Origin of the sequence: Rugamonas aquatica, from assembly GCF_009380215.1 — a bacterium.
Taxonomy (GTDB): Bacteria; Pseudomonadota; Gammaproteobacteria; order Burkholderiales; family Burkholderiaceae_D; genus Rugamonas; species Rugamonas aquatica_B.
Genome location: NZ_WHUG01000006.1, coordinates 57,353 through 111,899, shown reverse-complemented (window position 1 = coordinate 111,899; position 54,547 = coordinate 57,353). Strand labels below are relative to the sequence as shown.

Annotated in this window: 57 protein-coding genes and 1 tRNA gene (2 of these 58 cut by a window edge); 33 read left to right on the top strand and 25 right to left on the bottom strand. The window is 64.9% G+C overall.

The window, feature by feature from the left end; genetic code table 11:
* A protein-coding gene (locus GEV02_RS16750) for a D-hexose-6-phosphate mutarotase (protein WP_152839063.1) crosses the window boundary here: on the top strand, positions 1–335 show its end. The gene continues 508 nt to the left of window position 1, outside the view; only the last 335 of its 843 coding nucleotides appear in the window; the start codon falls outside the window, past its left edge; its stop codon occupies positions 333–335.
* Here GEV02_RS16750 and GEV02_RS16745 read toward each other — a convergent pair.
* Together GEV02_RS16745 and GEV02_RS16740 are read right to left on the bottom strand one after the other, a co-directional pair.
* Complete coding sequence (locus GEV02_RS16745; protein ID WP_152839062.1) at positions 332–1,363, bottom strand: carbonic anhydrase; 1,032 nt, start codon at positions 1,361–1,363, stop codon at positions 332–334. The two genes, GEV02_RS16750 and GEV02_RS16745, sit on opposite strands and share 4 nt — an antisense overlap.
* A gap of 104 nt (positions 1,364–1,467) precedes the next feature.
* Complete coding sequence (locus GEV02_RS16740) at positions 1,468–2,112, bottom strand: VTT domain-containing protein (protein WP_152839061.1); 645 nt, start codon at positions 2,110–2,112, stop codon at positions 1,468–1,470.
* Between the two features lie 136 nt (positions 2,113–2,248).
* Here GEV02_RS16740 and GEV02_RS16735 point away from each other — a divergent pair, with 136 nt between their 5' ends.
* The 9 genes from GEV02_RS16735 to GEV02_RS16695 all read left to right on the top strand — a co-directional run bounded on the left by GEV02_RS16735 (position 2,249) and on the right by GEV02_RS16695 (position 10,859).
* Positions 2,249–3,175 (top strand): peptidylprolyl isomerase, encoded by a 927-nt coding sequence (locus GEV02_RS16735; protein ID WP_152839060.1) that lies wholly within the window; start codon positions 2,249–2,251, stop codon positions 3,173–3,175.
* Between the two features lie 115 nt (positions 3,176–3,290).
* Complete coding sequence (gene mutL, locus GEV02_RS16730) at positions 3,291–5,249, top strand: DNA mismatch repair endonuclease MutL (RefSeq protein WP_152839059.1); 1,959 nt, start codon at positions 3,291–3,293, stop codon at positions 5,247–5,249.
* A gap of 1 nt (position 5,250) precedes the next feature.
* The gene (gene miaA, locus GEV02_RS16725; protein ID WP_152839058.1) at positions 5,251–6,210 is read left to right on the top strand and encodes a tRNA (adenosine(37)-N6)-dimethylallyltransferase MiaA; all 960 of its coding nucleotides are present in this window, start codon (positions 5,251–5,253) and stop codon (positions 6,208–6,210) included.
* Positions 6,211–6,311: 101 nt separating this feature from the next.
* Positions 6,312–6,388 (top strand) — tRNA-Met (locus GEV02_RS16720).
* A gap of 189 nt (positions 6,389–6,577) precedes the next feature.
* On the top strand, positions 6,578–6,919 hold the full coding sequence (locus GEV02_RS16715; RefSeq protein WP_152839057.1) for a PadR family transcriptional regulator: 342 nt from the start codon (positions 6,578–6,580) through the stop codon (positions 6,917–6,919).
* Positions 6,916–7,446: a DUF2812 domain-containing protein gene (locus GEV02_RS16710; protein WP_152839056.1), complete on the top strand. Its 531-nt coding sequence runs from the start codon at positions 6,916–6,918 to the stop codon at positions 7,444–7,446. Before GEV02_RS16715 ends, GEV02_RS16710 begins: the two co-directional genes overlap by 4 nt.
* A gap of 50 nt (positions 7,447–7,496) precedes the next feature.
* The gene (locus GEV02_RS16705; RefSeq protein ID WP_152839055.1) at positions 7,497–8,930 is read left to right on the top strand and encodes an alpha/beta fold hydrolase; all 1,434 of its coding nucleotides are present in this window, start codon (positions 7,497–7,499) and stop codon (positions 8,928–8,930) included.
* Positions 8,931–8,943: 13 nt separating this feature from the next.
* Positions 8,944–9,678 (top strand): ABC transporter ATP-binding protein, encoded by a 735-nt coding sequence (locus GEV02_RS16700; RefSeq protein ID WP_152839054.1) that lies wholly within the window; start codon positions 8,944–8,946, stop codon positions 9,676–9,678.
* The gene (locus GEV02_RS16695) at positions 9,675–10,859 is read left to right on the top strand and encodes an ABC transporter permease (protein WP_152839053.1); all 1,185 of its coding nucleotides are present in this window, start codon (positions 9,675–9,677) and stop codon (positions 10,857–10,859) included. Before GEV02_RS16700 ends, GEV02_RS16695 begins: the two co-directional genes overlap by 4 nt.
* 14 nt (positions 10,860–10,873) lie before the next feature.
* Here the strand turns inward: GEV02_RS16695 and GEV02_RS33555 are convergent, their stop codons facing one another.
* Complete coding sequence (locus GEV02_RS33555) at positions 10,874–11,872, bottom strand: AraC family transcriptional regulator (RefSeq protein WP_152839052.1); 999 nt, start codon at positions 11,870–11,872, stop codon at positions 10,874–10,876.
* 124 nt (positions 11,873–11,996) lie between these two features.
* On the opposite strand from GEV02_RS33555, the gene GEV02_RS16685 reads away from it, so the two are divergent.
* Together GEV02_RS16685 and GEV02_RS16680 are read left to right on the top strand one after the other, a co-directional pair.
* Positions 11,997–13,067 carry an alkane 1-monooxygenase gene (locus GEV02_RS16685; protein ID WP_152839051.1) on the top strand — a complete coding sequence of 357 codons (1,071 nt, stop codon included), beginning with the start codon at positions 11,997–11,999 and terminating at the stop codon, positions 13,065–13,067.
* A 74-nt stretch (positions 13,068–13,141) separates the two neighbouring features.
* Positions 13,142–14,614 carry a GGDEF domain-containing protein gene (locus GEV02_RS16680; RefSeq protein WP_152839050.1) on the top strand — a complete coding sequence of 491 codons (1,473 nt, stop codon included), beginning with the start codon at positions 13,142–13,144 and terminating at the stop codon, positions 14,612–14,614.
* On the opposite strand, the gene GEV02_RS16675 is transcribed toward GEV02_RS16680, so the two are convergent.
* Positions 14,611–15,420 (bottom strand): AraC family transcriptional regulator, encoded by an 810-nt coding sequence (locus GEV02_RS16675; protein WP_152839049.1) that lies wholly within the window; start codon positions 15,418–15,420, stop codon positions 14,611–14,613. The two genes, GEV02_RS16680 and GEV02_RS16675, sit on opposite strands and share 4 nt — an antisense overlap.
* A gap of 72 nt (positions 15,421–15,492) precedes the next feature.
* Between GEV02_RS16675 and GEV02_RS16670 the strand changes: the two genes are divergently transcribed.
* Genes GEV02_RS16670 through GEV02_RS16650 form a run of 5 tightly spaced genes read left to right on the top strand, consistent with a single transcriptional unit; the run spans position 15,493 to position 19,988 of the window.
* Positions 15,493–16,425, top strand: a complete 933-nt coding sequence (locus tag GEV02_RS16670) for a 4-hydroxyproline epimerase (protein ID WP_152839048.1) — start codon at positions 15,493–15,495, stop codon at positions 16,423–16,425.
* Positions 16,410–17,528 (top strand): NAD(P)/FAD-dependent oxidoreductase, encoded by a 1,119-nt coding sequence (locus tag GEV02_RS16665; protein ID WP_152839047.1) that lies wholly within the window; start codon positions 16,410–16,412, stop codon positions 17,526–17,528. The genes GEV02_RS16670 and GEV02_RS16665 overlap by 16 nt, the downstream gene beginning before the upstream one ends.
* The gene (locus GEV02_RS16660; protein WP_152839046.1) at positions 17,521–17,775 is read left to right on the top strand and encodes a (2Fe-2S)-binding protein; all 255 of its coding nucleotides are present in this window, start codon (positions 17,521–17,523) and stop codon (positions 17,773–17,775) included. Before GEV02_RS16665 ends, GEV02_RS16660 begins: the two co-directional genes overlap by 8 nt.
* A complete protein-coding gene (locus GEV02_RS16655) occupies positions 17,772–19,034 on the top strand; it encodes an NAD(P)/FAD-dependent oxidoreductase (RefSeq protein ID WP_152839045.1) in 1,263 nt (420 codons plus the stop codon). Before GEV02_RS16660 ends, GEV02_RS16655 begins: the two co-directional genes overlap by 4 nt.
* A 42-nt stretch (positions 19,035–19,076) precedes the next feature.
* Positions 19,077–19,988 carry a dihydrodipicolinate synthase family protein gene (locus GEV02_RS16650; protein ID WP_008451949.1) on the top strand — a complete coding sequence of 304 codons (912 nt, stop codon included), beginning with the start codon at positions 19,077–19,079 and terminating at the stop codon, positions 19,986–19,988.
* Here the strand turns inward: GEV02_RS16650 and GEV02_RS16645 are convergent.
* The 5 genes from GEV02_RS16645 to GEV02_RS16625 form a co-directional block, all read right to left on the bottom strand.
* Positions 19,985–20,980, bottom strand: coding sequence for a LacI family DNA-binding transcriptional regulator (locus GEV02_RS16645; protein ID WP_152839044.1), 996 nt, complete (start codon positions 20,978–20,980; stop codon positions 19,985–19,987). The two genes, GEV02_RS16650 and GEV02_RS16645, sit on opposite strands and share 4 nt — an antisense overlap.
* Positions 20,981–21,075: 95 nt before the next feature.
* Entirely contained in the window at positions 21,076–22,473 is a 1,398-nt protein-coding gene (locus GEV02_RS16640) for an MFS transporter (RefSeq protein ID WP_152839043.1), read from the bottom strand.
* 191 nt (positions 22,474–22,664) lie between these two features.
* The gene (locus GEV02_RS16635; RefSeq protein WP_152839042.1) at positions 22,665–23,954 is read right to left on the bottom strand and encodes an MFS transporter; all 1,290 of its coding nucleotides are present in this window, start codon (positions 23,952–23,954) and stop codon (positions 22,665–22,667) included.
* An 80-nt stretch (positions 23,955–24,034) separates the two neighbouring features.
* Positions 24,035–24,355, bottom strand: coding sequence for a thioredoxin family protein (locus tag GEV02_RS16630; RefSeq protein ID WP_152839041.1), 321 nt, complete (start codon positions 24,353–24,355; stop codon positions 24,035–24,037).
* Position 24,356: 1 nt separating this feature from the next.
* Positions 24,357–25,217 (bottom strand): ChaN family lipoprotein, encoded by an 861-nt coding sequence (locus GEV02_RS16625; protein WP_152839040.1) that lies wholly within the window; start codon positions 25,215–25,217, stop codon positions 24,357–24,359.
* Between the two features lie 256 nt (positions 25,218–25,473).
* Between GEV02_RS16625 and GEV02_RS16620 the strand changes: the two genes are divergently transcribed.
* Positions 25,474–25,827, top strand: coding sequence for a PEP-CTERM sorting domain-containing protein (locus tag GEV02_RS16620; protein WP_328595834.1), 354 nt, complete (start codon positions 25,474–25,476; stop codon positions 25,825–25,827).
* Between the two features lie 75 nt (positions 25,828–25,902).
* On the opposite strand, the gene GEV02_RS32925 is transcribed toward GEV02_RS16620, so the two are convergent.
* Genes GEV02_RS32925 through GEV02_RS16610 form a run of 3 tightly spaced genes read right to left on the bottom strand, consistent with a single transcriptional unit; the run spans position 25,903 to position 28,103 of the window.
* Positions 25,903–26,073, bottom strand: a complete 171-nt coding sequence (locus GEV02_RS32925) for a hypothetical protein (RefSeq protein ID WP_174999141.1) — start codon at positions 26,071–26,073, stop codon at positions 25,903–25,905.
* Between the two features lie 28 nt (positions 26,074–26,101).
* Positions 26,102–26,506, bottom strand: a complete 405-nt coding sequence (locus GEV02_RS16615) for a DUF3224 domain-containing protein (protein WP_152806692.1) — start codon at positions 26,504–26,506, stop codon at positions 26,102–26,104.
* A gap of 10 nt (positions 26,507–26,516) precedes the next feature.
* Positions 26,517–28,103 carry a sensor histidine kinase gene (locus GEV02_RS16610; protein WP_152839038.1) on the bottom strand — a complete coding sequence of 529 codons (1,587 nt, stop codon included), beginning with the start codon at positions 28,101–28,103 and terminating at the stop codon, positions 26,517–26,519.
* A 155-nt stretch (positions 28,104–28,258) separates the two neighbouring features.
* On the opposite strand from GEV02_RS16610, the gene GEV02_RS16605 reads away from it, so the two are divergent.
* On the top strand, positions 28,259–28,606 hold the full coding sequence (locus GEV02_RS16605) for a hypothetical protein (RefSeq protein ID WP_152839037.1): 348 nt from the start codon (positions 28,259–28,261) through the stop codon (positions 28,604–28,606).
* Positions 28,599–29,444: an HDOD domain-containing protein gene (locus GEV02_RS16600; RefSeq protein ID WP_070270771.1), complete on the top strand. Its 846-nt coding sequence runs from the start codon at positions 28,599–28,601 to the stop codon at positions 29,442–29,444. Before GEV02_RS16605 ends, GEV02_RS16600 begins: the two co-directional genes overlap by 8 nt.
* 72 nt (positions 29,445–29,516) lie before the next feature.
* On the opposite strand, the gene GEV02_RS16595 is transcribed toward GEV02_RS16600, so the two are convergent.
* Positions 29,517–29,849, bottom strand: a complete 333-nt coding sequence (locus GEV02_RS16595) for a hypothetical protein (RefSeq protein ID WP_008451968.1) — start codon at positions 29,847–29,849, stop codon at positions 29,517–29,519.
* A gap of 334 nt (positions 29,850–30,183) precedes the next feature.
* Positions 30,184–30,522 carry a hypothetical protein gene (locus GEV02_RS16590; RefSeq protein ID WP_152839036.1) on the bottom strand — a complete coding sequence of 113 codons (339 nt, stop codon included), beginning with the start codon at positions 30,520–30,522 and terminating at the stop codon, positions 30,184–30,186.
* A 150-nt stretch (positions 30,523–30,672) separates the two neighbouring features.
* Between GEV02_RS16590 and GEV02_RS16585 the strand changes: the two genes are divergently transcribed.
* The 12 genes from GEV02_RS16585 (at position 30,673) to GEV02_RS16530 (ending at position 42,692) form a co-directional block, all read left to right on the top strand.
* Complete coding sequence (locus tag GEV02_RS16585) at positions 30,673–31,752, top strand: PhoH family protein (RefSeq protein WP_008451974.1); 1,080 nt, start codon at positions 30,673–30,675, stop codon at positions 31,750–31,752.
* Entirely contained in the window at positions 31,736–32,200 is a 465-nt protein-coding gene (ybeY, locus tag GEV02_RS16580) for an rRNA maturation RNase YbeY (protein ID WP_152839035.1), read from the top strand. Before GEV02_RS16585 ends, ybeY begins: the two co-directional genes overlap by 17 nt.
* On the top strand, positions 32,190–32,933 hold the full coding sequence (locus tag GEV02_RS16575) for a hypothetical protein (RefSeq protein ID WP_152839034.1): 744 nt from the start codon (positions 32,190–32,192) through the stop codon (positions 32,931–32,933). Before ybeY ends, GEV02_RS16575 begins: the two co-directional genes overlap by 11 nt.
* Positions 32,934–33,009: 76 nt before the next feature.
* Positions 33,010–33,894, top strand: a complete 885-nt coding sequence (locus GEV02_RS16570) for an HlyC/CorC family transporter (protein ID WP_008451979.1) — start codon at positions 33,010–33,012, stop codon at positions 33,892–33,894.
* A complete protein-coding gene (gene lnt / locus GEV02_RS16565; protein WP_152839033.1) occupies positions 33,894–35,465 on the top strand; it encodes an apolipoprotein N-acyltransferase in 1,572 nt (523 codons plus the stop codon). Before GEV02_RS16570 ends, lnt begins: the two co-directional genes overlap by 1 nt.
* A gap of 91 nt (positions 35,466–35,556) precedes the next feature.
* Positions 35,557–36,471, top strand: a complete 915-nt coding sequence (glyQ, locus tag GEV02_RS16560) for a glycine--tRNA ligase subunit alpha (protein ID WP_152839032.1) — start codon at positions 35,557–35,559, stop codon at positions 36,469–36,471.
* A gap of 15 nt (positions 36,472–36,486) precedes the next feature.
* Positions 36,487–38,595 carry a glycine--tRNA ligase subunit beta gene (gene glyS, locus GEV02_RS16555; RefSeq protein WP_152839031.1) on the top strand — a complete coding sequence of 703 codons (2,109 nt, stop codon included), beginning with the start codon at positions 36,487–36,489 and terminating at the stop codon, positions 38,593–38,595.
* A 15-nt stretch (positions 38,596–38,610) separates the two neighbouring features.
* Positions 38,611–39,177 (top strand): D-glycero-beta-D-manno-heptose 1,7-bisphosphate 7-phosphatase, encoded by a 567-nt coding sequence (gene gmhB / locus GEV02_RS16550; RefSeq protein ID WP_008451987.1) that lies wholly within the window; start codon positions 38,611–38,613, stop codon positions 39,175–39,177.
* Positions 39,178–39,244: 67 nt separating this feature from the next.
* On the top strand, positions 39,245–39,937 hold the full coding sequence (locus GEV02_RS16545; protein ID WP_373994840.1) for a lysophospholipid acyltransferase family protein: 693 nt from the start codon (positions 39,245–39,247) through the stop codon (positions 39,935–39,937).
* Positions 39,938–39,954: 17 nt separating this feature from the next.
* Entirely contained in the window at positions 39,955–40,902 is a 948-nt protein-coding gene (locus GEV02_RS16540; protein ID WP_328595840.1) for a M48 family metallopeptidase, read from the top strand.
* A 48-nt stretch (positions 40,903–40,950) separates the two neighbouring features.
* A complete protein-coding gene (locus tag GEV02_RS16535) occupies positions 40,951–41,499 on the top strand; it encodes a cytochrome b (protein WP_152839030.1) in 549 nt (182 codons plus the stop codon).
* A 116-nt stretch (positions 41,500–41,615) separates the two neighbouring features.
* On the top strand, positions 41,616–42,692 hold the full coding sequence (locus GEV02_RS16530; protein ID WP_152839029.1) for a patatin-like phospholipase family protein: 1,077 nt from the start codon (positions 41,616–41,618) through the stop codon (positions 42,690–42,692).
* An 88-nt stretch (positions 42,693–42,780) separates the two neighbouring features.
* On the opposite strand, the gene waaA is transcribed toward GEV02_RS16530, so the two are convergent.
* The 9 genes from waaA to rfbB form a co-directional block, all read right to left on the bottom strand.
* On the bottom strand, positions 42,781–44,082 hold the full coding sequence (gene waaA / locus GEV02_RS16525; RefSeq protein ID WP_152839028.1) for a lipid IV(A) 3-deoxy-D-manno-octulosonic acid transferase: 1,302 nt from the start codon (positions 44,080–44,082) through the stop codon (positions 42,781–42,783).
* A 2-nt stretch (positions 44,083–44,084) separates the two neighbouring features.
* Positions 44,085–45,092: a lipopolysaccharide heptosyltransferase I gene (waaC, locus tag GEV02_RS16520; protein WP_152839027.1), complete on the bottom strand. Its 1,008-nt coding sequence runs from the start codon at positions 45,090–45,092 to the stop codon at positions 44,085–44,087.
* A gap of 4 nt (positions 45,093–45,096) precedes the next feature.
* On the bottom strand, positions 45,097–46,479 hold the full coding sequence (locus GEV02_RS16515) for a phosphomannomutase/phosphoglucomutase (protein ID WP_152839026.1): 1,383 nt from the start codon (positions 46,477–46,479) through the stop codon (positions 45,097–45,099).
* Positions 46,480–46,556: 77 nt separating this feature from the next.
* Positions 46,557–46,871 (bottom strand): H-NS histone family protein, encoded by a 315-nt coding sequence (locus tag GEV02_RS16510; RefSeq protein ID WP_152839025.1) that lies wholly within the window; start codon positions 46,869–46,871, stop codon positions 46,557–46,559.
* Between the two features lie 66 nt (positions 46,872–46,937).
* Positions 46,938–48,032 carry an MraY family glycosyltransferase gene (locus GEV02_RS16505; protein ID WP_152839024.1) on the bottom strand — a complete coding sequence of 365 codons (1,095 nt, stop codon included), beginning with the start codon at positions 48,030–48,032 and terminating at the stop codon, positions 46,938–46,940.
* A gap of 239 nt (positions 48,033–48,271) precedes the next feature.
* A complete protein-coding gene (gene rfbD, locus GEV02_RS16500; RefSeq protein WP_152839023.1) occupies positions 48,272–49,129 on the bottom strand; it encodes a dTDP-4-dehydrorhamnose reductase in 858 nt (285 codons plus the stop codon).
* Positions 49,126–49,674, bottom strand: a complete 549-nt coding sequence (gene rfbC / locus GEV02_RS16495; protein WP_152839022.1) for a dTDP-4-dehydrorhamnose 3,5-epimerase — start codon at positions 49,672–49,674, stop codon at positions 49,126–49,128. Before rfbC ends, rfbD begins: the two co-directional genes overlap by 4 nt.
* Positions 49,671–50,567 (bottom strand): glucose-1-phosphate thymidylyltransferase RfbA, encoded by an 897-nt coding sequence (rfbA, locus tag GEV02_RS16490; RefSeq protein ID WP_152839021.1) that lies wholly within the window; start codon positions 50,565–50,567, stop codon positions 49,671–49,673. The genes rfbC and rfbA overlap by 4 nt, the downstream gene beginning before the upstream one ends.
* The gene (gene rfbB, locus GEV02_RS16485) at positions 50,564–51,637 is read right to left on the bottom strand and encodes a dTDP-glucose 4,6-dehydratase (protein WP_152839020.1); all 1,074 of its coding nucleotides are present in this window, start codon (positions 51,635–51,637) and stop codon (positions 50,564–50,566) included. Before rfbB ends, rfbA begins: the two co-directional genes overlap by 4 nt.
* A gap of 140 nt (positions 51,638–51,777) precedes the next feature.
* Between rfbB and GEV02_RS16480 the strand changes: the two genes are divergently transcribed.
* The gene (locus GEV02_RS16480) at positions 51,778–52,641 is read left to right on the top strand and encodes a symmetrical bis(5'-nucleosyl)-tetraphosphatase (RefSeq protein WP_152839019.1); all 864 of its coding nucleotides are present in this window, start codon (positions 51,778–51,780) and stop codon (positions 52,639–52,641) included.
* Here GEV02_RS16480 and GEV02_RS16475 read toward each other — a convergent pair.
* Positions 52,638–53,372 (bottom strand): lysophospholipid acyltransferase family protein, encoded by a 735-nt coding sequence (locus tag GEV02_RS16475; RefSeq protein ID WP_235922805.1) that lies wholly within the window; start codon positions 53,370–53,372, stop codon positions 52,638–52,640. The genes GEV02_RS16480 and GEV02_RS16475 overlap by 4 nt on opposite strands.
* A 21-nt stretch (positions 53,373–53,393) precedes the next feature.
* Positions 53,394–54,547, bottom strand: the 3' portion of a protein-coding gene (locus GEV02_RS16470) for a dihydroorotase (protein ID WP_152839017.1). The gene runs 148 nt beyond the window's last position; only the last 1,154 of its 1,302 coding nucleotides appear in the window; its start codon lies off the right edge, out of view — the gene reads right to left on this strand; its stop codon occupies positions 53,394–53,396.

The window sequence follows — 54,547 nt, the reverse complement described above, 5'->3', positions numbered from 1 at the left end:
TCAGCGGCCTGCAGCACGTGCGCTACACCGATCATCACCAGAACACGCGGGAGCAGGAGCATCCGGCGCTGCACTTCACCGAGAAGCACGACCGCATGTACCAGTCCACGCCGGCGCTGACGCTGAACACGGCCAACGCCACGCTGCGCCTGGAGCAGCAAGGCTACGACAACTGGGTGGTGTGGAATCCGGGCGAGGACGACGCCAAGGCGCTGGTGGACCTGGCGGATGACGAGTATCTGCGCTTCGTCTGCATCGAACCGGCGCGCATCGACCAGCAACAGCTCGATGCCGGCGCCACCTGGACCGGCAGCCACCGCATCACAGCAGACTAGTTGGATTCTTTGACGATCCGGCCGGAACCCGGCTGGATAGGCCGCGCGTTCAATGGATAGAGGCGGCTGAACAGCGCCATCTGCGCCGGTGAGGCTTGCACCGGCTCTTTCATCACCAGCCACAGCACGCCCTCGGTGCACGGCGGCGTGGTCAGGGAACCCATGAAGGTGAAGTAGTCGCGGCGCGCCGGGATCAGGTCCAGCGGATCGAGCACGGTCGATGGCGCCAGCGTTTCCAGCTTCTCCAGCGGCAGGTTGTTCCACACCGTCTGGATCACCGGCTGCGGCTTGCCGCGTTCCAGCAGCAGCGCCAGCACGGCCAGCTTGCCTTCGCCGTCCTTGTGCACCAGGTGCATCACCATCTCATAACCCTTGCCGTTGACGCGCTCCTCCGACGGACGGTGGAAGTGGAACTGGATCAGCTCATACATCCGGTTGTTCACCGTCAGGAAATTGCCGCCACTGAGCATGACCTGCACCGTGTGGCCGTTGTCGGTGACGTTGAACGAGGATGGGTGATAGTCGAAGGTAATCTGCTCCAGCTCCACCTTCATGCCGTCGCGGATGTCGATCGGCGACTGGCGGTTGCCGGTGCTGCACTTGGACCATTCAGGATTGATCTTGCCCCAGTTGGCCGGGCCGTTCTCGCCCTCGTACGACCAGTGGTTGCTGTACACCTTGGGCGCCGGCGGCGTGGCGGCGGCGACCTTCTTGGCCTTGGCGGCGGCGGCCGCGCGGGCCTGCTGGTTGGCGCGCATGATGGCCAGGCGCGCCGCGATCTTGGCCGACAGGTCGGCTTCCGCCTCGGCTTCGCGTTCGCGCTCGGTCATCTTGCGGGTCGGGGAAGAGGAAGAAGCGGATGCCGAGGCGCTGGGGGAAGCAGGGCTGCTCGGACGGATGGACGCGATCGACCCCGTGCCGCCACCCGCCACTGCCGATTTCGTCGATGGCGAAATCAGCGGGTCGTTTGCAGCGCTGGCGGCCGTAATGGCGCAGCAGCAGGCAATCAGGGTGAGGAGAGTACGCATGGATATCCAGAAGGTAAGAATTACATACTGGTATACGGATGCATTTGGGCAAAACTTGAGCGGACTCGGCCTCGCAGACGGAATTTATTTGCGTTTCAGCACGCTTAACGGCCCAGCATGCGGCGCGACAGCTTCCACATGCCGCCCAGCGCCATCGGCACCACGGCGATGCCGACGCCGAACAGGACGATCTCGGTCAGGTGTTCGCGGACGATGGTGATGTTGCCGAAGAAGTAGCCGGCCGTGGTCAGCAGCGCCACCCACAGCACCGCGCCGGTGATGTTGTAGAGCTGGAAGCGGGCATGGGTCATGTCCGACACGCCGGCCACGAACGGGGCGAAGGTACGCACCACCGGCACGAAGCGCGCCAGCACGATGGTCTTGCCGCCGTGTTTTTCGAAGAATTCATGGGTGCGACGCAGCGCTTCCTTGTTGAGCCAGCGGTAATCGTGGGTGAACACGCGCTGCCCGATGGCCTCGCCTATCCAGTAATTGAGCGTGTTGCCGGAGACGGCCGCCGTAATCAGCAACAGCATCAGCAGGAACAGATTCATTTCGCCCAGCGCGCACAGGGCGCCGGCAATGAACAGCAGCGTATCGCCAGGGAAGAAGAACAGTACGACCAGGCCGGTTTCGCAGAAAACGATCGCGAACAGCACGGCATAGACCAAGGTTCCGTATTGCTGAATCAGCACTTCCAGTGTTTTGTCGACATGAAGGATCATGTCAAAAAATTGCATAAAATCCATATTCTTCCCATAAAGTCTGCGCCGGAATCATACACCACCCCGGCCCCGGTGGCAGAAGTTTCCAGACCTCCGATAACCATTTACAATCGCCCGACCGCCCGCAACAAGCGGATGCGACCAACCAAGGAGATAATGGATGTCCCAGACCCACCTGTTCCGCGCTCTTCCCCTCTCCGCCCTGGCGATCAGCCTGGCCACGCTGGCGCAAGCCGCCGACCTGCCGGTGCGCGCCAGCGCCGGCGAAGTCGTCAAGCAGTCCAAGCCCTCTGACTGGCGTCCGCTGGACCCGAACAACACCCTGTACATGGAGCTGCCGACCGGCCGCGTGGTGATCGAGCTGGCGCCGGACTTCGCGCCGCAGAATATCGCCAACATCAAGACCCTGGTCAAGGAACGCTATTTCGACGGCCTGTCCATGCTGCGCTCCCAGGATAACTATGTTGCGCAATGGGGCGATCCGGACGCCGAGGGCGCCTCGCCCAAGCCGCAGGGCTCGGCCAAGGCCAAGGTGGTGGGCGAGTTCACGGTGCCGATGAAGAACGACAAGCACTTCGTGCGCCAGCTAGACATCGACGGCTACGCGCCGCAGATCGGCCATTCCAACGGTTTCCCGGTGGGGCGCGACCCGAAGGCCGGCACCACCTGGCTGACGCACTGCTACGGCATGGTCGGCGTGGGCCGCAACAACGAGACCGACAGCGGCAACGGCGCCGAGCTGTATGCCGTCAACGGCCACGCGCCGCGCCATCTGGACCGCAATATCACGGTGGTGGGCCGGGTGGTGTGGGGCATGCCGCTGCTGGCCACCCTGCCGCGCGGCGGCGAGACCATGGGCTTCTACGGCGCCGGCGAGACCCGCATGCAGATTAAATCGGTGCGGCTGGAGGCGGACGTGCCGGAGGCGGAACGCAGCCACCTGGAAGTGATGCGCAGCGAAGCGCCTATTTATCAGGCCGTGATCGACGCGTCGCGCAACCGTGGCGGCCCGTGGAACAAATTCACGCCAAAGTACGTAGAGCTGTGCAACGCGCAGATTCCCGTGCGCGAGCATCCAAAAGACTAAGCCGCGCCGGTGTCGTTCCCGCGAAAGCGGGAACCCATGCTGAGTTGACTGGCCAGCGTTGTATGGATTCCCGCCTGCGCGGGAATGACTCCGGTCGAGCAGTTATAATCTCGTGATGAACGCGCCCGACACTTCCCCCCGCACTCCCCGCCCTATCCAGGCCCTGCCTGACCAGCTGATTTCGCAGATCGCCGCCGGCGAGGTGGTCGAACGGCCGTCCGCCGTGGTCAAGGAGCTGCTGGAGAACGCACTCGACGCCGGCTCCACGCAGATCACCGTACGGCTGGAGGAAGGCGGCGTCAAACGCATCGCCATCACCGACAACGGCCGTGGCATCCCGCCCGAGCAGATGCCGCTCGCGCTGGCACGCCACGCCACCTCCAAGATCGCCTCGCTGGACGACCTGGAAAACGTCGGCACGCTGGGCTTCCGTGGCGAGGCGCTGGCCTCGATCGCCTCGGTGGCCGCCGTCACGCTGACCTCGCGCACCGCCGATGCTGCCCACGCGTGGGAAATCGTCGGCTCGCACAACGGCGCGGTGGCGCCATCGTCCGGCGCGCAAGGCACCACGGTCGACGTGCAGGATCTGTATTTCAACACGCCGGCCCGCCGCAAGTTCCTCAAATCCGAGCAGACCGAATTCGGCCACTGCGCCGAAGTCGTGCGCCGCATCGCGCTGGCGCGGCCGGACGTGTCCTTCTCGCTGAGCCACAACGGCCGCACCATCGACCACTGGAACGTCAGCGAGATGGCCAAGCGCAGCGCCCACATTCTCGGCGACGGCTTCGCCGAAGCGCGCCTGCCGATCGACGAAAGCGCCGGCCCGCTGCGCCTGCACGGCTATGCCGGCCTGCCGACCGCCTCCAAGGCGCGTGCCGACGGCCAGTTCTTCTACGTGAACGGCCGCTTCGTGCGCGACAAGGTGCTGGTGCATGCCGTCAAGGCGGCCTACCAGGACGTGCTGCACGGCGACCGCTTCCCTTCCTATGTGCTGGCGCTCGATCTCGATCCGGCGCTGGTGGACGTCAACGTGCACCCGTCGAAGATCGAAGTGCGCTTCCGCGACAGCCGCGCCGTGCACCAGTTTGTGTTCCATGCGGTGCAGCGCGCGCTGGCGCAGACCTCGGCCACGTCGCACGGCAGCGTGCCGTCGCCGCTGCCGGCGGCCGAAAGCCTGGGCAGCTCGACCTGGCGCGGCGAGCAGACTTCGTTCGGCCCATTGCTGGCGCCGGACTATGCACCGACGTTCTCGCCATCGCCATTCGGCTCGCGTGACGGCGGCGCAGGTGGTGCTGGCGGCGCAGGCTTCGGCGCGCCGCGCTTCGGCGGCAGCGAGGGCGGCGTCGCGCAGAGCACGGAAAAATACGGCGCCCTGTTCGGCGGCTCCGGCCCCGTCACCGGCTACCGCGCCGAATCGGACATGACGCTGCCGCAGGCCAGCCCGTTCACCGTCTCGGCGGCGGCGATGGCGCAGGAAGAATTCCCGCTCGGCTTCGCGCTGGCGCAGCTGCACGGCATCTACATCCTCGCGCAGAACAACAAGGGCCTGGTGCTGGTCGACATGCACGCCGCACACGAGCGCATCCTGTACGAACAATTGAAGACCGCATTGGACAGCCGCGTCGCCGGCGAAGAAATGCAGGTGCAGCCGCTGCTGATCCCCGTCACCTTCTACGCCGACGCGATCGAAGTCGGCACCGCCTCCGAACACCAGGAGACCTTGCAGGCATTGGGCTTCGACATCGCCACGCTGTCGCCGACCACGCTGGCGGTGCGCTCGGTTCCTGTGCTGCTGAAGAACGCCGACGCCCAGACGCTGGCGCGCGACGTGCTGCGCGACGTGCGCGAATTCGGCGGCTCGCGGGTGCTGATCGAGCGCCAGAACGAGCTGCTGGGCACACTGGCCTGCCACACGGCGGTGCGCGCCAACCGCATCCTGTCGACGCAGGAGATGAACGCCCTGCTGCGCCAGATGGAAATCACCGAACGCGCCGACCAGTGCAACCACGGCCGCCCGACCTGGGTGCAGGTGGAAATCGGCGCGCTCGATAAGCTGTTCCTGCGCGGTCAATAAGATGAACACTCACGCTTCAAAACCGCTGGCGGTCGCCATCATGGGTCCGACGGCATCGGGCAAGACCGCATCCGCGCTGGCGATCGCCCAGCGCATTCCGTCGGAGATCATCTCGGTCGATTCCGCGCTGGTGTATCGCGGCATGGACATCGGCACCGCCAAGCCCACACGCGAAGAACGCGCCGCCGCGCCGCACCACCTGATCGACATCATCGACCCGCTCGATTCGTACTCGGTGGCGCAGTTCCGCAACGATACGCTGCGGCTGGTGAACGAGATCGTCGCGCGCGGTAATCTGCCGCTGCTGGTGGGCGGCACCATGTTGTACTTCAAGGGACTGGCCGACGGCCTGGACGACCTGCCTGGCGCCGATCCCGCACTGCGCGCCGAACTGGAAGACGAAGCGGCCCGCATCGGCTGGCCCGCCATGCACGCCAAGCTGGCATTGCTCGATCCCGAAACCGCCGCCCGCCTGGCGCCGGCGGATGCGCAGCGCATCCAGCGCGCGCTGGAGATCTGCACGCTGAGCGGCAAGCCGATGTCCGAACTGTTGGCGTTAAAAGAGAAGACGGAGCTGCCTTTCGAGCTGCTGTCGTTCGCGCTGGAGCCGTCGGACCGCGCCGTGCTGCACGAGCGCATCGCGCGCCGCTTCGACATCATGCTGGAAGAAACGCCGGACGGAAATCTGATCAGCGAAGTGGAAGTGCTGCGCCGCCGTGGCGACCTGCATCCCGGCCTGCCGTCGATGCGCTGCGTCGGCTACCGGCAGGCGTGGGAATACCTGGACGGCACCATCGACTACAAGACCATGCGCGAAACCGGCATCATCGCCACGCGCCAGCTGGCCAAGCGCCAATTGACGTGGTTGCGTTCCATGCCTGAGCGCGTGGTGCTCGATTGCCTGGGCGGAGACCCGGCCAGCGCCATGCTGGCGCAGATCGAAGACAAACGCCACCATTAAAAATATGCCAATCTTTGAGCGCTGCGATTCAAATATTTAAAAAATTTTTGGAACGAGCGTTGACAGCTTAGGCTCCAACCCCCATAATGCTGGGCGTTGCAGGTGATATAGCTCAGTTGGTTAGAGCACAGCATTCATAATGCTGGGGTCGGTGGTTCAAGTCCACCTATCACCACCAAGAATTTCGAAGGGCGATAACTCGATGAGTTATCGCCCTTTTTGCATTCCGGCGCCTGCATATTCAACGCCCGCCTCCTCGCCCAAAATTTCTCGTTGACTATCCATTGTCCGGTGATACTATATCGGAACTCGATAGATCGGTAGTTGATACATCGATCTCCGCGCAACGAAATTCCTGGGAACGGCCATGGCTGCAATCGATTATTCGAAATACCTCCCCTTGTCCGAGGCGACCTATTACATCCTGGTCGCCCTGAACGAGCCGCTGCATGGTTACGCCATCATGCAGAAGGTGGAGGCCATCAGCGAAGGCAGCGTTGTCATCGGCCCCGGCACCTTGTATGGCGCTTTCTCGACGCTGGAAAAACAGGGCCTGATCGAAAAGGTCAAGGAAGAGGAACGCCGCAAATCGTACGCGCTCACCGCGCGCGGCCGCGATGTGCTGGCCGAACAGCTGCGCCGCCTGCAGATCATGGTGCGCAACGGCCTGGACGCAGGCACGATCAAACAGAAAGGAGCAGCAGCATGAGCGGCCAGTTGGTCAGGAAATTCAGATGGTTCTGGGATGACGCCGACCACAAGATCGAAAACTGGCTGCAGCAGATGGCGCGCGAAGGATTGCACCTGTCCCGCATCCGCTGCCTGCGCACCGTGTTCGAATTCAAACGCGGCGAACCCAAGGACGTCACCTATCGCACCGACTTCCTGCTGACCCGCCCCGATCCGGACTACCTGCTGTTGTTCCAGGACGCGGGCTGGGAACATGTCGACGACCTGCTGGGCTGGCATTACTGGCGCGCGCCCACCGGCACCGGCCGGCCGCCGGAAATCTTCACCGACGTGCCTTCACAGATCAGGAAGTACCAGCGCCTCCTCGGGCTGTTCGCGGTGGCGTGGACGCCGCTGGCCATCATCGTGCCGCTCAAGGGCAAGGATGCGCTGCTCCAATCGCAGCTGTCGCTTGGCCTGCTGGTGGGTACGTCCGCCGTCACGCTCTATGCCGTGGCGCGCCTGCTGCTGCGCATCCGCACGCTCAAGGCACAAGCACCGCCATAAAGCCCGCCTGCGCGCACGGGTAATCATCTTCCAAGCCAATGGAGTAAAAAATGAAACGATGGATTTCATGGGCGGCGTTCGCCCTGTTTTTTGCAGCAGCCCCCGGATTTGCCGCCACCACGGCGCTTCAATCGAGCCGCGACTGCCACCTGCGCGGCAGCGAGGAAGCCTTGCGCTGCCACGTCATCCCGGTGCCGCTGGACCCCGGCCGCAAGGACGGCGAACAACTGCCGCTGCATGTGACGGTGGCCCCGGCCTATCGTCAGATGGCCAGCGCCGATCCGCTCTTCGTGCTGGCCGGCGGGCCTGGCCAGGCCGGATCGGACATCGTCAACGCGCTGCCCGTCATGTTCCAGCGGGTGCGCGCCACCCGCGACATCGTCTTCATCGACCAGCGCGGCACCGGCCTGTCCGGCAGGATGCGCTGCAAGGGCAGCGACATCGACGAAGCCCCCAGCGACGCCGCCATGGCAGCCGCCTTTGCCCAGTGCGTGAAGTCGATCAGGCAGCCGCTCGCCATGTACAACACCGCCAACGCCGCGCACGACATCGAACGCGTGCGCCTGGCGCTGGGCTACGGTCCGGTCAATGTGTTCGGCGGCTCTTACGGCACCCGCCTCGGGCAAAGCTATGCGCGCCTGTATCCGGCCAGCGTGCGCTCGCTGATACTCGACGCGGTCGCCGCGCCGGACCAGGTGATCCCGGCCGGCGCGCACGACGCCCAGCTGGCCTTGGACGGCGTGTTCCAGCGCTGCGCCCGGGACGCGGCCTGCAACAAGGCGTTCCCGGATCTGAAGGCGGAGTTCGACGCCGTGCTGGCCCGCGTCAACAGCGGCGCCGTCACGCTGGACTTCCCGCATCCGCGCACGGCGCTGCCCACCCGCCTGCCGCTGACCAATCTGCGCTTCGTCACCACCATCCACGGCAGTCTCTACTCGCCGCTGGACAGCCAGCGCCTGCCCTACCTGATCCACAGCGCCTACCAGGGCAACTGGGGACCGTTCCTCACGCGCGGCTATGCGGGCAGCGACGTGACGCCTGAAGGCTTGATGGCGCTGCCGCTGTACATGGCGGTGGTGTGCGCGGAAGACATGCCGCGCCTGGCGCCCGCCATGCGCGACGACGACGAGCGCGGCTCCTTCATGCGCGGCCACGCCACGCGCATCGCGTCGCTGTGCCGCATGCTCGACCTGCCGGCGATCGCCCCGGCGGCGGCAACCACCATAGCGGTGCCGGCCCTGCTGCTGTCAGGCGCGCTCGATCCGATCACGCCGCCGCACCGCGCCGCCAGCGCCGCCAAGACCATGCCGAAGGCGCAGCTGCTGACGGTGGCGCAGGCCGGCCACGGCGTGTCGGGACTCGGCTGCACGCCGCGCCTGCTGCGCGAATTCCTCGACCGGCCGGACCAGCGGCTGGCGGCCGACTGCCTCAATGAGATCGCCCCCGTGTCGTTCCAGCTCGGCCACGCCGGCGCCCAACCCTGATAAGGACTGAGACATGATCCACGTAGAAGACATCCACAAGCGCTTCGGCGCCGTGCAGGCGCTGGCCGGCGTCGGCTTCACCGCCCGCGATGGCCAGGCCACCGCGCTGCTGGGGCCTAACGGCGCCGGCAAGACCACGCTGCTGCGCACCCTGGTCGGCTTGCTGCAGCGCGACCGTGGCGCGGTCAGCATCGACGGCATCGACCCGGCGACGGACCCGATGGGCGCGCGGCGCAGCATCGGCCTGCTGACCGACCAATTCGGCCTGTACGACCGCCTCAGCACCCGCGAGTACCTGACCTACTTCGGCCAGATCAACAGCATGGGCAAGGCAGCGATCGCGCGCCGCATCGGGGAAGTGTGCGAACTGCTGGACCTGGGCGACATCCTGGACCGCTCCACCAAGGGCTTCTCGCAGGGCCAGCGCATGAAGGTCGCGATGGCGCGCACCTTGCTGCACCGGCCGCGCAACCTGCTGCTCGATGAACCGACGCGCGGGCTGGACGTGATGAGCACACGCGCCCTGCGCCGCGCGCTGGCCGCGCTGCGCAGCGAAGGCTGCTGCATCATCCTCGCCACCCACGTGATGCAGGAAGTAACGCAACTGTGCGACGACGTCATCGTCATCGCCAAGGGACAGACCGTGGCGCAAGGCTCGCCGCAGGATCTGTGCAGGCAAACGGGAATCGCCAATCTGGAGGACGCCTTTGTCCACCTTGTCGGCACGGAAGAAGGGATCGCAGCATGATGCCGTTATGGTTGGTAGTGATGAAGAAGGAGTTGTCCGAGGCGCTGCGCGACAAGCGCACCCTGAGCATGCTGCTGATGCTGACGCTGGTGTACCCGGCGCTGGTCGGCTTCTTGCTGCATACGATGATCGAGCGCGGCACGCGCACCGAGAAGGCCGGCATCGACCTGGTGGTGGTCGGCGGCGCGCAGGCGCCCAACCTGCTGGCGCAGCTGCGCCAGAAGAACGTCAACGTCAGCGAGAGCGCCGCCATGAGCGACGCCGACATCGGTGCGCTGCTGCGCAAGAAGAAGGTGGTCGGCGTGCTGCGCCTGGCGCCGGAATTCGGCGAGTACTACGCGGAGCTGCGTCCGGCGCCGCTGGAGCTGTGGTTCGATTCCTCGGCCGAGAAGCGCGACCAGCGGCTGGAAGTGGAGACCATCCTGCGCGAGTACAGCAACAGCGTCGCCAGCGCCCGCCTGCAGGCGCACGGCGTGTCGGCGGTGATCCTGTCGCCGCTGCGGCTGCAGCGCTACGACTCGGTCAGCAGCGCCACCGGCGGCAACGCCCGCATCAGCGCCATGCTCGGCATGTTCTTTATCCCGGTGCTGCTGTTTGGCCTGTCCTCGGCGATCGACAGCACGGCCGGCGAGCGCGAGCGCCGTTCGCTGGAAGTGCTGATGGCGCAGCCGATACCGGTGCGTGAACTGGTCGCCGGCAAGTGGCTGGCCGCTTCCGCGCTGGCCGCGATCGGGCTGACGGTGGAGCTGCTGGTTGCGCATGGCGTGCTGTCCAAGCTGCCGCTGGAGGAGATCGGGATGTCGTGGCGCCTCAGCCTGCCCATGCTGGCGATGGTCATCGGCTCGACGCTGCCACTGTGTCTGTTCGTCGGCGCGGTGCAGGTGGCGATGGCGATGAACTCCAAGACCTTCAAGGAAGCGCAGGCCAGCGCCAGCATCGTGGCGATGCTGCCGATACTGCCCTTGGTGATTATCCCGATGATGGACCTGAGCACGCAGAACTGGATGTACGCCGTGCCGGTGCTGTCCAACCAGACCATGTTCCAGGCGCTGGCCACGGGGCAGGCGCTGGGGTGGGTGCCCTACGCGCTCACTTGCGTGCTGCCGCTGCTGCTGGCGGGTGTGGCCATTGCGTTTGCTTCGTTCCGCATGAAGAGCGAGCGCTACGTCCTCGCTGTGTAGTCAAAGCCGTTGGCTCAGCGGCGGGCCGACGGCGGCACCGACTCCCAGCGCTTGAACGCGCGGCGGAAATTGGCGACGTCGCTGTAGCCCAGCGCGTAGCTGACCTCCTGCACGCTCAAGCGGCCGGCGCGCAGGTATTCCAGCGCCAGCATGCGGCGCACCTGTTCCAGTATCTGCTTGTAGGAAGTCCCCTCCTCCAGCAAACGCCGGTGCAGCGTGCGCGGCGTCATGCACAGCAGCCGCGCCGTCAATTGCAGCGACGGGAAGCTGCTGCGCTGCTCCAGCATCAGCCGCTGCACGCGCGCGCCCAGCGACACTTGCGCCGCCAGCTTGTCCAGCTCCCGCTGGCAGATCTGCACCGCATGCGCCAGCGTGGCCGGATCGCCCATCCGCAGCGGTACGTCGATGGCCGCCAGCGGCAGCACCAGGCCCGTCCAGTCCTGGCCCTCGCGCACCTCGCATCGAAACAGCTCGCGCGCCAGCGCGGCGTCGGACGACGCGGCAAAGCTGAAGGCCACGCTGCGGCACTGCGACGGCCCGCGCGGAATACAGTCCAACACATTTTTGAATGCCAGCAGCGCCGCCTCCAGCACCGGCCGCGCGATGTCGCCCAGCGGTATGCGCTCGCGCAGGCGCACGCGGAACTCGTCGTCCCGCTGTTCGAAATCGATGGCGAGCATCGTCGTGCGCAGCATGAAGAAGCGCTCCAGCAGCTCCAGCGCCTGGCGCAGCGTGCCGCAGTTCATGGCGGCGTAACCGAGGATGCCGTGCGTGTGCTCGCGCATGCGGTCGCCCACCAGCAGGCCCATGGCCGGCTCGCCGGTCAGCTCCACCGAATCGAGCACCAGCTGACGGAACACCGGGAACGACACCGCCAGTTCGCCGTCGTCCAGCTGCTCCGCGCGCAGGCCGCTGCGCGCCAGCCAGTCGCCGGCGTCGCCGCCCATGCTGCTGATTTGTTCGGCGATCTGGCGCAGGTAACTGCTTGCCAGCGTGTGGTCGTTAGCCTGCATGGGGAGCCCCGGGTTGAGTGCTATCGATTGTCAATAAATAACCCCTGCATGTCAATCCGGCACCTCCCTTGCGGCCCGCCGCGCTGCCTACAATGGACGCAATAACAACAAGGAGACCGCGCCGATGAACGTTCTGCACTACCTGAAGTTTTGCCTGTTCCATGTGGTGGGCCTGCTGGCCGCCGCCGCGCTGTACGCGGGCGGCGACACGATCGCGCTGTCGCTGCTGGGCGTAGTGCTGTTCTATGTGATCGGCGACCTGCTGGGCGGCGACGACCTGAGTACGCCGACGCTGCACCATCCCGCCATCCTGACCGGCCAACTGTGGCTGGCGCTGCCGCTGCTGGTGCTGACCGTCGGCGCGGCCATGGACAGCTTCATCGCCGGCCGCTACGCCACGCCTATACAGCTGGGCGCCGCCGTGCTGCTGACAGGCCTGATGATCGGCATGATAGGCACCATCACCGCGCATGAACTGGTGCACCGCACCAGGGAACCGGCATCGCTGCTGATCGGCCGCTGGCTGCTGGCCTTCAGCTTCGACACCGGCTTCGCCATCGAGCATGTGTACGGCCACCACCGCTACGTCTCCACCGGCGAAGACCCGGCCACCGCGCCGCGCGGACGCAGCGTCTACTGGCACATCGTCTGCTCCACGGTCCGGGGCAATATCAGCGCATGGAAGCTGGAACGCAAGCGCCTGGAGCGGCGCGGCCACCGCCAGTACAGCCGGCACAACATGGTGATACGCGGCCACCTGATGAGCGTACTGCTGCTGGCCGCCGCATGGTACTGGGGCGGCGCTGCGGCCACACTGTTCTTCGCCGTCTGCGCCTTGTGGGGCAAGGCGCTGCTGGAAGTGGTCAACTACATGGAGCACTATGGGCTGATGCGCAATCCGGCCAAGCCGGTGCAGCCGCGCCATTCGTGGAACACCAACAAGCGCCTGAGCTCCTGGACCATGTTCAACCTGACGCGCCACTCGCACCACCACGCCCGCGCCGGCGTGCCTTACCACGACCTGCATCCCTACCCGGACGCGCCGCAGATGATAGGCGGTTATCTGTCGACCATCCTGGTGGCGCTGGTGCCGCCGCTGTGGCGTCACCTGATGGCGCCGCGCCTGATGGCCTGGGACCAGCACCTCGCCAACGACGAGGAACGCCAGCTGGCCGCCCGGTTCGGCGGGGATTGACAGCGCTGCCGTTGCGGGGCAATCTAGCGTGAACCGACCGCCGCGCCGGTTGCCTCCATCCGCAAAGGCAGCTGATGATCAAACGTGCCACGTTTTGGGAACGGCCTGGCTGGCTGTTCTGCATACTGCTGTTCCTGCTCCATTTCGCCAGCGTCAAACTGACGCTGTTCTGCGCCGTCACGCCGGAAAAGGTGGTGGTGGTCTGGCTGCCGAACGCCGTGCTGCTGGCGGCGCTGGTACGCTTCAACGGCCAGCGCGCGCCGCTCATGGCGGCGCTGACCTTCAGCTCCGACATCCTGGCCAATCTCGGCACATTCCCACTGCATGAAGCGGTCCTGCTCAGCATCATCAACCTGTTCGAGGTGATGCTGTCCTTCCTGCTGATGCGCCGCAGCGGCGCTACCTTCCGCCTGCAACGAACGCAGGACCTGCTGCGCTTCGTGGTGGCCGGACCGATCGCCGGCACGCTGGCGGCCGCGCTGATGGCGGCGGTCGTGATGCAGCAGATCGGCGGCGACACCACGCCCTACCTGACGCTGGCCCGTCTGTGGTGGTTTGGCGACGCCCTCGGGCTGCTGATCTACACACCGATGCTGCTGGCCTTCACCTACCCTCCGCGCCAGCGCCGGCGGCGCACATGGCTCGACGATGCCGGCCTGGCGCTGACGCTGCTGCTGGCCACCGCCGTGCTGTTTGCGCAAGGCCGGACGATCGACAGCTTCCCCGTCACGCCCACCCTGCTGCTGCCCGCGGTGGCGGTCATCGCCTTCCGTTTCGGCATCCGCATGACGACGCTGTTCGTGGCCCTCATTTCGCTGGGCATGGCGATGACGATGACGGCCCACTTCAAGCCTTTCGGCGACGTGCCGGTGTACCTGGAGACGCTGCACGCACAGGAATTCATCCTGACCCTGTGCATCGTCGGCATCGGCTTCGCCGTCATGCTCAACGAACTGCGCATGCGCGAGCGCGAACTGGAAAGCCGGGTGCAGGAGCGCACGCAGGAACTCGAACAATCGAACCAGCTGCTGGCCGCCATGAGCGCCACCGACGGCCTGACCGGCATCGCCAACCGGCGCCGCTTCGACCAAATGCTGAACGCCGAATGGAGCCGCGCATGGCGCGGCCGCCAACCGCTGACGGTGGCGATGCTGGACGTGGACCTGTTCAAGCAATACAACGATCACTATGGCCACCAGGCCGGCGACGAAGTGCTGCGCGAGGTGGCGCAGGCGCTGGCCGCCCAGGTGCGGCGCTGCGGCGATTTCGTCGCGCGCTACGGCGGCGAGGAATTTGCGGTGATCTCGCAATCGACCGATGCTGAACACGCACGAACGACGGCTGGCATGATGTGCGCAGCGGTCGAAGCGCTGCGCATACCGCACGCGCTGTCGCCGCATGGCGTGGTGACGGTCAGCGTCGGCATGGCCGTGACGGTGCCGGATGCGGACAGCGACGCCGCCGGCCTGCTCAAACATGCCGACGCGGCTCTCTATCGCGCCAAGCAACTGGGGCGCAATCGCGCCGAGCTGGCCGATGCCCTCTAACCGCTCTTGCCGGCCAACTGCCGGTACTGGGTCGGCGTGATGCCGGTGGTAGCCTTGAACTGGCGCGTGAAGGCGGAATGGTCGCCGTAGCCGCAGGCCTGGGCGATTTCCGCCACGCTGGAGGAGCCCTTCAACAGGCGCGACGCCGCCTCGACGCGGGTCTGGATAATCATCTGGCGCGGCGTCAGGTGGAAGATGCGCAGGAAGTAGCGCTCGATCTGCGCCACCGACATATTCGCCGTGCGCGCCAGCTGGGCCAGTTGCAGCGTCTGGCCGTACTCCTGGTGGATCAGGTTGACCGCCGCCGCCACCTTGCGGTACGCCGGGTTCTTCTTGTCCGCCATCGCCAGGTCGCGCGACACGCCGGTCAGGCCGACGATGCGGCCGTGGGAGTCGCGCAGCGCGGTCTTGCGCGTCAGGCACCAGCCGGGATCGCGGTTGGGATACAGGTGCAGCTCCAGCTGGTCCTCGATATTGCTGCCGCCGGCCAGCACCGCCATGTCCTGCGCCAGGTAGGTCTGGCCGAACGGACGGGCGAACACCTCGGCCGGCGTGCGCCCGATCAGCGCCGCTTTGTGCCGCTGGCCGCAACGCTGCACCAGCGTCTGATTGACCACGACATAGCGGCATTCCACGTCCTTGACGAAGAACACCACGTCCGGCAGCGCGTCGAACAGCGCTTCGGAAAAGAAGGGATCGGCGATGCCGGCGCCCAGCGCGCGGCGGGCGTCATCGTGAGGGGGTTCTCTATGCATGAAGGCGATTGTGCCAGCGGCCGGCGGCGGCGTCTCCTGTTTTATCGCCATTGTGCAGATTTCGTCATCCAATATGCGGAGGCGATGCAAGACAGCGCGCCGCCGGAAGCCTAAGATTTGAGCATGAAAACAATCTCCATCATCGACTCCCACACCGGCGGCGAACCGACCCGCCTGGTCATCGACGGCGGCCCTGAACTGGGCCACGGTCCGCTCAGCGAGCGGCTCGCCCTGCTGAAACGCCATCACGACCGTTTCCGCTCCGCCGTGGTCTGCGAACCGCGCGGCTCGGACGTGCTGGTAGGCGCGCTGCTGTGCGAGCCGCACGCACCCGATTGTGCGGCAGGCGTCATCTTCTTCAACAACGTTGGCTACCTCGGCATGTGCGGCCACGGCACCATCGGCCTGATCGCCTCGCTGGCCTTCATGGGCCGCATCGGCGCCGGCCGCCACCGCATCGATACGCCGGTCGGCGTGGTCGAGGCGGAGCTGCATGCCGACGGCAGCGTCACGGTGGACAACGTGGCCTCCTACCGCACGCAGACGCAGGTGACGGTCGAGGTGCCGGGCCATGGCCCTGTCACCGGCGACGTGGCCTGGGGCGGCAACTGGTTCTTCCTGGTTTCCGGTCATGGACTGGAACTGGGCGTCGCTAACGTCGAGGCGCTGACCGCCTACAGCGTGGCCGTGGGCGCGGCGCTGGAAAAGGCCGGCGTCACCGGCGAAGGCGGCGCGCTGATCGACCATATCGAATTGTTCGCGCCATCGCGCACCGGCGCCGACAGCCAGAGCTTCGTGCTCTGCCCCGGCAAGGCCTACGACCGCTCGCCCTGCGGCACCGGCACCAGCGCCAAGCTGGCCTGCCTGGCGGCCGACGGCAAGCTGGCCGAGGGCGCGCTGTGGAAGCAGGAAAGCGTGATCGGCAGCGTGTTCGAAGCGTCGTACAGCTATCGCGGCGAGCTGCTGATACCGAGCATACGCGGCCGGGCGTGGGTCAACGCGCAGGCGCAGCTGATACTCGATCCGACCGATCCCTTCATATGGGGCATACGGTGATACAGACCGACGTTATCGTCATCGGCGCCGGCATCGTCGGCGCAGCCTGTGCGGACGCGCTGAGCCAGCGCGGCATGCGGGTAAAGGTGATCGAGCAGGACATGGCCGGCAGCGGCGCCACCGCCGCCGGCATGGGCCACCTGGTGGTCATGGACGACAACCCGGCGGAGCTGGCGTTGTCGGCGTATTCGGTCTCGCTGTGGAATTCGCTGGTCGGCGACCTGCCGCAGCGCCATGAGTACAGCCGCTGCGGCACCATCTGGGTCGCCGCAGACGAAGAAGAAATCGCGGCGGCGCGCGCCAAGGCCGACACCCTGTCCGCCTACGGCATCGCCTGCGAGCTGCTGGCGCCTGCCGCGCTGTACGAGCGCGAACCGCAACTGCGCCCCGGCCTGGCCGGCGGCCTGCTGGTTTCCGGCGATGGCCTGGTGTACCCGCCCAAGAGCGCGCGCATCCTGCTGGACCGGGCGATACGCCGTGGCGCCACCACGCTGCGCGGCAGCGTCGCCGCCATCGAAGACAACGGCGTGCTGCTGGCCGACGGAGCACGCTATCAGGCGCAGCACGTGGTGCTGGCGGCGGGATCGCGCTCGGCCGCGCTGCTGCCGGAACTGCCGGTGCAGCCCAAGAAGGGCCACATCGCCATCACCGACCGCTATCCCGGTTTTGTCCGCCACCAGCTGGTGGAACTTGGTTATATCAAAAGCGCCCACGCCGCCAGCGGCGATTCGGTCGCGTTCAATTTGCAGCCCCGTCCTACCGGACAAGTACTGATCGGCTCCTCCCGCCAGTTCGACACGATCGACCTGGCGGTGGAGCCGGCCATGCTGCAACGCATGCTGCGCCATGCCGCCGCGTTCACGCCAGCACTGGCGCAACTGAACGTGCTGCGCTGCTGGACCGGCCTGCGTGCCGCCACGCCGGACGGCCTGCCGCTGATCGGCCCCCACGCCGCGCGGCGCGGACTGTGGCTGGCGACGGGACATGAAGGATTGGGCATCACTACTTCGCTGGCGACGGCGCAACTGCTGGCCGCCCAGATGAACAGCGACAGCACGCGCATCCCCGCCAGCCCTTACCTGCCGGGACGCTTCCATGCCTGACGTCGTCCTCAACATCAACGGCCACGATATCCGTGTGGCGTCGGGCGTCAGCGTGGCCGCCGCCATCGCGATGGCCGGCAGCGTCGTCACCCGGCGCGCGGTCGGCGGCGCGACGCGCGCGCCCTTGTGCGGCATGGGCGTGTGCCAGGAATGCCGCGTCACCATCGACGGCCGCATGCATCAACTGTCGTGCCAGACGCTGTGTGCGGACGGCATGCGCGTCACCACCTGCGAGGTCCGCCCATGAGCCGCTACGACGTACTGGTGGTAGGCGCCGGGCCGGCCGGACTGGCGGCCGCGCATGCCGCCGCCGCGCACGGAGCGCGGGTCGGCATCGTCGACGACAACCCGCTGGCCGGCGGCCAGATATGGCGCGGCGGCCCGGATCAGCAAAAGGATGAACGCGCACAAAGAATGTGGGCCGACCTGCTGGCCGCACCCAACGTCACACGTCTGCCGCAGACGCGCGTGCTGTACGCGCCGGAGCCGGGCCAGCTGCGCGTGCAGACGCCGACTTCCGCCGCCACGCTGCATTACGAAAAACTGATACTGGCCACCGGCGCGCGAGAGCGGCTGCTGCCCTTCCCCGGCTGGACGCTGCCCGGCGTTACCGGCACCGGCGGCTTGCAGGCGCTGTCCAAGGGTGGCTATCCGGTGCAGGGCAAGCGGGTGGTGGTGGCGGGCAGCGGCCCGCTGCTGCTGGCGGTGGCTGCAACCTTGCGCGACAAGGGCGCGGAGATCGTCGCCATCGTCGAGCAGGCGCCCTTGCAGGCATTGGTGCGCTTTGGATTCGGCCTGCTGGCGACGCCTTCGAAAATCACGCAGGCGCTGCAACTGGCGGCGCAGCTGCGCGGCATCCCCTACCTGCGCAACAGCTACGTGCATTCGGCGCACGGCGACGGCACGCTGCAATCGATACTGGTACAGCGCGGCGGCGCCCGTGAGCTGGAAGCGCTGCAATGCGACTACCTGGCCTGCGGCTACGGCCTGCTGCCCAACGTCGAACTGGCGCAGGCGCTGGGCTGCGCCACCGTGTCGCGCAACGGGCAGACCAGCGTCCAGGTGGACGAGGCGCAGCATACTTCCGTGTCCGGCGTGTACTGCGCTGGTGAAGGCACGGGCGTCGGCGGCGTCGACCTGGCGCTGGCCGAGGGCCGCATCGCCGGCCTGATGGCGAGCGGCCAGCACACGGCCGCGCAGGAGCTGCACGCCGAGCGCGCGCGCTGGGAAAAATTCGCGGTTCGGCTGGAGCGCGCGTTTGCACTGCGGCCGGAGCTGCTAGCACTGGCCGGCGACGACACCATCGTCTGCCGCTGCGAAGACGTCTGCCACGGCGAGCTGCGCACGCACACCAGCTGGCGCAGCGCCAAGCTGCTGACGCGCTGCGGCATGGGGCCGTGCCAGGGCCGCATCTGCGGCGGCGCCACGGAACTGCTGTACGGCTGGCGGCCGGACGCGGTGCGTATGCCGATTTCACCGGCCCGCGTCGCCAGCATCATCGATTAACAAACTCAATAACAACCACCGATTCATCACAAGGAGAACAGCATGGCAGCAGCAAAATGGGAAGGGGTATTCCCCGCAGTAACGACCAAGTTCAAAGAGAACGAGGATCTCGACCACGCAGAAATGGAAAAGCACTTTAACTTCCAGATCGACAGCGGCGTGCACGCGCTGCTGACCTGCGGCTCGCTGGGTGAAGCCAGCACGCTGTCGTTCGACGAGAAGCTGGCCGTCACCAAGACCGCGCTGAACGTCGCCGCCGGCCGCGTGCCGGTGCTGGTCAACGTCAGCGAAACCCGCACCGCCACCGCCTGCCGCTTCGTCGAGAAGGCGCATGAGATGGGCGTGCAGGGCCTGATGGTGATGCCATCGGTGCTGTACGCGGCCGACTCGCGCGAAGCGATGGACAACCTGCGCGTGATCGCCAAGGCGGCGCAGCTGCCTATCATGGTCTACAACAATCCGGTGTCGTACAAGGTCGACCTGACGCCTGAGGACTTCAAGGAACTGGCCGATTGCGAGTGGATCGTCGCGATCAAGGAATCGACCGACAACGTGCGCCGCATCACCGACCTGCGCAACGCCGTCGGCCATCGCTACCAGCTGTTCATGGGCGTGGACGATCTGTCGTTCGAAGGCCTGGCGGTGGGCGCGGACGGCCTGCTGGCCGGCCTGGTGGTGGCCTTCCCGAAAGAGACCGTGGCGCTGTACAAGCTGATGAAGGCCAAGCGCTGGGATGAAGCGCTCAAGCTGTACCAGTGGTTCATGCCGCTGATGCACCTGGACGTGTCGACCAAGCTGGTACAGAACCTGAAGCTGGTGGAAACGCTGGCCGGTGTCGGCAACGAGTACGTGCGCCGTCCGCGCCAGCCGCTGCAAGGCGCCGACCGCGCCCGCGTCACGGCCGTGGTCCAGCAGGCGCTGGCTACCCGTCCGGACGTCAGCCTGCTGTTCTAAGCCTGGCGCTTGATGGTCGAGCCGCGCAGGATCAGTTGCGGCTCGATCTTGGTGGCGCTGGTGGCTGGCTTGCCGTCGATGGCGGCGATCAGCTTTTCCATCGCGGCCACGCCCATGCGTTCGCTCTGCAGGTCCACCGTGGTCAGTGCCGGCGACGTGTACTGGCCGTACTCGATGTTGTCGAAGCCGGCCACCGACATCTGCTCCGGCAGCTTGAAGCCCAGCGTGTGCGCGGCTTTCATGAAGCCCAGCGCGATCAAATCGTTGTAGCAGATCAGCGCATCCGGGTGCTCGGCGCCCAGCATGATGGACGAGCATACGCGCTCGCCTTCGGCCGCCGTTGGCGCGCCCGCTTCATACACCGTCAGTTCCAGGTCGTGCGCGGCCAGGCAGGCGCGGATGCCGGCCAGGCGCTCCTCGTCGCGCCGCGAACGCGGGAAGCGCAGGTAGCCGATGCGCTTGTGCCCCAGCGAGACCAGGTGCCGCGCCAGCATGTAGGCGCCGCGATGGTCTTCGCTGATCACCCACGGAATCTCCAGCCGCGACAGGCGGCCGAAGTAGACCAGCGGTTTGCCCAGCTCCATCACCCAATCCATCTCCGATTCCAGCATGCGCGAGAACATGATGATGCCATCCACGCGGCGGCTCAGCGCTTCGAGCAGCGGACGTTCGCGGTCCGGGTTTTCTTCGGTGTCGACCAGCAGCAGCGTGTAGCCGTGCGCCAGCGCGACACGGTTGGCGCCCTTGACGATGCTGGTGAAGTGGGGATTGCCGACATCCAGCACCGACAGGCCGATGCTCTTGGTGCGGCCGGTAATCATCGATGCGGCCAGCGGATTGGAACGGTAGCCCAGCTTGGCGATGACTTCCTTGATCGTCGCCTCCACCGCCGGCGAGAAGCGCTGCGCGCCGTTGACGAACTTCGAGACGGTGGCGGTCGAGACGCCTGCAGCGGCGGCCACGTCACGGATGGTTGCTACGTTTTTTTTCATGTTCTGACTGTCGGAGTAGCTAGGCTGCCGGTATGCCGGCAGCGCCAAAGGACAATCTTAGCATGTCGGCATCTATCGATTGCCGCAGTGTCGCATCACAGGTCGGTAATTTCCTTGTGGCGCGGGACCAGCGTCTTCATCACGCACCACGCCACCAGGTAGGCCAGCGCGCAGATGCCGAACATGATCATGTAGCCGGTGCGGATATCGTTGAGCGCCTTGTAGTGGTCGAACACCCAGCCACCCAGCTTGGTCAGCAGCACGCCGCCGATGCCGCCGGCCATGCCGCCGATGCCGATCACCGAGGCCACCGACTTTTGCGGGAACATGTCGGACACGGTGGTGAAGATGTTGGCCGACCACGCCTGGTGCGCCGAGGCGCCCACGCCGATCAGCAGCACCGGCACCCAGAAGCTGATCGCGCCCAGCGGCTGCGCCAGCAGCACCACCAGCGGGAAGAAGGCGATCACCAGCATGGCTTTCATGCGGCCGTCGTACGGCGCATGGCCGCGCGCCATGAAGTAGCTGGGGAACCAGCCGCCGCCGATGGAGCCTATCATCGTCATGCTGTACAGGACGGCCAGCGGCACGACGATGGCGTCGCCCTTCATGCCGTACTGCGCCGACAGATAGGTCGGCAGCCAGAACAGGAAGAACCACCACACGCCGTCGGTCATGAATTTGCCGAAGGCGAAGGCCCAGGTCTGGCGGTACTTCAGCAGCTGGAACCACGAGACTTTTTTCGCGTCGGCGGCCGGGGCCGCGCCGCCGGCCTGCGCCGGCTGGTCGCTGCGGATGTAGGCCAGCTCCTGCGCGGACAGGCGCGGTTGCCGGTCGGGCTTTTCATACAGCGTGAGCCACACGCTCATCCAGATGAAACCCAGCATGCCGATCATGATGAAGGCGGCCTGCCAGCCCCAGATGCCGGCGATCAGCGGCACGCAGATCGGCGCCAGGATCGCGCCGACGTTGGCGCCGGAGTTGAAGATGCCGGTGGCGAAGGAGCGTTCCTTTTTCGGGAAGTATTCGGCGGTGGCCTTGATCGCGGCCGGGAAGTTGCCGGCCTCGCCGACCGCCAGCACGGCGCGCGAAATCATGAAGCCGAGGATGGACGGCGCGGCGACGATGCCGAAGGCGCCCAGCAGCACGCCGGCGCCCTCGCCCATGGGCACCGAGAACGCATGCATCAGCGCGCCCAGCGACCAGATCGTGATGGCCAGCACGTAGGCGGCCTTGGTGCCGATCTTGTCGACCACGCGGCCGGCGAACAGCATCGAGATGGCGTAGACGAACTGGAAGGCGGCGGCGATGTTGGCGTAGTCGGTATTGCTCCAGCCGAACTCCTTGGACAGATCCGGCGCCAGCAGGCTCAACACCTGGCGGTCCAGGTAGTTGACGGTGGTGGCAAAAAACAACAGTGCACAGATGGTCCAGCGGTATTTACCGACGGTTAGTCCCACCGCTTGCGCGTTCACAGGCTCGCTCAGGTTCATGGCATCACTTATATTTTGGTTTTTGGTGATGATCTCTCGGTCTCCACGAGATCATTTTAGTCGTATGTCATCGTACAACTATAAAACACCTTAAGCAAGCGGAAAGATGCGGCTGTCCAAGGAGCGGTGGCGCGGGGATGGGCCGGCAGGTGGCCCATCCCCGCAATGTCGTATGATGACATTAAATGCAATTATGCAGTCTTGCCGCGCTTGACCAGCAGCAGCGCCACCAGGCTGATCACCGCCGCGCCGGACAGATAGTAGCCGACGTATTGCAGGCCGTAGTTGGTCGCCAGCCAGGTCGCGGCGTACGGCGCCAGCGAGGCGCCCAGGATGCCGGCCAGGTTGAACGTCAGCGAGGCGCCGGTGTAGCGCACCTCGGCCGGGAACAGCTCGGACAGCATGGTGCCCAGCGGGCCGTAGGTCATGCCCATCAGGCCCAGGCCCAGCGACAGGAACACCGTCACCTGCAGGCTGCTGCCGGAACCGAACATCGGCGCCATCGTCAGGCCGAACAGGGCGATCGCGGCCGACACCCAGATCAGCGTGGCGCGGCGGCCGTAGCGGTCGGCCCACAGCGCGGCGACGGGGATGGTCAGGCCGAAGAAGATCACGGCGAACAGCTGCTGGATCAGGAAGTCCTTGCGGGTGAACTTGAGCGCGCTGGTGCCCCAGCTCAGCGCGAACACCGTCATCAGGTAGAACAGCACGAAGGTGGCCAGCGCGATCAGCGTGCCCAGCACCAGCACGCGGCGGTGGTCGCGCCACACCGTCACCACCGGCACCTTGACGCGCTCGTTCTTGTCCAGCACCTTCTGGAAGTCCGGCGTTTCATGGATCTTCAGGCGGATGTACAGGCCGACGATCACCAGCAGCGAGCTGGCCAGGAAGGGAATGCGCCAGCCGTAGCTGAAGAATTCGGCGTCGCTCAGCGTCTGGCTCAGCAGCAGGAAGATGCCGCCCGACAGGAAGAAGCCGATCGGCGCGCCCAGTTGCGGGAACATGCCGTACCAGGCGCGCTTGCCCGGCGGCGCGTTCTCGGTGGCCAGCAGCACGGCGCCGCCCCACTCGCCGCCCAGACCCAGGCCCTGGCCGAAGCGGCACAGCGCCAGCAGCGCCGGCGCCAGCGTGCCGATCGAAGCGTAGGTCGGCAGCGCGCCGATCACCACGGTCGAGAGACCCATGGTCAGCAGCGCCGCCACCAGCGTGGCCTTGCGGCCGATGCGGTCGCCGAAGTGGCCGAACACGGCCGAGCCCACCGGGCGCGCGAAGAAGGCGATGGCGAACGTGGCCAGCGATTGCAGCGTGGCGGCGGCGGGGTCGCTGGCGGGGAAGAACAGTTTGGGGAACACCAGCACGGCGGCGGTGGCGTAGATGTAAAAGTCGAAGAATTCGATCGTGGTGCCGATCAGGCTGGCAAACAGCACGGTGGCCGGGGAGTTGGCCTTGGGCGATCCGGGGTGAGGCTGAGACTGACTCATACTTGACGCTCCTGCAAGTGGGTGGTGCGATCCATCATACACACCACCCTTGCCTGCTGCCAAGCAGATAAGTTTGCTGCCTAAATGTCGATTTGGACGAAGGCGGCGCTGATTTCATCAGCCTTCAGCGGGCGCACCAGGCGGGCCACTTCCTGGCCGTCGCGCAGGAAGATCAGCGTCGGCCACAGCTTGACGCGGTAGGAGCGTCCCAGCGCGCGGCCGGGGCCGTCCTCGACCTTGTAGTGGCGCACGCCCCCGTGGCCGGCATAGGCTTGCGCCAGCGGCGCCTGCGCCGCCATGCAGTGGCCGCACCAGTTGGCGCCGAACTCCAGCAGCGTGGCGCCGGCCAGGGCGTCGACGGTGGCGCGGTCGGGCGCGGTGGGAAGGTAGACTTTTTCCATGTCAGGACTTGGCCTTGGGCTGGACCGCGCCGCACGGGTCGGGACGCGGCTGCGGCGCCACGGTGTAGCTGGCGTCGTAGCGGCCGCTGTCGCCCTGGCCTTCGACATAGCCTTCGCTGCGCACCGTCAGCGCCGGCGCCACCGCGTTGATCCAGCGCGCCACGCCGATATCCTTGCGCACGTGGCCGTTACCGGCGATCAGCACCACATCGCGCGGCTGCTGGTCGCGCACGATCTTGGCCATCCAGATGTCGCGCGAGACCTGGGCGTTGACCATGCCCTCGACCATCATCTCCGGCAGCATATTGCAATGGCCGGCGACGATTTCCGTCTGCTGGCCGCCGCGCACGTCGGCCGGCAGCGGCTGGTCGAGGCGGTAGTCGCGGATGCTCTGCGGGTCGAAGGTGGCGGTGACGCCGTCGCGCACCGCGCGCGCGGCGTCGGCGCGCGACAGGTTGCCGGCGATCAGCGGCAACTGGTAGGTCAGCGCCAGCTGGATCACCGGATAGTAGAGTTGCCACTCCCAGCGCGGGCCGCCGGCCACGCGGATCACGCATTGCGCATCGAGGCAGCCTTTCTGGGCCTTGCTCAGCACGTCCTGGTTTTCGCGGTCGAACTGTTCCATGACGATGGCCGGGCGCCAGCCCGCCTCCACCCGCTGGCGCAGCAGCTCGTAGCGCAGCTTGTGGCCGGCCGCGTTGTCATGCACTTCGCCCAGCAGCAACACCTGCGGATTGGCGCCGACCGGCGCCGGCACCGCGCTGCCGCCGGCGTTCTTGCCGCCGCTGGCGCAGCCGGCCAGCAAGGCCAGCGCGGCGGCGGCAAACATCCATCCCGGGGTGCGGCTATATGTGGAAATCATCTGGATCCGAGTCCTCTGCTATCGAATTATTAGTTGTAAAGTTGAAATCGTCTGCGCCACTGGCTAGCAAGCAAGAACCGTTGTTGCGCCGCACGATTTGATTGCCTAAAGAAAAATAGAGATGGCAATATGTTATTGAATGTGGTTTAATGCTAGACACTTGAGCACGGTTGGACATTCGCCCGATCTTAGCTTAATGTTTATGTTTTAATGTAGTCTTAACGTCCTGCTTATGCAGCATAGTCAGGAGAGTATTGTGAAGAAGTCTTTTATAACGATCATATTGCTGACCCTGGGTCTGGCCGGAGCCGCGCAAGCTCAAGCCCTTAGCCCGGAAAAAAGCAAAGTTTCACCTGCGGCAATTGTACTCGCACATTGCGATGACCATAACACCGCGCCATGCAGTATCGACAGCTCCGCTCCGGCGGAGAAGACCGCCTCGGATCGCGATCCAGAGGCGTTGCCCGCGAACGACCCGAAAAACCCGCAGGCCGTCGAGCCTGTTACCGAAGTACCGGAACCGCAAACCTTCGTCATGCTGATGCTGGGCCTGGTGGTGTTGGGCTTTGCTTCGCGCAACAGCGATGCCACGGAGAAGTTTACCGACTGAGGCTGACCGGTCGCCCCATGAAAAAATCCCGCAAAGCTTGAGGCTGGCGGGATTTTTTTATGGGCGCGTCAGCCGCTACAGGCCGCACACCGAATGGATGTTGGTGATGGACACGCCATGCAGGATGGCCCGGCCCATGCAGTACAGCTTTTGCATGCCGTTCTCGGTGCCCAGCACCGCGAACAGCGCTACCGCCAGCGCCACGCCTATCAGTATCACCAAGCCTTTGAGTGTGTCCTTGTCCATGGCGGCATTCTAGCTTGACGCCGGACGCCTAGGCAACGGCGGCGGCCAGCGTGTAGTCGAAATCGTAGTAGTGCTTGCCGCCTTCGATGCGGATGTGCAAAGCGCCGGCCAGGCCGGACAGCTCTTCCTGGCCGGAATCGGCGACCACCGCCACCGTCAGGCCGGCCGCGCCGCGGTCCATGGTGCCGGTGTGGCACAGCAGGAAGCTGCCGCGCCGGCCGTCCAGCGTGCCCTGCACTTTTTCCATCGCCACATAGGCGCCCGAGCCCAGCGCGCGGTCCATGAAGGCCAGCATCTCGCCCTTGCCGACGGCGTCCAGCGCGCCGTGGTATTGCTTGTCCAGCGACATGCGGCCGATGCCGCTTTCGGCCGCCACGGCCGACATGCTTTCGGGCGCCATCTTGACGTTGAATTCACCGCTGATCTTGGGCATTGCTCACCTTTCAAGTATGGAGCCGGGCATCGGGCGGCAGCGCGGCGGACGGGTCGTCGACCGGCGTCACGCAAGGCATGCGCAGCACGAAACTGGCGCCCTGGCCGAGGATGCTGGAAACGGTAATGGTGCCGCCAAACTGCTTGGCGATCAAGTTGAACACGATATTGAGTCCGAGGCCGGTGCCGCCCTGCCCGCGCCGCGTGGTGACGAAGGGATCGAACACCTTGTCCAGCATGTCCGGCGGGATGCCCTTGCCGTTGTCGACCACCTGCATCTCGATCCAGTCGGCCTGCTGGGCGACGCCGATGGTGATGCGGCCCTCGTCGCCCGCGTCGAAGGCGTGCTCGACGCAGTTGAGCGTCAGGTTGGTGATGACCTGGGCCAGCGCGCCCGGATAGCTGTCGAGCATGATGTCCGGCGGGCAGGCGATGCTGACGGTGATGTGGGTCTTCTTCAGCTTGGGCTGCAGGCTGGACACCACCTCGTTGATGTAGTCGCGCAATTCGAAGCGGCGCCGCGCCTCGCTGACCTGGTCGACCGCGATCTGCTTGAAGCTGTGGATCAGGTGGGCCGCGCGGTAGGCGTTGTTCATGATCAGGCGGGTGCTCTCGGCCGCCGTCTCCAGGTAGCGCATGATGTCGGATTTCTTGATGTTGCCGTCCTCGACAGACTGGTGCACCTTCTCGGTGGCTTCCATCAGCACCGAGGCGCTGGTCAGCGCGATGCCGACCGGCGTGTTGATCTCGTGCGCGACGCCGGCCACCAGGCCGCCCAGCGAGGCCAGCCGCTCGGCCTGCAGCAGCGACTCCTGCGTGCGGCGCAGGTCGTCGAGCGCCTTGGCCGTGGTCTGGGCCGATTTGCGGGCCTCATCCTCGGCCTCGCGGATGCGCTGGATATTCGATTTGACCTTGCGCTGGATGGCGTTGAAGCCGCGGATCACCTCGCCCAGCTCGTCGTGGCGGCTGTCGGGCAGCTCTTCCACCTCGTCGCTGCCGCGCGTGGCCAGGTCGAACAGGCCGTCGCGCAGGCGCTTGAGCGGATCGAACACGATGCGCAGCGACAGCGCCAGCGCCGCCACCAGGATCAGGTCCAGCAGCAGCACTTCGGTGACTTTGCGGCGCACTTCGGCCGCCAGCGTGGCGTCGATCTGGGCGCGGCTGAAATTGACCACCACGCGGCCGACGATGACCGGCTTGAGCGAGGCGCCGGCGGCGCCGGAATCGCGGTAGGCCAGGTCGGCCACCACCGGCGAACCGCCGACGGCGGCGTCGTTCTCGATCGAGGTGACGGTGCCGTTTTCACTGCGCAGCTTGCCGGAGAACAGGCCGACCGACGTATCGTAGACGCGGATGGAGACCAGCTCGGGCGGCAGCATCTCGGCGGCGACGATGTTGTCGACCTTGGCCTTGTCCAGATCCCACAGCGCCGACGGCAGGCTGGTTTGCAGACGGGTCAGCACGCCCTGGCGCAGGCGTTGGCTGCTCACTTCCAGCTCGTGTCCCAGGCTGTACTGGGCGTAGGTGCCGGAAATACCCAGCACCAGCGTCACGATGACCACGAACAGCAGCGTCAAGCGGCCTTGGATACCGAACATCGACCAACCTCCCTGCATTTATAGAATTGACGGCAACGTCCCAATGTACGGTATGACATGCGACTTGGCAAGTTATGGCAGGGCACGGCAGACTTTGCTTGCACGCAATGGTAAGATCGTGCAATGTAGACGAGGTAGCAAATTGGGAGGGCATCATGGCAGGTAATTATCATCAACTGACACTGGCGGAGGTACGGCCGGGCATGGTCTTGTCGGACGTGCTGCTGGACGTGCAGGGCCATGTGCTGCTGCCGCAGGGGACGGTGCTGACCGAGGCCATGCTGGCGCTGATGCCGCGCCACGGCATCGCCGTGCTGCCCATCCTGAAAGATGAAGTATCGCCGGAAGTGGCGCAGGCCACGCTGAACCATCACGAGGCGCGCATCGCCCGCCTGTTCCGCAAAAACGACGCCGACAGCGACAGCGACTGGGCCACCGCCCTGCTGCGCCGCTTCGTGTCGGATTTCCGCCTGGGCATGGAGGAGGCGCCCGAGCATGAGTAATACGCTGACCTACGACGACGTCGTCCGCACGCTGGACGACCTGCCCTCGCTGCCGGCGGTGGTGATGGAGCTGCTCAACAGCATAGACCAGGACGATGTCGATATCTCGGTGCTGGCCAAGAAGGTGTCCTACGACCAGGCGCTGACGGCCAAGACGCTGCGGCTGGCCAACTCTTCGCTGTACGGCTTGCAGGTCAAGGTGACCACCATCCAGCAGGCGATCACCTACCTGGGCTTCCAGACCACGCGCAACCTGATCACGGCGGCCGCCGTCACCGGCTGCTTCGCCGAGGGCCACTGCCCGGGCTTCGACCACAAGGCCTTCTGGCGCCACTCGATCGCCACCGCCGCCTGCGCCAAGGTGCTGGCGCGGCAGATGCGCTTCAACCAGGACTACGCCTTCACGGCCGGGCTGCTGCATGACATCGGCCGGCTGGTGCTGGTCTCGTGCTTCCCCAACCAGTATTCTGAAACCATCGCCTACCGCGAAGAGCACGACTGTTATCTGCTGGAAGCGGAACGCAGCGTGCTGGGCGTCGACCACGTCGACGCCGGCATGGCGCTGGCGGAACACTGGAATTTTTCCGATACGATGCGGCTGGCCATCGGCGGCCACCATGACCCGGAAGCGCCGGGCGCAGGGTTCCTGGCGGCCATCATCCATGTGGCCGATGCCATCGTGCATGCGCTCGATCTGGCGCAAATGCCGGACGATCTGGTGCCGCCGGTATCCACCGTGGCCTGGACTGCGCTGGGCCTCGATGAGGAAATCTATCTGCAATTGTTCCGCGAGACGGAACTGCAATATGAAGAAATTTCGATGGTACTGCTGAGCTGATCAGGTGCAGCGGGCTCCCTGCCGGCCGGGCTTAGACACCACGGCAACGGCAGGGGCAGGCGTGCGGGCGCATTAGTGACGCGCGTAGTTTCCGGCCTCGGCCTTTTCGGTGCGTTCCTCTGGCTTCGGGCGGCCTTGAGCGTCGGACAGGCGGTACTTGGTGCGGCGGTCGCCCATCAGGTCGCGCAGGTCGCGGATGCTCATGCCGGTCACTTCGTGCATGCGGATCAGCAGCGAGGCGCCGACCGGCAGACGGTGGTGGCGGATCTTGCTGATGACCGGCGGCGCGACTTCCAGCAGGCGCGACAATGCGGCGTCGTTTTTCAGTTGCATCTTGCCGAGCAAAATATCCAGCAGATGGTTGGGGTTGTAGCTTTCCTGTGATGCGAGAGCGTGGTGTGCCATGATTTTCCTCGTTGGTTGGGTGAATGAAGTTTGCAGGCCTGAACTTAAGGGCAACTTAGATTCCTTTGGCTAAGTTCCTGATTCAATCAGCCTATGCTGATTGCCTTTCGTGCAAGATTATTCTATGCTCAAAAGGGCCTGTTTCTGCCGCTGTACGCCGAGTGAAGATTGTTCGACATCAATCACGAGCTAGAAACCTTAGCAACAATGCTATTTCATCACATGGGGCTGGAGGGTGTCGCACGCAAGAACTTGTAGGAAACTGTTACACAAAGCAAGCGCGTCTTTACACCGGCGGAGGCGGGAAATAAAAGTTGCCGGTGAGGATGGATCATCAAGCGGTGGTATCGATATGGCGGCCCAGGGTTTTCTCGCTCTGGCGGCGATCCTGCTCGGTGCGCTTGTCGGCCGCCTGGGCTTCGCGGCGCTGCAACGCCGCCGCGTCGTCATTGGCCTGGGCGCGGGCGCGCTGGGTGTCGGTATTCTTTTCCACGCGGTTCTGCACCGCGCGCTCGGCGGCGCCGCTGCGCTGCTCGCGGTCGGCGCGCTCGGTCGAACTGGCCTGCTGGGCGCGCTGCTGGTCGCGGTTGACGCGGGTTTCGCGCTGGTTGGCCGCCTGCACGCCATCGAGCGAAGTGCCGATGCGCGACGATGAAATCGAATTAGCCGCCATGTTGCACCTCCATAGAAATTGCCGACAGGCTACTCTTTCAATGTAGAAGGCCGAAGCGCCGAAATCAAGGCCTATCGCATCTGCGGAGGGCAAATTACGTTAAACTATTGCCTGTGCCGGCACTGCCGGCCTCTCTCATAAAGCATCCCATTGAAAACCAAAACTCCAGTCCAGCCGCACTACTTCGTCCCGGAGCCGCTCGATAACGCGCGCCTGGCCCACCTGTGCGGCCCCCTCGACGAAAACCTGCGCCAGATTTCCGCCGCGCTGGACGTCACCATCTTCCGCCGCGGCGAAAAATTCATCGTCAGCGGCCACAACGCCGAACGGGCGGTGCAGATCCTCGAACAGTTCTACGCGGTCGCCAACAAGATCGTGCCGATCGAGGAAGTGCAACTGGCCCTGGTCGAGCAACGCGCCGGCCTGGCCGTGGCCAACGCCGCCATCGCCGCCGCCTCGGCGCCGGACCAGCCGCGCGTGGTCGAAGCGCCGTTCGTCGAGCCGGACATCAACAGCCCGATCCTGAAAACCCGCCGCGCCGACCTGCGCGGCCGCACGCCGCACCAGATCCGCTACCTGCGCAACATCCTGGAGCACGACATCAGCTTCGGCGTCGGCCCGGCCGGCACCGGCAAGACCTACCTGGCGGTGGCCTGCGCGGTCGACGCGCTGGAACGCGACGCCGTCAAGCGCATCATCCTGACCCGCCCTGCGGTCGAAGCGGGCGAGCGCCTGGGCTTCCTGCCGGGGGACCTGGCGCAGAAGGTCGATCCGTATCTGCGTCCGCTGTACGACGCGCTGTACGACCTGCTCGGCTTCGACCGCACGCAGAAGATGTTCGAGAAGCAGGTGATCGAGATCGCCCCGCTGGCCTATATGCGCGGCCGCACGCTGAACCACGCCTTCGTCATTCTGGACGAGGCGCAGAACACCACCGTCGAACAGATGAAGATGTTCCTGACCCGCATCGGCTTCGGCAGCAAGGCCGTGGTGACGGGCGACGTCACCCAGGTCGATTTGCACAAGAGCCAGAAGAGCGGCCTGGTGGACGCCATCCAGGTGCTCAAGGATGTGCGCGGCATCGCCTTCAGCCACTTCAACAGCGAAGACGTGGTGCGCCATCCGCTGGTGGCGCGCATCGTCGACGCCTACGAAACCGCGCACAACCACGAAGCGGAAATCGCCCCTTTACTCAAAGCCACAGCTCTCAAAAATGTCCGTAAAAAATAAATTGACGCTGTCGGTGCAATATCCCGACGCCCGCCTGCAGGAATCCATCACCCGTCCGAAGATACGCCGCTGGGTGCAGGCCGCGCTGTTCGCGCCGGCCGAGCTGACGATACGCTTCGTCGACGCCGAGGAAGGCCGCACCCTGAACCGCGAGTACCGCGAAAAGGACTACGCCACCAACGTGCTGACCTTCGCCTACAACGAAGGCGAAGACATCCCGGACGACGCGCCGACCCAGGCCGACATCATCCTCTGCACCGACGTGCTGGAGCGGGAAGCGGCCGAGCAAAAGAAAACCGTGGAAGAACACACGGCCCACCTGATCGTCCACGGCGTACTGCACGCCCAGGGCTACGACCACATGGACGACGAGGAAGCCGCCGAAATGGAAGGCATCGAAACCGAAATCCTGGCCGGCCTCGGCTACGCCGATCCCTATGCCGAGTAAGCGCTGGTTGCGCGGACTGGCCGCCGGCCTGCTGCTGGCCCTGTCCCTGCCGCCGGCCATGGCTGAAGAAGCCAAGACCATCGAGATCAACGGCACCCGCAATCCCGAGCTCAAGCGCTACCGCGTGATGCTGGCCGGGCTGGACGCCTTCGACGAATACCATGCGCTGGCGCCCAAAGCCCCTGCGCTCAACTTCAGGCTGCGCACCCGCTCGGGCGCCCAGGAAGGCGTCACGCTGGACAATCTGACGCTGCGCATCGCCGGCGACCAGACCTCGGTACCGGTGCCGCTGGCGGCCGACGGCCTGTTCTCGCTGCCGCGCATCGCCGCGCTGGCCGACGAGGACGCCGACCTGGTGCTCAATCAGCGCAAGGGCAACTACCGCTGGGACGCCGACGTCCACAGCGCCGGCGTGCCGCCGAATATGCGGCGCCTGGGCGACCTGCGGCTGGAATGCGAAGTGGTGGTGGCGGTCGCCAAGAAGGAAATCCCGATGTGGATACACGCCACCGTGACCACCCTGTTGCTGACCAACCACTGGTGCGGATCGGACAAGCTCAACTGGACCGGCCGCAGCCCGCGCAAGCTGCGCCAGGCCACGCTGGTGGCCGATGGGCAGCGGCTGGCGCTGGAGCTGGGCGACGGCGGCAAGACCTTCACCAGCCCGACCGGCAACCCGGCCTACCCCGACGATGCGCTGATCGAACTGGAATATGCCGACGACGCACCGTAGCAATTTTGACAAAATCCGGCCCGTCGGCGCTTTTAGTGTATCCTATACCCCTTCGAAACAACGGCTCACGCCTCCTATGCAAGAGCACTCTAGTGGCGTCAAGACTGACGCCAAACCCCATCGGTCACTGTTTGAACGCCTGACCGCACTGATTTCCCCCGAGCCAGAGAACCGCGCGGAACTGCTCGAAGTTCTGCACGACGCCCACGAACGCAATCTGATCGACGCCGACGCCCTGTCGATGATCGAAGGCGTGTTCCAGGTGTCGGATCTGTCTGCCCGCGACATCATGATCCCGCGCTCGCAGATGGACGTCATCGACATCTCCAAGCCTATCGACGAATGGTTGCCGCTGGTGCTGCAGACCGCCCACTCGCGCTTCCCCGCCATCGAAGGCGAGCGCGACAAGGTGATCGGCATCCTGCTGGCCAAGGACCTGCTGCGCTACTACGCCGAAGAATCGTTCGACGTGCGCGACATGCTGCGACCCGCCATCTTCATCCCCGAATCGAAACGCCTGAATGTGCTGCTGCGCGACTTCCGCGCCAACCACAACCACATGGCCATCGTGGTGGACGAATACAGCGGCGTGGCCGGCCTCATCACCATCGAAGACGTGCTGGAACAGATCGTCGGCGACATCGAGGACGAATACGATTTCGACGAGGAAGAAGACAACATCCTGTCGATCAAGGAAGGCGTGCACGGCCCGCGCTGGCGCATCAAGGCGCTGACCGAGATCGAGCAATTCAACGAGGAACTCGACACCGCGCTGCCGGACGACGACGTCGACACCATCGGCGGCCTGGTCGCCAAGCACCTGGCGCGCATGCCGCACAAGGGCGACGTGTTCGACATGGAAGGCTTGCGCTTCGAAGTGCTGCGCGCCGACGCCCGCCAGATCCACGTGCTGCTGGTGGAAAAACTCCCGGCCGCCGCCGAAGCCGGCGACGACGCATAATGCGTTTTCGCCGCGCCAATCCGAACGATCCACCCAAGCCGCAACGCTCCACCCGTGGCCGCATGGCCATCACCGCCGTGGCCGGCGCGTTGTGCGTGTTCGCCTTCGCGCCGTTCGGCTGGTGGCCGCTGGAAATCCTCGGCCTGGCCACGCTGTTCTACCAGGTGCTGCGCAGCAGCGACGTCAAGGCCGCCGGCCTGATCGGCTGGGCCTTCGGCTTCGGCTGGACCGCCGCCGGCACGCACTGGCTTTACGTTTCCATGCACAACTACGGCGCCATGCCGGCGCCGCTGGCGGCCGCCGCCGTGCTGCTGCTGGCCTGGGCCATGGGCTTCTACGTCGCGCTGGCGATGGGCAGCGCGGCCTGGCTGCGCAAGCGCTGGGCGCTGCCGCTGCCGGCCGCCAACCTGCTGGTGCTGCCGGCCATGTGGGCGCTGTTCGAATGGATACGGGGCTGGCTGTTCACGGGCTTTCCGTGGCTGTCGGCCGGCTATGCCCACAACCACAGTCCGTTGGCCGGCTTCGCGCCGGTGATTGGCATGTACGGCCTGGGCTGGCTGGCGGCGGTGATCGCCGGCGCCCTGCTATTGCTGCTGCACCGCACGCGCCTGCGCGCGGCCGGGCTGATCGTCGCCATTTCCGTTGCCGGCGTCGCACTCAGCTACCTGCACTGGACCTACCCGGAAGGCAAGCCGATCTCGGTGCGCCTGCTTCAAGGGAATATCCCGCAGGAAGAGAAATTCAACGGCGCCCACGTCATGGCCGCGCTCAAGCTGTACCAGGACGCCATCACGGCCGTCCCGGCCGACCTGATCGCCACGCCGGAAACGGCCATCGTCATGCTGCCGCAGCAGCTGCCGCCGGACTACCTGCCGGGCATAGCCCAGTTCCTGAACAAGACCAACAGCAACCTGATCCTGGGCATCCCGGTGGCCGACAGCCAAACCGCCTATTTCAACAGCGCGATCGGCATCCCGTCCAAGCTTGGTACCAGCTACTACCGCTACGACAAGCACCACCTGGTGCCGTACGGCGAGTTCATTCCGTTCGGCTTCCGCTGGTTCGTCAACCTGATGTCGATCCCGCTGGGCGACCAGACCAGCGGCCGCGATATCCAGCCCTCGTTCCCGATCAAGGACCAGCGCGTGCTGCCCAACATCTGCTACGAAGACTTGTTCGGCGAAGAGATCGCCGACCAGCTGAACAACCCGGCGCAGGGCCAGAAACCGGCCACCGTGCTGCTCAACATCTCGAACCTGGCCTGGTTTGGCGACACCATCGCCATCCCCCAGCATTTGCAGATCTCGCAAATGCGCACGCTGGAGACCGGCCGTCCGATGCTGCGGGCGACCAACACCGGCGCCACCGCCATCATCAATGGCGAAGGCAAAGTGGTGCAGCAGCTGCCCGTGAACACCTACGGCGCATTGTCGGCCACGGTGCAGGGCATGGCCGGCAGCACCCCGTATATCCTGTGGGGAAACAAGCTGTTCCTGGCGCTGGCCGCACTGTCGCTTGCGGGCGCGTGGTTTGGGGCAAGGCGCGCAAAAAACCAGCCTAAAGCCGCTTAATCTCTACAGGCTCCCAGTAAAACCCGCTAAAATTGCCCCTTTAGCGAAACTGCAACCGCGCGCCTTTGGGCTGCGCCACCGACCAAACAAGATGCTGACATTTCAACAAATTATCCTGACCTTGCAAACCTACTGGGACAAGCAAGGCTGCGCCCTGCTCCAGCCCTACGACATGGAAGTCGGCGCCGGCACCTTCCACACCGGCACCTTCCTGCGCGCGATCGGCCCGGAGCCTTGGCGCGCGGCCTACGTGCAGCCATCGCGCCGCCCGAAGGACGGCCGCTACGGCGAGAATCCTAACCGCGGCCAGCACTACTACCAGTACCAGGTGGTGATGAAGCCGGCGCCGGAAAACATCCTGGACCTGTACCTGGGTTCGCTGGAAGCGCTGGGCCTGGACCTGAAGCAGAACGATGTCCGCTTCGTCGAGGACGACTGGGAATCGCCGACGCTGGGCGCCTGGGGCCTGGGTTGGGAAGTCTGGCTGAACGGCATGGAAGTGACGCAGTTCACCTACTTCCAGCAAGTCGGCGGCCTCGATTGCAAGCCTGTGCTGGGCGAGATCACCTACGGCATCGAGCGTCTGGCCATGTATCTGCAGGGCGTCGAGAATATGTACGACCTGGTGTGGACCACCTGGGAAGAAAACGGCGTGACGAAAACGCTGAAGTACGGCGACGTGTTCCACCAGAACGAAGTGGAACAATCGGCCTACAACTTCGAGCACTCGAACACCGAGCTGCTGTTCGCCCAGTTCAACAACCACGAATCGGAAGCCAAGCGCCTGATCGAGCTGCAACTGACCCTGCCTGCGTATGAGCAGATCATGAAGGCCTCGCACAGCTTCAACCTGCTGGACGCGCGCGGCGCCATCTCCGTGACCGAACGCGCCGCCTACATCGGCCGCGTGCGCGCCCTGTCGCGCCTGGTCGCCCAAGCCTACTACGATTCGCGCGAACGCCTGGGCTTCCCTATGGCTCCCGCTGCCGCCGTCGCCGCCGAATAAAACGATATAAATAATATGACTCAAACTCTGCTCATCGAACTGCTGACCGAAGAACTGCCGCCGAAGGCGCTCGCCAAACTGGGCAAGGCTTTCGCGGACGGCATCGTCAACGGCCTGAAATCGCGCGACTTCCTGGAAGCCGACAGCGTCGCCACTTCGTTCGCCTCGCCGCGCCGCCTGGCCGTCTCCATCACCAAGGTGCGCGCCACCTCGCCGGACAAGGCGATCCGCGAAAAAGTGCTGCCGGTGTCGGTAGCGCTGGACGCCGCCGGCAACGGCACGCCGCCGCTGGCCAAGAAGCTGGCCGCGCTAGGCTTCCCGAACCTGACCGTGGCCGATCTGGAACGCGCGCAGGACGGCAAGGCCGAAAGCTTCTTCTACACCTACACCGCCACCGGCAGCGCGCTGCAAGCGGGCCTGCAAGCGGCGCTGGAAGAATCGGTCGCCAAGCTGCCGATTCCTAAAGTGATGAGCTACCAGCGTCCCGACGGCGCCACCGTGCAGTTCGTGCGTCCGGCGCACAGCCTGATCGCGCTGCACGGCGCCACCGTGCTGCCACTGACCCTGCTGGGCCTGACCGCATCGAACGTCAGCGAAGGCCACCGCTTCCTGACCGCGCCGGGCCAGCGCATGATCACCATCGCCAACGCCGACAGCTACGCCGCCACCCTGGCGACCGAAGGCAAGGTACTGGCCAGCGTCGAAGACCGCAAAGAGAAAATCCGTGCCGAGCTGCTGGCCAAGGCCAGCGCCGACCAGGTGCTGATGCCTGAAGCGCTGCTGGACGAAGTGGCCGCGCTGGTCGAATGGCCGGTCGTCTACGAATGCAAGTTCGAGGAAGAGTTCCTGGCCGTGCCGCAGGAATGCCTGATCCTGACCATGCAGACCAACCAGAAATACTTCGCGCTGACCGACACCAACGGCAAGCTGCGTTCGCGCTTCCTGATCGTCTCCAACATCGCCACCGACACGCCGACCGCCATCATCGACGGCAACGAGCGCGTGGTGCGTCCGCGCCTGTCCGACGCCAAGTTCTTCTTCGAGCAGGACAAGAAGAAGACCCTGGAATCGCGCCTGCCGCTGCTGGAAAAAATCGTCTACCACAACAAGCTGGGCACGCAGGCCGCACGCGGCGAACGCGTAGCCGCGCTGGCAAGCTACATCGCCACCCAGATCGGCGGCGACGCCGCACTGGCCGCGCGCGCAGCCAAGCTGTCGAAGGCCGACCTGGTCACGGAGATGGTCGGCGAATTCCCTGAGCTGCAAGGCATCATGGGCACCTACTACGCCCGCAACGACGGCGAGCCGGAAGATGTGGCACTGGCCGCGTCCGAGCACTACCAGCCGCGCTTCGCCGGCGACGCCCTGCCGTCGACCGTGACCGGCACCGCCGTCGCGCTGGCCGACAAGCTGGAAACCCTGGTCGGCATCTGGGCCATCGGCCTGGCGCCGACCGGCGACAAAGACCCGTTCGCGCTGCGCCGCCACGCGCTGGGCGTGCTGCGCATGCTGATCGAAAAGCGCCTGCCGCTGTCGATCGCCGGCCTGCTGTCGCACGCTGCGGGGCTGTTCGCTTCCGTGGCCGGCTTCAAGGATCCGAGCGCCGACGTCTACACCTTCATGATCGACCGCCTGCGCGGCATCCTGCGCGAGCGCGGCTTCTCGCCGAACGAGATCGAAGCGGTGGTCGCACAGAACCCGGACCGCCTGGACGACATCGTGCAACGCCTGGAAGCCGTGCAAGCCTTCGCCGCGCTGCCGGAATCGGCTTCGCTGGCGGCCGCCAACAAGCGCATCACCAACATCCTGAAGAAGAACGAAGAAGCGCTGGCCGCTGCCGGCAACACCGGTGTCAACGTCGCACTGCTGCAGGACACGGCCGAGAAAAACCTGCACGCCGCCGTGGTGCGCGTGCTGCCGGAAATCGACTCCGCCTTCAACAAGGGCGACTTCGCCGGCACGCTGAAAACCCTGGCGCAGCTGCGCGAGGAAGTCGACGCCTTCTTCAACGACGTGATGGTCATGGCCGAGGATGTCGCCCTGCGCAACAACCGCCTGGCGCTGCTGTCGTCGCTGCACGGCATGATGAACCGCGTGGCCGACATTTCTAAACTGGCGGCTTAAATGGGTGCGCCGTCCATGAAACTGATCATTCTCGATCGCGACGGCGTCATCAACCACGATTCGCCGGACTTCATCAAGTCGCCGGCCGAGTGGATCCCGGTACCCGGCTCGCTCGAAGCGATCGCCCGCCTGAACCAGGCGGGTTATCGCGTGGTGGTGGCGTCGAACCAGTCGGGCATCGCCCGCGAGTTCTTCGACATGACGATCCTGAACGCGATCCACCAGAAGATGCACAACCTGGCGCAGCAAGTCGGCGCCAGCATCGACGCCATCTTCTTCTGCCCGCACGCGGCGGCCGACAGCTGCGATTGCCGCAAGCCGAAGCCGGGCATGTTCACGGAAATCTCGCAGCGCTATAAAATCAGCCTGAAAGGCGTGCCGACCGTCGGCGATTCGCTGCGCGACCTGCAGGCGGGTTACGTCAGCGGCTGCGTGCCTTACCTGGTCCTGACCGGCAAGGGCGAGAAAACCCAGGCCACAGGTGGCCTGCCACCCGGTACAATGGTTTTCGCCGACCTGGCCGCGATGGTCAATCACCTGCTGAAAACCAGCGCGCCGCCGGCGCTGCACATCGTTAGCTAAACAGTTTTTGGAGTCTGCATTGGGTCATCCCGTCTTGTTTTTGCGTTCCCTGATTTTCACCATCGTCATGGTGGTATCGACCATCGTCTGGGCCTGCGTGTGTTTCCTGGCCGCGCCGCTGCCGTATAACAAACGCTTCTTCGTCACCGCGCGCTGGAACGTGTTCATGATCTGGTGCCTCAAGGTCATCTGCGGCATCCGCTACGAAATCAAGGGCGCCGAAAACTTCCCGGACGCGCCGGCCATCGTGCTGTCGAAGCACCAGTCGGCATGGGAGACCATCTTCCTGCTGCCTAACATGCCGCGTCCGCTGGTGTTCGTGTTCAAGAAGGAGATCCTGTACATACCCTTCTTCGGCTGGGCGATGGCGCTGCTGCGCATGATCCCGATCGACCGCAAGCAGGGCAAGAACGCCTTCATGGACGTGGTCCGCCATGGCAAGCGCCGCCTGGCCGACGGCCAGTGGATCATCATGTTCCCGGAAGGGACGCGCATCCCGGTCGGCAAAGCGGGCAAGTATAAAAGCGGCGGCACGCGCCTGGCCATCGAGACCGGCGCGGTGGTGGTGCCGATCGCGCACAACTCCGGCGAGTGCTGGCCAAAAAATTCTTTCATCAAGCGCCCAGGGCTTGTTACAGTATCGATAGGCAAACCGATTTCTCCGGAAGGACTAACCCCGGACGGCATGATGCAACAGGTGGAAAATTGGATAGAATCAGAAATGCGCGTCATTTCGCCCCACGCCTACAACGCTGGCTAGACGATCTCGCCACGCTGGTGAAGCCGGCGTCGCCGAAAGACGACGCCAGCCAACTGGACCTGTTTGGACGGGAGGCTCAGTCGTCTCTCAAGCCGGTGTACACCGCACCGGTATGGTCTATTCCGACCTCGCCCACCTCGAATACGCCTCCTCCTGTTTCGCCCTATGTCGCGCCGCCGCAGACCGCCGTGCCGGTCAAGCCGCGCGCGCAGACTCCCCCGCCTTCCGACCAACTGCCCAAGCGCCAGCTGATGGTGGGCGACTTCGTGCTTGAATATTCGCTGCGCCGTTCGACCCGCCGCTCGATCGGCTTCATGATCGACGACGAGGGCCTGCGCGTGACCGCGCCCAAGCGCATCAGCATCGCCGAAATCGACAACGCCATCCGCACCAAGCAGCACTGGATACTGAGCAAGCTGAAAGAACGCCGCGAGCGCCGCGCTGCGCGGCTGGAGAAGCCGCCGGTGGAGTGGATCGACGGCGCGCAGCTGCCGTACCTCGGCGCCGACATCACGTTGCGGCTGCTGGTGGGCGGCCGCAATCGCAGCAGCTACAACCCGGCCACGCGCGAGCTGTCGATGGTGCTGGTGCCCGGCGCCACCGAGACGCTGTTGAAGGAACGCGTGAAGGCCTGGTATCAGCAGGAAGCCAAGGTGCTGTTCGAGCAGCGGCTGGACGTGTATGCGGAGCGGCTGGGGGTGCGTTACCACTCGTTCGGTTTGTCGTCGGCGGGCACGCGCTGGGGCTCGTGCACGGTGGACCGCAAGATCCGCCTGAACTGGAAGCTGATCCACTTCTCGCAGCCGCTGATCGACTACGTGATCGCGCATGAACTGTCGCACATCCTGGAGATGAACCACAGCGCGCAGTTCTGGAACACGGTCGGCCTGATCTATCCCGAATACGAGGAAGCCAAGAACCTGCTGCGCAAGCGCGCGCAGGAGCTGCCGGTGCTGTTTCCCTAGCCGCCAAAAACAGTTGACGTTTGCATCACGCCGACGTACCTTGTCGCGATGGACACTTTACAAAAATTTAGCCGCACCACCATCGCTCTGCATTGGCTGGTGGCGGCCAGCATCATCGGCTTGATCGCGCTCGGCATCTACATGGTCGAGACCGAATCCTGGCATCTGTATGACATCCACAAATCGATCGGCCTGCTGGCCTTCGTGGCGATCCTGGCGCGGCTGGCCTGGCGCTGGCGCAATGGGCTGCCGCAGCCGGTGCGGCCGGTGTCGCGGCTGGAGCATGTCACCGCCGTGGCGGCGCACGTCGTGCTGCTGATCCTGACCGTGGTGCTGCCGCTGAGCGGCATGCTCTATTCGGGCGCCAGCGGTCACGGCTTCGGCATCTTCGGCTGGGAAATTTTCCCCAGCCACCACAGCGGCGACCAGGCCGTGCCGCTCAGCGCACAATGGTCCGATATCGGCCAGACCATGCACGGCTTCCTCGGCTACCTGCTGCTGACGCTGATCGTGCTGCACGCCGCCGCCGCGCTCAAACACCATGTGATCGACAAGGACGCCACCCTGAAACGCATGCTGGGCCGCGCGCCAGAGTAAGCGTATCAACAACACAATTATCCGTTTCGCAAATATCGACCATTCGATATTGAAAGTTGCCGTACGGAATTTGCCGTGTTACCTTATGCTGCATTGCCGCATAAGGATTAAACATAATGCAACACAGTATCAAAAAGAAAACCGGCCTGGTCTTGGGCGGTGGCGCACCGAATTCTCCGCTGATCGCCGGCGCCCTGGCTGCCTTCCTCGACCAGGAAGTCGAATTTGACGTGATCTCCGCTTCCGGCGCAGGCGTCCTGATGGGCTTGCTGTATGCGGCTCCGCTGGACGCCACGCCGCGCGAAGCGCTGAAACGCTGGGCCGATACCGGCGTCTCCGACACCATCTACAAAATGATGCCGGTGAATTACAAAATCTTCCACAAGCCAGGCCAGGAAGCGGACGTGTTCCGCAACGCCTTCGCGCCGGCCGCCAGCCATCCGGTGTTTGGTGCGATGCAAAACGTGTTCGGCAAGGGCCAGCTGCCGTGGACCGACTGGAGCCAGCTGCTGATGTCGACCATGTCGCCATCCAACCTGTCGGCCAAAAGCCTGGGCCTGTGCGCGCACGCGCCGTTCCTCGAAGGCGTGGTCGATTTCTCCGCCATCTCCAGCATGAAGCCGGAGTTCTACATCAACGCCTACAATCTGAACCAGCATCGCATGAAGATCTGGGACAAGCATGAAATCCAGGCGGAACATGTGCGCGCCGCGCTGTCCTTCCCCTTCCTGTACGCGCCGACCGAAATCGACGGCGAGGACTACATCGAAGGCGCCGCGCTGGAAACGCTGAACTTCGATCCCTTCATCGAAGGCAAAGGCGAGCACCATGACACCGACACGCTGATCGTGCTCGACATCCTGGGCGACGAACGCCTGCTGCGCAAGCCGCGCAATCTGTACGATGCATGGGTGGGTTCGATGATAACGCCGCTGGTGAAGATTTCGCAGAACCAGATCCGCCTGTTCGAGCTGGAGCACAACACCGACCGCAAGACCGGCCTGCCGAAACGCCGCATGCTCAAGCTGGAACTGATGGCCGCCGTGCCGGACGATCATATGCCGAACACCATGGACTGGTCGACGTCGAATATGCAGTTCCTGTTCGATATCGGCTACAAGGCGGCGACGCGCTTCTGCCGCCAGCATTCCACCGTGCTGCGCTACGCCGAAGAGACGGAGCTGGCGGGTTAACCCGTCATTCCCGCGCAAGCGGGAATCCATGCGTCACCTGGTCATAGCCTCAGTATGGATTCCCGCTTGCGCGGGAATGACAAGGTTCTCAGGGTTTGACCAGCGCCGGCAGCAACGCAGGCAACAGCGCCAGCGTGCGGCGCGTGGCGCCGCGATGCTGGTTGGCGAAGGCCAGCGCGTTGCGGCCCATGGCCGTGCGCGCCGCTTCATCGTTCAACAAACGCCCGGCGGCGGACATCAGCTCCGCCGCATCGGCGACGCGTTGCGCGCCGCCAGCCGCCAGCGCATCTTCCGTCACCAGCGCGAAGTTGAAGGTGTGCTGGCCGATCAGCACCGGCTTGCCCAGCGCAGCCGGCTCGATCAGATTCTGGCCGCCCAGCGGCAGCAGGCTGCCGCCGACAAAGGCCACATCGCAGGCCGCGTAGTAGGCGAACATCTCGCCCATCGAATCGCCCATCAATACATCGACAAAGCCCGGCAGTACGACATCGCCGCCATCCAGCGCCAGCTTGCTGCGGCGCTGCACGTTCAGGCCGTGCGCGCCGATCATCTTTTCCACCTCGTCGAAACGCTGCGGATGGCGCGGCACGATCAGCAGCAGCACATTGGCCGGCAAGGCCGCCCGCTCGCGGCGGAAGGCATCCAGTATCAACTCTTCCTCACCCTCGCGCGTGCTGGCGCACAGCAGCACCGGACGGTCGCCGATCACGCCGCGCAGCGCGGCGCCGACGGCCAGCGCCGCATCCGGCACCACCACGTCGAACTTGATGCTGCCCGTGATTTCCACGCGCTGCACGCCCAGCGAGCGCACGCGTTCCGCATCGGCCGCCGTCTGCGCGGCGACCAGCGAGATGCCGCGCGCCGCGTCCACCAGCAGGGAACCGAAACGGCGCGAACGGCGCAGCGAACGTTCGGACAAACGGGCGTTGGCCAGCACCACCGGCACGCCGCGCTGGCCGCACACCGCGATCAGGTTAGGCCACACTTCGGTCTCCATCAGGATGCAGACGGCAGGCTTGAAATGTTTGATGAAGCTGCCGACCATCGTCGCTGTGTCGTACGGCAGATAGGACTGCACCAGCCGCGCGCCATGTTTGGCGAACAGCGTCTTGCCGGTGGCGCGGCCGGTCGGCGTCATGTGGGTGAGGACGATGCGGCTGTGCGGATACTCGGCCAGCAGGGCATCGATCAACGGCTCGGCGGCGCGCGTCTCGCCCACCGATACGGCGTGCACCCACAAGGTCTGCGTGGTTGACGATGGGCCGCTGTAGAAGCCCAGGCGCTCGCCCCAATGCTGGCGATAGCCCGGCTCCTTGCGGCCGCGCAGCCACAGGCGCGCCAGCACCAGCGGCAAGGCCAGGCACCACATCACGGAATAGAAAAGTCGCATAGTTACGCCAGCAGGCTGCGGGCCGCCGCCAGTACTTCGGCCACCGACGGCGGTGTGCCGCGGTCGCCCAGGTTGATGATGCGCGGCGACCAGTTGCCTTCGGTCTTCCAGCGCGGCGAATCGACGTAGATTTCCACCGTCGGCCGCACGAAGGCAGCGGCGATATGGGTCAATCCCGTATCGACGCCGATCACCAGGCCGGCGTGACGCGCCAGCAGCATCGCATCGGCCATCGACAACTTGGGCAGCACGCGCGCGTTCGGCAGGCCTGCGGCCAGTGCGTCGGCTTCGGTCTTCTCTTTCGGCGAGCCCCATGGCAGCAGGATGGGCATGGGCGCCAGTTCGCGGCCCAGCGCGATCCAGTTCTCGGGCGCCCACTTCTTCGGATCGCGCGCGGTGCCGTGGAAGTAGACGGCGTATGGTTCGGCAGGCATCCAGTCCGGACGCGGCTCGCTGGCCGATACCTCGGGCAGGCCGAAATCGGCCGGCGTATCGACCGCATAGCCCAGCGCCGCGCCGGCCACCAGGCGGCCGCGCGCCACGGCGTGCGTGCGCGGATCGGTCGGAATGCTTTGATTGTGGAAGATGCGCGAGATGCCTTCGTAGCCCGAGCCTTCGCTGCCGTTGGCCAGGCCGACCTTGCGGCCGCCCTTCACCACACGGGCCGCGCCCATGATGATGCCGGTCTTCAGCAATCCCTGCGTGTCGAATACATAGTCGTACTCCTGCTCGCGCAGGGTACGGAAGAAGCTCTTGATCTCGGCGCGGGTCTCGGGTTTGCCGAGGCTCTTGCGCCAGCGCCGCAGCGCAAACGGAATGATGGTGCGCACGCGCGCGTTGAGCCGCACCAGGCTGACGTAGCCCTCCTCCACCACCCAGTCGATATTCGCGTCCGGGAAATGGCGGGCGATATCGGCCACCATCGGCAGGTTGTGCAGCACGTCGCCCAGCGAGGAGACGCGCACCAGCAAAATGTTCAGCGGCTTGCGGCCGCCCGTTTGCGCCGTCATGCGCTTAGAACGGCAGTTCCGCGTCCGGCTTGGCAGCCAGGATCACGCTCTTGAACTGGCCCTGGATGCGCGCCAGCGCGGCCGGGGTTTCGGCCTCGAAGCGCATCACGATCACCGGCGTGGTGTTGGACGAACGCGCCAGACCGAAGCCGTCTTCGTATTCCACGCGCAGGCCGTCGATGGTGATGATCTGCTGGTTGCCGGGGAACTTGGCGTCGCTGCGCAGCTTGTCCATGACGATGACGTTTTCGCCTTCGTTCAGGTGCAGGTGCAGCTCGGGCGTGCTGTCCGACTGCGGCAGCGAGTTCAGCAGTTTGGACGGATCGGCTTCGCGGGTCAGGATTTCCAGCAGGCGCGCGCCGGAATACAGGCCGTCGTCGAAACCGTACCAGCGGTCCTTGAAGAAGATGTGGCCGCTCATTTCGCCGCCCAGCGGAGCGCCGGTTTCGCGCAGCTTGGCCTTGACCAGCGAGTGGCCGGTCTTGTACATCAGCGGCACGCCGCCGTGCTTGCTGATCCACGGCGCCAGGTGGCGCGTGCATTTGACGTCGTACAGAATCTGCTCGCCCGGATGGCGGCTCAGTACATCGGCCGCGAACAACATCATCTGGCGGTCAGGATAAATGATCTGGCCATCCTTGGTGACCACGCCCAGGCGGTCGCCGTCGCCGTCGAAGGCGATGCCCAGCTCGGCGTCGGTCTCTTGCAGGCAGCGGATCAGGTCTTGCAGGTTTTCCGGATGCGCAGGATCGGGATGGTGGTTAGGGAAATTGCCGTCCACTTCGCAGAACAGTTCGACCACGTCGCAGCCCATGCCACGGAACAGGTCGCCCGCGAAGGCGCCGGCCACGCCGTTGCCGCAGTCGACGGCGATCTTGATCGGACGCGCCAGCTTGACGTCGCCGATGATGCGCTCCAGGTATTGGGCGCGGATGTCGTGGGTGCTGTAGGCGCCCTTGTTCGCCGCCGACGAACCGTCATGGTCGACGATGCGCTGGTACAGCGCGGTGATCGCCTCGCCGTGGATGGCTTCGCCGGCCAGCACCATCTTGAAGCCGTTGTAGTCCGGCGGATTGTGGCTGCCCGTCACCATGATGCCGGACGCGGCGCCCAGCACATTGGTGCCGAAGTAGACCATCGGCGTGGCCACCACACCCAGGTCGATCACGTCCACACCGGCCGCTTGCAAGCCTTCGGCCAGCGCCGCCGTCAGCACCGGGCCGGACAGGCGGCCATCGCGGCCGATCACAACCTTCGTCTCGCCCTTGGCCAGCGCGGCCTGGCCGAACGCCTGGCCGATCTGGCGCGCTACGCCCGCATCCAGGGTTTTATCGATGATGCCGCGGATGTCATAAGCCTTGAAGATCGTTTTGGATAAAGAAACCATAGTGTGGGAATGTATGCGAGGGGGAGGTAATGTAGCGGCCGGTCATGCCGGCCGCCGCTTATCGAAGTGCAGGCAGTTTAAACCTTTAGGCCGGCGATGTCTTTACCGGATTCCAGCCAATCCTTGACCCATTTCGGCTGGCGGCCACGGCCGGTCCAGAGTTGGGTGGCGTCGGCCGGATTGCGGTAGCGCGGCGCCACGCTGCCGGTCTTGGCGCGCGGGCTGCCGGCGCCGCCGACCAGGTCTTTCAAGGGAACGCCCACGCTTTGGGCGATCGCCAGTATCTGTTCGCGCGCTTTCGCCAGGTCCTGGCTTTCACGCTGCTTTAATTCATGTTTAACTTGTTCTTGCAGATTCCGTAAATCCGCGGAGGACATATTCGACAGATCCATTTGGTATTCCTTTTAAGTGAAGTGATATAAAGCCCGGCGGGAATATATTACATCAACATAAAAATGTCAGCTTTTCTTATGACGTATCATCCAGCGCGGCGCTTTAAATCGGACGATGCGGACATAAATCCAGATGTAACTGCTGATAAACAAAATACAGAAACACATTAATGCCCAGGTATGGCGCCAGAATACCGTGGCCGGTATCACCGCCATCAGCGAAAACAGCCATAAATAAGGCGATGTCAACGAATTGCGGCGTATCAGCGCCCGCGCCTCTTTGCGGCCGACCGCCCATTGGACGATGCGGCGGAAGATCAGGCTATGCAAATGGATACCGTCCGGCATGGCCGGGGATTTTCCACGGACAAACATGCGGCGATAAACGGAGAATAAGGTTTCAAAGGTCGGATAGATTAACAACAGCGCCGCGTACCAGGTGGAAACCTGCGGATTGCGCATCACCAGCAGCAAGGCCAGTTCGCCCAGCATGAAGCCGATGAAATAGGCGCCGCCGTCGCCCAGGAAGATCATGCCGACCGGGTAGTTCCAGATCAGGAAGCCGGCCGTCGCGCCCGCCACCATCAGCGCCGCGATCAGCACGAACATATCGTTGACCTGCAGGGCCACGTAGCCCAGCGACAGCAGCATGCAGATGCACACCACGCTGGCCAGGCCGTTGAAACCGTCGATGATGTTGACCGCGTTGGCGATGCCGGCCACCGCCAGCACCGTCAGCGGCAGGGTCAGCCACATGTATTGCAGCGGCCAGGCGGAAAACGCCCAGTCGATGCGGTCGACGCGGGCGTCGAGCAGGAAATAGCCGAGCGCGGCGGCGGCCATGGTCAATACCAGGCGGCGCGCGGCGCTGACGCGGCCGGTGTAATCCTCGACGATGCCGCCGACAAAAGCCACGGCGGAACAGGCCAATAAGGACATCAGCCAATGCGTCATGGCCGGCACGCGCCAAATCGAAATGAAGGAACTGAGCGCCACCGATAAGAATATCGACAGGCCGCCAATACGGGCCACATGGTGGGCGTGCACTTTTTGCACCCCCATGAAATCGGAATCGAGCGCAGGACCGTGCAATCTCGCTTCTTTAATCACCAGCAGGGTTAGCAGCGCGGAAGCGACAAAGCTCAGTAAAAAGGAAAACATATTTATCTATACGAAATTACCGGAGACGCTAACCGATATGGATGGCCAGTACGCTAACACGCGATTGTACCGGATTAAGCGGGGCGGTCTTAAATTGATAGCCGGTAATAACCGATAGGCATCGAATATTGGCCGGTTTGCAACGCCGCGCGCGGCATGCGGGCGGCGGCGCGCCCGCATCATAGCAGCAGCCCGTCAAGCGGGCGGCATTGCTTACCAATCGATACAACTGGGGGAAGTTACTCCATGCACAGGTGCAAGGCGTCTTTCCAATCCGGCAAATGACAGAAGCGCGCCATCAGCCGCTCGGACGACATCACCGAGTACCGGGGACGTTGGGCCGGCACCGGGTATTCGGCGCTGGTGATCGGCAGCACGCGGCATTCCAGCCCGGCCGCTGCGACGATGGCCTGGGTGAACTCGAACCAGGTGGTCTGGCCCTGGGCGCTCAGGTGATACACGCCGCTGTTCTGCACCCACCACTCGCGTCCGCCCGCGTGGGCTTGCGACAGCACCAGCGCGGTGGTGTCGGCGATGGTGCGGCTCCAGGTCGGCGCGCCGTGCTGGTCGGCCACCACGCGCAGCTCGTCGCGCTCTTTGGCCAGGCGCAGCATGGTCAACAGGAAGTTCTTGCCGCGCATGCCGTACACCCAGCTGGTGCGGAAGATCAGGTGCGGAATGCCGGCTGCGGCGATGGCTTGTTCGCCGGCCAGCTTGCTGGCGCCGTAGACATTGAGCGGGCCGGTGGCGTCGTCCTCCACCCGCGCCGACGGCTGGCTGCCGTCGAACACATAGTCGGTCGAGTAATGCACCATGGCCGCGCCCAGCAGCCTGGCTTCCTGCGCCATCAGGCCGGGCGCTTCGGCGTTGACGCGGTGCGCCAGCGCCGGCTCGCTCTCGGCCTTGTCGACCGCCGTGTAGGCGGCCGGGTTGACGATCAGCTGCGGCTTTTCGCGGCGGATGACATCGCGCACCTGGTCCAGGTCGGACAAGTCCATCACCTGGCGGTCCACCGCCACCACCTCGCCTATGCCCTGCAGGCTGCGCGCCAGTTCATACCCCACCTGGCCGGTACTGCCGGTCAGCAGGATTTTCATGCAAACACCTCGGCGTCGGCCAGCAGTGCGGCGGCCTGGTCTTTACCGGACAGCAGCGGCGCGGCGTCCAGCGCCGGCCACAGTATGCCGATGGCCGGATCGTTCCACAGGATGGCCCGCTCATGCTCGGGCGCCCAGTAGTCGGTGGTCTTGTAGAGGAATTCGGCGGCATCGCTGGTGACGACGAAGCCGTGCGCGAAACCGGGCGGTATCCACATCTGCTTCTTGTTCTCGGCCGACAGCTCGGTGCCGAACCACTGGCCGAAGGTCGGCGAGCTCTTGCGCAAATCCACGGCGACATCGAACACGCTGCCGGCGGTGACGCGCACCAGCTTGCCCTGCGCCTGCTGGATCTGATAGTGCAGGCCGCGCAGCACGCCCTTGGCCGAGCGCGAGTGGTTGTCCTGCACGAAGGGCAAGATGACGCCGGTCAGCTCGGCGAAACGGCGGGCGTTGAAGCTCTCGTAGAAAAAGCCGCGGTCGTCGCCGAACACGCGCGGCTCCAGCACCAGCAAGCCTTCCAGCGGAGTAGCGATCACATTCATCGCGGCACGACCTTGTCTTCGAGGATTTGCAGCAGATACTGGCCGTAATTGTTTTTCTTCAGCGGCTCGGCCAGCTTGCGCAGCTGGGCGGCGTCGATATAGCCCTTGCGGTAAGCGATCTCTTCCGGGCAAGCCACTTTCAGGCCCTGGCGTTTTTCGATGGTGGCGATGAATTGCGAGGCATCGAGCAGCGACTCATGGGTGCCGGTGTCCAGCCAGGCCATGCCGCGCCCCATCACCTCGACGTTGAGCTGCTGCTTTTCCAGGTAGACGCGGTTGACGTCGGTGATCTCCAGCTCGCCGCGCGCGGACGGCTTGATGCCGGCGGCGATGTCGCACACCTGGTTGTCGTAGAAATACAGGCCGGTGACGGCGTAGTTCGACTTCGGCTTGACGGGTTTTTCCTCGATCGACACGGCGGTACGGTTCGCATCGAACTCGACCACGCCATAGCGTTCCGGGTCTTGCACGTGATAGGCGAACACGGTGGCGCCGCTGGTCTGCTCGGTGGCGTGGCGCAGCAAGGCGTCCAGGTCGTTGCCGTAGTAGATGTTATCGCCCAGGATCAGCGCCGACGGCGAATCGCCGACGAATTCCTTGCCGATGATGAAGGCTTGCGCCAGGCCGTCCGGCGATGGCTGCACCGCGTAGCTGATGCTGATGCCCCACTGGCTGCCGTCGCCCAGCAGATCCTTGAAGCGCGGCGTGTCCTGCGGCGTCGAGATCAGCAGGATCTCGGTCATGCCGGCCAACATCAGCACCGTCAGCGGATGGTAGATCATCGGCTTGTCGTAGATCGGCAGCAGCTGCTTGGAGACGCTCATCGTCACCGGATACAGGCGGGTGCCGGAGCCCCCTGCCAGGATGATGCCTTTGCGGTTAGAGTTGCTCATTGCTGGCCTTCGCGATTAAAGTAATTGGTTTCCACCCACTTGGCATAGCTGCCCGACTGCACGTCGGCGACCCAGGCCTGGTTCTCCAGGTACCACTGCACGGTCTTGGCGATGCCGGTCTCGAAGGTCTCGGCCGGTTTCCAGCCCAGTTCGCGTTCCAGCTTGCGGGCGTCGATGGCGTAGCGGCGGTCGTGGCCGGGCCTGTCCTTGACGTAGGTGATCTGCGCGCGATAGCTGGCGCCATCGGCTTTCGGTTTCAGTTTATCCAGCATGTCGCACAGCGTGTGCACCACGTCCAGGTTGGCCATCTCGTTCCAGCCGCCGACGTTGTAGGTCTCGCCCAGGCGGCCCGCTTCCAGCACGCGGCGGATCGCGGCGCAGTGGTCGCTGACGTACAGCCAGTCGCGCACCTGCTGGCCGTCGCCGTAGATCGGCAGCGGCTTGCCCGCTTGCGCGTTGGCGATAATCAGCGGGATCAGTTTTTCCGGGAAGTGATACGGGCCGTAGTTGTTGGAGCAGTTGGTGGTCACCGTCGGCAGGCCGTAGGTGTGGTGGTAGGAGCGCACCAGATGGTCCGAAGCGGCCTTCGATGCCGAGTAAGGGCTGTTCGGCGCGAACGCGGTGGTCTCGCTGAACGGCGCATCGTCCGGGCCCAGCGTGCCGTAGACTTCATCGGTGGACACGTGCAGGAAGCGGAACGCCGCCTTCTCGTCCTCCGGCAGCGCCGACCAGTAGGCGCGCGTGGCTTCGAGCAGGCTGAAGGTGCCGTTGATGTTGGTGTTGATGAACTCGCCAGGACCGAGGATGGAACGGTCCACATGGCTTTCGGCGGCGAAGTGCACGACGGCGCGCGGCTTGTGCTGCTGGAACAGCGCCAGCACCTGGGCCTGGTCGCAGATGTCGCCGCGCACGAAGGTGTGGCGCGCATCCTGTTTCAGCGTAGCCAGGTTGTTCAGGTTGCCTGCGTACGTGAGTTTGTCATAGTTAAGGACTGGTTCATCGCTTTGCGCCAGCCAATCCAACACAAAATTCGAACCGATAAAACCAGCACCACCCGTCACAAAAATCATTTAGTATCCCGTAGAGCAAGTTAATTTAGCAATGGCTACAATTTTATGTGATCTTGCGCTCGCAGGTGAGAAAATTCGTTCGCGTGCCGGACCTTTTTGGCAATATTTTTCGTAACGGCTAAACGCAAACCCACCAAACCATGAGAACCTACTTGATTGGCGACCTTCAAGGTTGCCATGAGCAAACACTTTCCCTGCTTGATCGCGTCAACACGGATGCGGAACTGCGCGATCCCGGCGTGGAGCACCGCATTTTCTTCGCAGGCGACCTGATCAATCGCGGCCCCGATTCGCTGGCCACGCTGCGCCACGTGCGCGCGCTGGCGATGGGCAGCGGCGGCCGCATCGACAGCGTGCTCGGCAATCACGACCTGCATTTGCTGGCCGTGGCGTATGGCATCCGGCCCGAGCACAAGTCCGACACGCTGGCCGAGATCCTGCATGCGCCCGACCGCGACGAGCTGATCGACTGGCTGCGGCGCCGTCCGCTGGCCATCCACACCCAGGGCCATGTGCTGGTGCACGCCGGCCTGCTGCCGCAATGGACGGCGGCGCAGGCGATGGCGCTGGCCGGCGAAGTGCAGCAGATGCTGCGCGGTCCGAACATGGCGGAGTTCCTGGCCGAGATGTACGGCAACCTGCCCGACCAATGGAGCGACGACCTGCAAGGCGCGGACCGGCTGCGCTGCATCATCAACGCGATGACGCGGCTGCGCTTCTGCGACGCCGACGGCGTGATGGATTTCAAGATGAAGGAAAGCGGCAAGGCCGAGGAAGGCTCGGGCCTGATGCCGTGGTTCGAGGTGCCGGGCCGGCGCAGCCGCAAGGAGACGGTGGTGTTCGGCCACTGGTCGGCGCTGGGGCTGACCCTGAAACCGCATTTGATCGGCCTCGACAGCGGCTGCGTGTGGGGCGGCCAACTGACCGCCGTGTGCCTGGAAGACCGCAGCCTGCTGCAAGTGCAGTGCCCGGAATTCCAGCAGCACAGCGGCAAGAAAGCCTAGTGCGGGCTGGCCGTCACGCCCAGCGCGGCGGCGACGGCCTGGTGCGTGGCCTCCGCCAGGTCACGCCGGTGCGCGCCGATGCTGGCGATGGCCGGCAAGATCGTCAGCCTGGCACGAACCGGTGAACCGCTCAGTATCAGCATGATGCTCTCGGCGAAAGTGGTCTCGCCGATGAAGTCCACCGACGGATGCGAAGCGCCGGACGGATCGCGGTAAGACAGCGCGATCGCCTGCACCGGCACCTTGGCATCAATCGCCGCCTCGAACAGATTGGCGTGGAACGGCAGCAGATTGCCCTGCGCCGCCGTCGTGCCTTCCGGGAAGAAGGCCACGCGCTCGCCGCGCTCCAGGCTGTGCACCAGGCCCTTGAAGATATGCCGCAGGTCGCGCCGGTTGCCGCGCGAGATGAACACGGTGCCGGCCTTCTCCGCCAGCCATCCGGCCAGCGGCCACGAGCGGATCTCGGCCTTGGCGACGAAATGACTCGGATGCAGACTGTGGATGACGAAGATGTCCAGCCACGACACGTGATTGGCCACCACCATCGCCCGGTCCAGCAGCGGCACGCCGGCGCTCTGCTCCACCGTCACATTGCACATCGCCAGCAGCCGGGTCGACCAGCGGCGGATGTGGCCGTTACGCTTTTCCTGTCCACTCCACGGGAACACGGTCGCACAGATCGCCATCCCCAACAGCACATGCAAAAACACCCGCGCGAGGCGGAAGATCATCGAAATCTTCATGCCATCCGATCAGCTGCGTTGGAAGGCGACGTGCCCCGCAACGATGGTGGTGCGGACCTGGCCGGCCAGGTTGTAGCCGACGAAAGGCGTGTGCTTGCCCTGGCTGGCCAGCGCCGAGGCTTCCACCGTCCAGCGCGCGTCAGCATCGAACAGGCAGACATCGGCGGTAGCGCCGACCGACAAGGTGCCCGCGTCCAGCCCGGCCACGCGGGCCGCGTCGGACGTGATGCGGGCCAGCGCGCGCGCCAGCGGACGCACGGCGCCCGTATCCTGGGTGGCGGCGTAGTCGTCGGCCCATTTCAGCGCCAGCGACAGCAGCAGTTCCAGGCCGGTGGCGCCGGGCGAGGCTTCTCCGAACGGCAGCAGCTTCTCGTCGTCGTCGACCGGCGTGTGGTCCGAGCACAATGCATCAACGGTGCCGTCCAGCAGGCCGAAGCGGATCGCATCGCGGTCGCGCTGGCTGCGGAACGGCGGCGTCACGCGCGCGTTCGAATCGAAGAAGCCGATGTCGGCGTCGGTCAGGTGGATGTGGTGGGCGCCAACGTCGCAGGTGACGGGCAAGCCTTCCTTCTTGGCGTTGCGCACCAGCTCCAGGCCGGCCGCCGACGACATGCGGCACAGGTGCACGCGGGCGCCGGTCGAACGCATCAGCTCGAAGATCGTGTGCAGCGCGATGGTCTCCGACATCACCGGCACGCCGGACAGGCCCAGGCGCGAAGCCAGCGGGCCGCTGGCCGCGATGCCGCCACGGCCGATGTGCGCGTCCTGCGGACGCAGCCACACGGTGTAGTTGAAGGTCTTGGCGTACTGCATGGCGCGCAGCAGCACATTGGTGTCTTCGATCGGCTCTTCCGCCTGTGCGAAGCCGATGCAGCCGGCTTCGGTCAGCTCGGCCATCTCGGTCAGCGCCTTGCCTTTGAGGCCGACGGTCAGCGCGCCCAGCGGGTGCACGTGGGCCTGGTTCAGCGTCTTGGCGCGGTACTTCAGCATCTCCACCAGGCCGGGCTCGTCCAGCACCGGATCGGTGTCCGGCGGGCAGATCAGGCTGGTGACGCCGCCCTGCATGGCGGCCTGCATTTCCGATTCCAGCGTGGCCTTGTATTCATAGCCCGGTTCGCGCAGGCGCGCCGACAGGTCGACGAAGCCGGGCGAGACGATCAGGC

Excerpts from the sequence above, each read along its gene's own strand:
- GEV02_RS16745 (WP_152839062.1), bottom strand. The coding sequence starts at position 1,363 with ATGCGTACTCTCCTCACCCTGATTGCCTGCTGCTGCGCCATTACGGCC.
- GEV02_RS16740 (WP_152839061.1), bottom strand. The coding sequence starts at position 2,112 with ATGGATTTTATGCAATTTTTTGACATGATCCTTCATGTCGACAAAACA.
- GEV02_RS16735 (WP_152839060.1), top strand. The coding sequence starts at position 2,249 with ATGTCCCAGACCCACCTGTTCCGCGCTCTTCCCCTCTCCGCCCTGGCG.
- mutL (WP_152839059.1), top strand. The coding sequence starts at position 3,291 with ATGAACGCGCCCGACACTTCCCCCCGCACTCCCCGCCCTATCCAGGCC.
- miaA (WP_152839058.1), top strand. The coding sequence starts at position 5,251 with ATGAACACTCACGCTTCAAAACCGCTGGCGGTCGCCATCATGGGTCCG.
- GEV02_RS16715 (WP_152839057.1), top strand. The coding sequence starts at position 6,578 with ATGGCTGCAATCGATTATTCGAAATACCTCCCCTTGTCCGAGGCGACC.
- GEV02_RS16710 (WP_152839056.1), top strand. The coding sequence starts at position 6,916 with ATGAGCGGCCAGTTGGTCAGGAAATTCAGATGGTTCTGGGATGACGCC.
- GEV02_RS16705 (WP_152839055.1), top strand. The coding sequence starts at position 7,497 with ATGAAACGATGGATTTCATGGGCGGCGTTCGCCCTGTTTTTTGCAGCA.
- GEV02_RS16700 (WP_152839054.1), top strand. The coding sequence starts at position 8,944 with ATGATCCACGTAGAAGACATCCACAAGCGCTTCGGCGCCGTGCAGGCG.
- GEV02_RS16695 (WP_152839053.1), top strand. The coding sequence starts at position 9,675 with ATGATGCCGTTATGGTTGGTAGTGATGAAGAAGGAGTTGTCCGAGGCG.
- GEV02_RS33555 (WP_152839052.1), bottom strand. The coding sequence starts at position 11,872 with ATGCAGGCTAACGACCACACGCTGGCAAGCAGTTACCTGCGCCAGATC.
- GEV02_RS16685 (WP_152839051.1), top strand. The coding sequence starts at position 11,997 with ATGAACGTTCTGCACTACCTGAAGTTTTGCCTGTTCCATGTGGTGGGC.
- GEV02_RS16680 (WP_152839050.1), top strand. The coding sequence starts at position 13,142 with ATGATCAAACGTGCCACGTTTTGGGAACGGCCTGGCTGGCTGTTCTGC.
- GEV02_RS16675 (WP_152839049.1), bottom strand. The coding sequence starts at position 15,420 with ATGGCGATAAAACAGGAGACGCCGCCGCCGGCCGCTGGCACAATCGCC.
- GEV02_RS16670 (WP_152839048.1), top strand. The coding sequence starts at position 15,493 with ATGAAAACAATCTCCATCATCGACTCCCACACCGGCGGCGAACCGACC.
- GEV02_RS16665 (WP_152839047.1), top strand. The coding sequence starts at position 16,410 with ATGGGGCATACGGTGATACAGACCGACGTTATCGTCATCGGCGCCGGC.
- GEV02_RS16660 (WP_152839046.1), top strand. The coding sequence starts at position 17,521 with ATGCCTGACGTCGTCCTCAACATCAACGGCCACGATATCCGTGTGGCG.
- GEV02_RS16655 (WP_152839045.1), top strand. The coding sequence starts at position 17,772 with ATGAGCCGCTACGACGTACTGGTGGTAGGCGCCGGGCCGGCCGGACTG.
- GEV02_RS16650 (WP_008451949.1), top strand. The coding sequence starts at position 19,077 with ATGGCAGCAGCAAAATGGGAAGGGGTATTCCCCGCAGTAACGACCAAG.
- GEV02_RS16645 (WP_152839044.1), bottom strand. The coding sequence starts at position 20,980 with ATGAAAAAAAACGTAGCAACCATCCGTGACGTGGCCGCCGCTGCAGGC.
- GEV02_RS16640 (WP_152839043.1), bottom strand. The coding sequence starts at position 22,473 with ATGAACCTGAGCGAGCCTGTGAACGCGCAAGCGGTGGGACTAACCGTC.
- GEV02_RS16635 (WP_152839042.1), bottom strand. The coding sequence starts at position 23,954 with ATGAGTCAGTCTCAGCCTCACCCCGGATCGCCCAAGGCCAACTCCCCG.
- GEV02_RS16630 (WP_152839041.1), bottom strand. The coding sequence starts at position 24,355 with ATGGAAAAAGTCTACCTTCCCACCGCGCCCGACCGCGCCACCGTCGAC.
- GEV02_RS16625 (WP_152839040.1), bottom strand. The coding sequence starts at position 25,217 with ATGATTTCCACATATAGCCGCACCCCGGGATGGATGTTTGCCGCCGCC.
- GEV02_RS32925 (WP_174999141.1), bottom strand. The coding sequence starts at position 26,073 with ATGGACAAGGACACACTCAAAGGCTTGGTGATACTGATAGGCGTGGCG.
- GEV02_RS16615 (WP_152806692.1), bottom strand. The coding sequence starts at position 26,506 with ATGCCCAAGATCAGCGGTGAATTCAACGTCAAGATGGCGCCCGAAAGC.
- GEV02_RS16610 (WP_152839038.1), bottom strand. The coding sequence starts at position 28,103 with ATGTTCGGTATCCAAGGCCGCTTGACGCTGCTGTTCGTGGTCATCGTG.
- GEV02_RS16605 (WP_152839037.1), top strand. The coding sequence starts at position 28,259 with ATGGCAGGTAATTATCATCAACTGACACTGGCGGAGGTACGGCCGGGC.
- GEV02_RS16600 (WP_070270771.1), top strand. The coding sequence starts at position 28,599 with ATGAGTAATACGCTGACCTACGACGACGTCGTCCGCACGCTGGACGAC.
- GEV02_RS16595 (WP_008451968.1), bottom strand. The coding sequence starts at position 29,849 with ATGGCACACCACGCTCTCGCATCACAGGAAAGCTACAACCCCAACCAT.
- GEV02_RS16590 (WP_152839036.1), bottom strand. The coding sequence starts at position 30,522 with ATGGCGGCTAATTCGATTTCATCGTCGCGCATCGGCACTTCGCTCGAT.
- ybeY (WP_152839035.1), top strand. The coding sequence starts at position 31,736 with ATGTCCGTAAAAAATAAATTGACGCTGTCGGTGCAATATCCCGACGCC.
- GEV02_RS16575 (WP_152839034.1), top strand. The coding sequence starts at position 32,190 with ATGCCGAGTAAGCGCTGGTTGCGCGGACTGGCCGCCGGCCTGCTGCTG.
- GEV02_RS16570 (WP_008451979.1), top strand. The coding sequence starts at position 33,010 with ATGCAAGAGCACTCTAGTGGCGTCAAGACTGACGCCAAACCCCATCGG.
- lnt (WP_152839033.1), top strand. The coding sequence starts at position 33,894 with ATGCGTTTTCGCCGCGCCAATCCGAACGATCCACCCAAGCCGCAACGC.
- glyQ (WP_152839032.1), top strand. The coding sequence starts at position 35,557 with ATGCTGACATTTCAACAAATTATCCTGACCTTGCAAACCTACTGGGAC.
- glyS (WP_152839031.1), top strand. The coding sequence starts at position 36,487 with ATGACTCAAACTCTGCTCATCGAACTGCTGACCGAAGAACTGCCGCCG.
- gmhB (WP_008451987.1), top strand. The coding sequence starts at position 38,611 with ATGAAACTGATCATTCTCGATCGCGACGGCGTCATCAACCACGATTCG.
- GEV02_RS16545 (WP_373994840.1), top strand. The coding sequence starts at position 39,245 with ATGGTGGTATCGACCATCGTCTGGGCCTGCGTGTGTTTCCTGGCCGCG.
- GEV02_RS16535 (WP_152839030.1), top strand. The coding sequence starts at position 40,951 with ATGGACACTTTACAAAAATTTAGCCGCACCACCATCGCTCTGCATTGG.
- GEV02_RS16530 (WP_152839029.1), top strand. The coding sequence starts at position 41,616 with ATGCAACACAGTATCAAAAAGAAAACCGGCCTGGTCTTGGGCGGTGGC.
- waaA (WP_152839028.1), bottom strand. The coding sequence starts at position 44,082 with ATGCGACTTTTCTATTCCGTGATGTGGTGCCTGGCCTTGCCGCTGGTG.
- waaC (WP_152839027.1), bottom strand. The coding sequence starts at position 45,092 with ATGACGGCGCAAACGGGCGGCCGCAAGCCGCTGAACATTTTGCTGGTG.
- GEV02_RS16515 (WP_152839026.1), bottom strand. The coding sequence starts at position 46,479 with ATGGTTTCTTTATCCAAAACGATCTTCAAGGCTTATGACATCCGCGGC.
- GEV02_RS16510 (WP_152839025.1), bottom strand. The coding sequence starts at position 46,871 with ATGGATCTGTCGAATATGTCCTCCGCGGATTTACGGAATCTGCAAGAA.
- GEV02_RS16505 (WP_152839024.1), bottom strand. The coding sequence starts at position 48,032 with ATGTTTTCCTTTTTACTGAGCTTTGTCGCTTCCGCGCTGCTAACCCTG.
- rfbD (WP_152839023.1), bottom strand. The coding sequence starts at position 49,129 with ATGAAAATCCTGCTGACCGGCAGTACCGGCCAGGTGGGGTATGAACTG.
- rfbC (WP_152839022.1), bottom strand. The coding sequence starts at position 49,674 with ATGAATGTGATCGCTACTCCGCTGGAAGGCTTGCTGGTGCTGGAGCCG.
- rfbA (WP_152839021.1), bottom strand. The coding sequence starts at position 50,567 with ATGAGCAACTCTAACCGCAAAGGCATCATCCTGGCAGGGGGCTCCGGC.
- rfbB (WP_152839020.1), bottom strand. The coding sequence starts at position 51,637 with ATGATTTTTGTGACGGGTGGTGCTGGTTTTATCGGTTCGAATTTTGTG.
- GEV02_RS16480 (WP_152839019.1), top strand. The coding sequence starts at position 51,778 with ATGAGAACCTACTTGATTGGCGACCTTCAAGGTTGCCATGAGCAAACA.
- GEV02_RS16475 (WP_235922805.1), bottom strand. The coding sequence starts at position 53,372 with ATGATCTTCCGCCTCGCGCGGGTGTTTTTGCATGTGCTGTTGGGGATG.